At 69.7% G+C, this 55,066-nt stretch carries 55 protein-coding genes and 11 pseudogenes (1 of these 66 cut by a window edge); 31 read left to right on the top strand and 35 right to left on the bottom strand.

Annotated features, from left to right (window positions below):
• From OG453_RS41535 to OG453_RS41505, 7 genes are all read left to right on the top strand, one after another.
• Window positions 1-476, top strand: the 3' portion of a protein-coding gene (locus OG453_RS41535; RefSeq protein ID WP_266873970.1) for an ROK family transcriptional regulator. It extends 724 nt beyond the left edge of the window; only the last 476 of its 1,200 coding nucleotides appear in the window; its start codon lies off the left edge, out of view; its stop codon occupies window positions 474-476.
• Between the two features lie 548 nt (window positions 477-1,024).
• The gene (locus OG453_RS41530) at window positions 1,025-2,455 is read left to right on the top strand and encodes a tetratricopeptide repeat protein (protein ID WP_266873969.1); all 1,431 of its coding nucleotides are present in this window, start codon (window positions 1,025-1,027) and stop codon (window positions 2,453-2,455) included.
• A 349-nt stretch (window positions 2,456-2,804) separates the two neighbouring features.
• Window positions 2,805-3,152 (top strand): hypothetical protein, encoded by a 348-nt coding sequence (locus OG453_RS41525; protein WP_266873967.1) that lies wholly within the window; start codon window positions 2,805-2,807, stop codon window positions 3,150-3,152.
• Window positions 3,149-4,162, top strand: a complete 1,014-nt coding sequence (locus OG453_RS41520) for an acetamidase/formamidase family protein (protein ID WP_266873966.1) — start codon at window positions 3,149-3,151, stop codon at window positions 4,160-4,162. The genes OG453_RS41525 and OG453_RS41520 overlap by 4 nt, the downstream gene beginning before the upstream one ends.
• Window positions 4,163-4,210: 48 nt before the next feature.
• Window positions 4,211-4,810, top strand: coding sequence for an N-acetylmuramoyl-L-alanine amidase (locus OG453_RS41515; protein WP_266873965.1), 600 nt, complete (start codon window positions 4,211-4,213; stop codon window positions 4,808-4,810).
• Window positions 4,811-4,897: 87 nt separating this feature from the next.
• Window positions 4,898-6,154, top strand: a complete 1,257-nt coding sequence (locus OG453_RS41510; RefSeq protein ID WP_266873964.1) for a helix-turn-helix domain-containing protein — start codon at window positions 4,898-4,900, stop codon at window positions 6,152-6,154.
• A 119-nt stretch (window positions 6,155-6,273) separates the two neighbouring features.
• Window positions 6,274-7,797, top strand: a complete 1,524-nt coding sequence (locus OG453_RS41505; protein WP_266873963.1) for an aldehyde dehydrogenase family protein — start codon at window positions 6,274-6,276, stop codon at window positions 7,795-7,797.
• 161 nt (window positions 7,798-7,958) lie between these two features.
• Here the strand turns inward: OG453_RS41505 and OG453_RS41500 are convergent, their stop codons facing one another.
• From OG453_RS41500 to OG453_RS41485, 4 genes are all read right to left on the bottom strand, one after another.
• Complete coding sequence (locus OG453_RS41500; RefSeq protein WP_266873962.1) at window positions 7,959-9,347, bottom strand: integrase; 1,389 nt, start codon at window positions 9,345-9,347, stop codon at window positions 7,959-7,961.
• Complete coding sequence (locus tag OG453_RS41495; RefSeq protein ID WP_266873961.1) at window positions 9,344-9,541, bottom strand: AlpA family transcriptional regulator; 198 nt, start codon at window positions 9,539-9,541, stop codon at window positions 9,344-9,346. Before OG453_RS41495 ends, OG453_RS41500 begins: the two co-directional genes overlap by 4 nt.
• Window positions 9,542-10,479: 938 nt before the next feature.
• The gene (locus OG453_RS41490; protein ID WP_266873276.1) at window positions 10,480-11,031 is read right to left on the bottom strand and encodes a transposase; all 552 of its coding nucleotides are present in this window, start codon (window positions 11,029-11,031) and stop codon (window positions 10,480-10,482) included.
• Complete coding sequence (locus tag OG453_RS41485) at window positions 11,028-11,567, bottom strand: winged helix-turn-helix domain-containing protein (protein WP_266873047.1); 540 nt, start codon at window positions 11,565-11,567, stop codon at window positions 11,028-11,030. The genes OG453_RS41490 and OG453_RS41485 overlap by 4 nt, the downstream gene beginning before the upstream one ends.
• Before the next feature lie 286 nt (window positions 11,568-11,853).
• On the opposite strand from OG453_RS41485, the gene OG453_RS41480 reads away from it, so the two are divergent.
• Window positions 11,854-12,273, top strand: coding sequence for a hypothetical protein (locus tag OG453_RS41480; RefSeq protein WP_266873959.1), 420 nt, complete (start codon window positions 11,854-11,856; stop codon window positions 12,271-12,273).
• 90 nt (window positions 12,274-12,363) lie between these two features.
• A complete protein-coding gene (locus OG453_RS41475) occupies window positions 12,364-13,236 on the top strand; it encodes a hypothetical protein (RefSeq protein WP_266873958.1) in 873 nt (290 codons plus the stop codon).
• A gap of 5 nt (window positions 13,237-13,241) precedes the next feature.
• Here the strand turns inward: OG453_RS41475 and OG453_RS45285 are convergent, their stop codons facing one another.
• The gene (locus OG453_RS45285) at window positions 13,242-13,748 is read right to left on the bottom strand and encodes an SDR family oxidoreductase (RefSeq protein ID WP_323178744.1); all 507 of its coding nucleotides are present in this window, start codon (window positions 13,746-13,748) and stop codon (window positions 13,242-13,244) included.
• A 40-nt stretch (window positions 13,749-13,788) separates the two neighbouring features.
• Window positions 13,789-14,058 (bottom strand): annotated as a pseudogene (locus tag OG453_RS45280) (SDR family NAD(P)-dependent oxidoreductase); the annotation flags it as partial.
• A 405-nt stretch (window positions 14,059-14,463) separates the two neighbouring features.
• Here OG453_RS45280 and OG453_RS41465 point away from each other — a divergent pair.
• From OG453_RS41465 to OG453_RS41455, 3 genes are all read left to right on the top strand, one after another.
• Entirely contained in the window at window positions 14,464-14,952 is a 489-nt protein-coding gene (locus tag OG453_RS41465; protein WP_266873957.1) for an ATP-binding protein, read from the top strand.
• Between the two features lie 95 nt (window positions 14,953-15,047).
• Window positions 15,048-15,716, top strand: coding sequence for an HAD family hydrolase (locus OG453_RS41460; RefSeq protein ID WP_266873956.1), 669 nt, complete (start codon window positions 15,048-15,050; stop codon window positions 15,714-15,716).
• Window positions 15,713-16,366 carry a hypothetical protein gene (locus tag OG453_RS41455; protein WP_266873955.1) on the top strand — a complete coding sequence of 218 codons (654 nt, stop codon included), beginning with the start codon at window positions 15,713-15,715 and terminating at the stop codon, window positions 16,364-16,366. Before OG453_RS41460 ends, OG453_RS41455 begins: the two co-directional genes overlap by 4 nt.
• Window positions 16,367-16,443: 77 nt before the next feature.
• On the opposite strand, the pseudogene OG453_RS41450 reads toward OG453_RS41455, so the two are convergent.
• Window positions 16,444-16,557: pseudogene (locus tag OG453_RS41450) on the bottom strand (HAD-IB family hydrolase); the annotation flags it as partial.
• Between the two features lie 163 nt (window positions 16,558-16,720).
• On the opposite strand from OG453_RS41450, the gene OG453_RS41445 reads away from it, so the two are divergent.
• Window positions 16,721-16,924, top strand: a complete 204-nt coding sequence (locus tag OG453_RS41445; protein ID WP_266873954.1) for a hypothetical protein — start codon at window positions 16,721-16,723, stop codon at window positions 16,922-16,924.
• Between the two features lie 661 nt (window positions 16,925-17,585).
• Here the strand turns inward: OG453_RS41445 and OG453_RS41440 are convergent.
• A complete protein-coding gene (locus OG453_RS41440; protein WP_266873953.1) occupies window positions 17,586-18,488 on the bottom strand; it encodes a PaaX family transcriptional regulator C-terminal domain-containing protein in 903 nt (300 codons plus the stop codon).
• Window positions 18,485-19,141, bottom strand: coding sequence for an N-acetyltransferase (locus tag OG453_RS41435; RefSeq protein ID WP_266873951.1), 657 nt, complete (start codon window positions 19,139-19,141; stop codon window positions 18,485-18,487). Before OG453_RS41435 ends, OG453_RS41440 begins: the two co-directional genes overlap by 4 nt.
• Window positions 19,142-19,259: 118 nt before the next feature.
• Between OG453_RS41435 and OG453_RS41430 the strand changes: the two genes are divergently transcribed.
• A complete protein-coding gene (locus OG453_RS41430; RefSeq protein ID WP_266873950.1) occupies window positions 19,260-20,519 on the top strand; it encodes a DUF418 domain-containing protein in 1,260 nt (419 codons plus the stop codon).
• A 942-nt stretch (window positions 20,520-21,461) separates the two neighbouring features.
• On the opposite strand, the gene OG453_RS41425 is transcribed toward OG453_RS41430, so the two are convergent.
• Together OG453_RS41425 and OG453_RS41420 are read right to left on the bottom strand one after the other, a co-directional pair.
• Complete coding sequence (locus tag OG453_RS41425; RefSeq protein ID WP_266873949.1) at window positions 21,462-22,058, bottom strand: dihydrofolate reductase family protein; 597 nt, start codon at window positions 22,056-22,058, stop codon at window positions 21,462-21,464.
• A gap of 71 nt (window positions 22,059-22,129) precedes the next feature.
• Complete coding sequence (locus OG453_RS41420; protein WP_266873948.1) at window positions 22,130-22,843, bottom strand: DUF998 domain-containing protein; 714 nt, start codon at window positions 22,841-22,843, stop codon at window positions 22,130-22,132.
• Between the two features lie 171 nt (window positions 22,844-23,014).
• Between OG453_RS41420 and OG453_RS41415 the strand changes: the two genes are divergently transcribed.
• Window positions 23,015-23,344, top strand: a complete 330-nt coding sequence (locus OG453_RS41415; RefSeq protein ID WP_266873947.1) for a YciI family protein — start codon at window positions 23,015-23,017, stop codon at window positions 23,342-23,344.
• Window positions 23,341-25,461 carry an RNA polymerase sigma factor gene (locus tag OG453_RS41410; protein WP_266873946.1) on the top strand — a complete coding sequence of 707 codons (2,121 nt, stop codon included), beginning with the start codon at window positions 23,341-23,343 and terminating at the stop codon, window positions 25,459-25,461. Before OG453_RS41415 ends, OG453_RS41410 begins: the two co-directional genes overlap by 4 nt.
• 39 nt (window positions 25,462-25,500) lie before the next feature.
• Here OG453_RS41410 and OG453_RS41405 read toward each other — a convergent pair whose 3' ends face one another.
• Complete coding sequence (locus OG453_RS41405) at window positions 25,501-26,340, bottom strand: IS5 family transposase (protein ID WP_266873945.1); 840 nt, start codon at window positions 26,338-26,340, stop codon at window positions 25,501-25,503.
• A 480-nt stretch (window positions 26,341-26,820) separates the two neighbouring features.
• Between OG453_RS41405 and OG453_RS41400 the strand changes: the two genes are divergently transcribed.
• From OG453_RS41400 to OG453_RS41390, 3 genes are all read left to right on the top strand, one after another.
• Window positions 26,821-27,477 carry a M15 family metallopeptidase gene (locus tag OG453_RS41400; RefSeq protein WP_266873944.1) on the top strand — a complete coding sequence of 219 codons (657 nt, stop codon included), beginning with the start codon at window positions 26,821-26,823 and terminating at the stop codon, window positions 27,475-27,477.
• A 307-nt stretch (window positions 27,478-27,784) separates the two neighbouring features.
• Window positions 27,785-27,979, top strand: a complete 195-nt coding sequence (locus OG453_RS41395) for a hypothetical protein (RefSeq protein WP_266873942.1) — start codon at window positions 27,785-27,787, stop codon at window positions 27,977-27,979.
• A gap of 249 nt (window positions 27,980-28,228) precedes the next feature.
• Window positions 28,229-28,732, top strand: a complete 504-nt coding sequence (locus OG453_RS41390) for a hypothetical protein (RefSeq protein ID WP_266873941.1) — start codon at window positions 28,229-28,231, stop codon at window positions 28,730-28,732.
• A gap of 69 nt (window positions 28,733-28,801) precedes the next feature.
• Here the strand turns inward: OG453_RS41390 and OG453_RS41385 are convergent, their stop codons facing one another.
• The 11 genes and pseudogenes from OG453_RS41385 to OG453_RS41340 form a co-directional block, all read right to left on the bottom strand.
• Window positions 28,802-28,957, bottom strand: coding sequence for a hypothetical protein (locus OG453_RS41385; protein WP_266873940.1), 156 nt, complete (start codon window positions 28,955-28,957; stop codon window positions 28,802-28,804).
• A 9-nt stretch (window positions 28,958-28,966) separates the two neighbouring features.
• Complete coding sequence (locus tag OG453_RS41380) at window positions 28,967-29,626, bottom strand: collagen-like protein (protein WP_266873939.1); 660 nt, start codon at window positions 29,624-29,626, stop codon at window positions 28,967-28,969.
• On the bottom strand, window positions 29,623-29,889 hold the full coding sequence (locus OG453_RS41375; RefSeq protein WP_266873938.1) for a hypothetical protein: 267 nt from the start codon (window positions 29,887-29,889) through the stop codon (window positions 29,623-29,625). Before OG453_RS41375 ends, OG453_RS41380 begins: the two co-directional genes overlap by 4 nt.
• Before the next feature lie 9 nt (window positions 29,890-29,898).
• Complete coding sequence (locus OG453_RS41370) at window positions 29,899-30,105, bottom strand: hypothetical protein (protein ID WP_266873937.1); 207 nt, start codon at window positions 30,103-30,105, stop codon at window positions 29,899-29,901.
• A 9-nt stretch (window positions 30,106-30,114) separates the two neighbouring features.
• A complete protein-coding gene (locus OG453_RS45275; protein WP_323178750.1) occupies window positions 30,115-30,294 on the bottom strand; it encodes a LysM domain-containing protein in 180 nt (59 codons plus the stop codon).
• Window positions 30,277-30,864, bottom strand: a pseudogene (locus OG453_RS41365) (N-acetylmuramoyl-L-alanine amidase); the annotation flags it as partial. The gene OG453_RS45275 and the pseudogene OG453_RS41365, both read right to left, overlap by 18 nt.
• A 101-nt stretch (window positions 30,865-30,965) precedes the next feature.
• Window positions 30,966-31,190: a chaplin gene (locus OG453_RS41360; protein WP_266873935.1), complete on the bottom strand. Its 225-nt coding sequence runs from the start codon at window positions 31,188-31,190 to the stop codon at window positions 30,966-30,968.
• Between the two features lie 125 nt (window positions 31,191-31,315).
• Window positions 31,316-31,678, bottom strand: coding sequence for a hypothetical protein (locus OG453_RS41355; RefSeq protein ID WP_266873933.1), 363 nt, complete (start codon window positions 31,676-31,678; stop codon window positions 31,316-31,318).
• A gap of 330 nt (window positions 31,679-32,008) precedes the next feature.
• Window positions 32,009-32,183, bottom strand: a pseudogene (locus OG453_RS41350) (histidine kinase); the annotation flags it as partial.
• Between the two features lie 282 nt (window positions 32,184-32,465).
• Complete coding sequence (locus OG453_RS41345) at window positions 32,466-32,915, bottom strand: universal stress protein (protein WP_266873932.1); 450 nt, start codon at window positions 32,913-32,915, stop codon at window positions 32,466-32,468.
• 97 nt (window positions 32,916-33,012) lie between these two features.
• Window positions 33,013-33,472, bottom strand: a pseudogene (locus OG453_RS41340) (alcohol dehydrogenase catalytic domain-containing protein); the annotation flags it as partial.
• 125 nt (window positions 33,473-33,597) lie between these two features.
• Here OG453_RS41340 and OG453_RS41335 point away from each other — a divergent pair.
• Window positions 33,598-35,019 carry an MBL fold metallo-hydrolase RNA specificity domain-containing protein gene (locus OG453_RS41335; RefSeq protein ID WP_266873931.1) on the top strand — a complete coding sequence of 474 codons (1,422 nt, stop codon included), beginning with the start codon at window positions 33,598-33,600 and terminating at the stop codon, window positions 35,017-35,019.
• Between the two features lie 191 nt (window positions 35,020-35,210).
• Here the strand turns inward: OG453_RS41335 and OG453_RS45455 are convergent.
• Both OG453_RS45455 and OG453_RS41330 read right to left on the bottom strand, forming a co-directional pair.
• Window positions 35,211-35,417, bottom strand: a pseudogene (locus OG453_RS45455) (hypothetical protein); the annotation flags it as partial.
• Window positions 35,418-35,512: 95 nt separating this feature from the next.
• A complete protein-coding gene (locus OG453_RS41330) occupies window positions 35,513-36,394 on the bottom strand; it encodes a universal stress protein (protein ID WP_266873930.1) in 882 nt (293 codons plus the stop codon).
• Window positions 36,395-36,832: 438 nt separating this feature from the next.
• Between OG453_RS41330 and OG453_RS41325 the strand changes: the two genes are divergently transcribed.
• Window positions 36,833-37,450: a hypothetical protein gene (locus OG453_RS41325; protein WP_266873929.1), complete on the top strand. Its 618-nt coding sequence runs from the start codon at window positions 36,833-36,835 to the stop codon at window positions 37,448-37,450.
• A gap of 270 nt (window positions 37,451-37,720) precedes the next feature.
• On the opposite strand, the gene OG453_RS41320 is transcribed toward OG453_RS41325, so the two are convergent.
• Entirely contained in the window at window positions 37,721-37,882 is a 162-nt protein-coding gene (locus tag OG453_RS41320) for a hypothetical protein (RefSeq protein ID WP_266874373.1), read from the bottom strand.
• A gap of 172 nt (window positions 37,883-38,054) precedes the next feature.
• Window positions 38,055-38,141, bottom strand: a pseudogene (locus OG453_RS41315) (universal stress protein); the annotation flags it as partial.
• Between the two features lie 383 nt (window positions 38,142-38,524).
• On the opposite strand from OG453_RS41315, the gene OG453_RS41310 reads away from it, so the two are divergent.
• The 3 genes from OG453_RS41310 (at window position 38,525) to OG453_RS41300 (ending at window position 40,298) form a co-directional block, all read left to right on the top strand.
• Entirely contained in the window at window positions 38,525-38,818 is a 294-nt protein-coding gene (locus OG453_RS41310; protein ID WP_266874355.1) for a HypC/HybG/HupF family hydrogenase formation chaperone, read from the top strand.
• Window positions 38,819-39,019: 201 nt separating this feature from the next.
• Entirely contained in the window at window positions 39,020-39,529 is a 510-nt protein-coding gene (locus OG453_RS41305) for a flavodoxin domain-containing protein (protein ID WP_266873928.1), read from the top strand.
• Window positions 39,530-39,671: 142 nt separating this feature from the next.
• Complete coding sequence (locus OG453_RS41300; protein ID WP_266873927.1) at window positions 39,672-40,298, top strand: CBS domain-containing protein; 627 nt, start codon at window positions 39,672-39,674, stop codon at window positions 40,296-40,298.
• A 266-nt stretch (window positions 40,299-40,564) separates the two neighbouring features.
• On the opposite strand, the pseudogene OG453_RS41295 reads toward OG453_RS41300, so the two are convergent.
• Window positions 40,565-41,238, bottom strand: a pseudogene (locus OG453_RS41295) (universal stress protein).
• Between the two features lie 404 nt (window positions 41,239-41,642).
• Here OG453_RS41295 and OG453_RS41290 point away from each other — a divergent pair.
• Window positions 41,643-42,110 carry an OsmC family protein gene (locus tag OG453_RS41290; RefSeq protein ID WP_266873926.1) on the top strand — a complete coding sequence of 156 codons (468 nt, stop codon included), beginning with the start codon at window positions 41,643-41,645 and terminating at the stop codon, window positions 42,108-42,110.
• A 145-nt stretch (window positions 42,111-42,255) separates the two neighbouring features.
• A complete protein-coding gene (locus tag OG453_RS41285; protein ID WP_266873925.1) occupies window positions 42,256-42,513 on the top strand; it encodes a DUF1876 domain-containing protein in 258 nt (85 codons plus the stop codon).
• Window positions 42,514-42,642: 129 nt separating this feature from the next.
• Here OG453_RS41285 and OG453_RS41280 read toward each other — a convergent pair whose 3' ends face one another.
• Window positions 42,643-43,518, bottom strand: a complete 876-nt coding sequence (locus tag OG453_RS41280; protein WP_266873924.1) for a universal stress protein — start codon at window positions 43,516-43,518, stop codon at window positions 42,643-42,645.
• 287 nt (window positions 43,519-43,805) lie between these two features.
• Here OG453_RS41280 and OG453_RS41275 point away from each other — a divergent pair.
• From OG453_RS41275 to OG453_RS41260, 4 genes and pseudogenes are all read left to right on the top strand, one after another.
• Window positions 43,806-46,494, top strand: a pseudogene (locus OG453_RS41275) (GNAT family N-acetyltransferase).
• Window positions 46,495-46,766: 272 nt separating this feature from the next.
• Window positions 46,767-47,465, top strand: coding sequence for a universal stress protein (locus OG453_RS41270; RefSeq protein ID WP_266873923.1), 699 nt, complete (start codon window positions 46,767-46,769; stop codon window positions 47,463-47,465).
• A 4-nt stretch (window positions 47,466-47,469) separates the two neighbouring features.
• Window positions 47,470-47,979, top strand: coding sequence for a flavodoxin domain-containing protein (locus OG453_RS41265; RefSeq protein WP_266873922.1), 510 nt, complete (start codon window positions 47,470-47,472; stop codon window positions 47,977-47,979).
• 628 nt (window positions 47,980-48,607) lie between these two features.
• The gene (locus tag OG453_RS41260; RefSeq protein WP_266873921.1) at window positions 48,608-49,540 is read left to right on the top strand and encodes a potassium channel family protein; all 933 of its coding nucleotides are present in this window, start codon (window positions 48,608-48,610) and stop codon (window positions 49,538-49,540) included.
• A gap of 433 nt (window positions 49,541-49,973) precedes the next feature.
• Here the strand turns inward: OG453_RS41260 and OG453_RS41255 are convergent, their stop codons facing one another.
• From OG453_RS41255 to OG453_RS45270, 5 genes and pseudogenes are all read right to left on the bottom strand, one after another.
• Entirely contained in the window at window positions 49,974-50,489 is a 516-nt protein-coding gene (locus OG453_RS41255) for a hydrogenase maturation protease (RefSeq protein WP_266873920.1), read from the bottom strand.
• 347 nt (window positions 50,490-50,836) lie between these two features.
• On the bottom strand, window positions 50,837-51,259 hold the full coding sequence (locus OG453_RS41250) for an Hsp20/alpha crystallin family protein (protein WP_266873918.1): 423 nt from the start codon (window positions 51,257-51,259) through the stop codon (window positions 50,837-50,839).
• 98 nt (window positions 51,260-51,357) lie between these two features.
• Complete coding sequence (locus OG453_RS41245; RefSeq protein ID WP_266873917.1) at window positions 51,358-51,954, bottom strand: hypothetical protein; 597 nt, start codon at window positions 51,952-51,954, stop codon at window positions 51,358-51,360.
• Between the two features lie 78 nt (window positions 51,955-52,032).
• Window positions 52,033-52,755 carry a CBS domain-containing protein gene (locus tag OG453_RS41240; RefSeq protein ID WP_266873916.1) on the bottom strand — a complete coding sequence of 241 codons (723 nt, stop codon included), beginning with the start codon at window positions 52,753-52,755 and terminating at the stop codon, window positions 52,033-52,035.
• A gap of 232 nt (window positions 52,756-52,987) precedes the next feature.
• Window positions 52,988-53,164, bottom strand: a pseudogene (locus OG453_RS45270) (cyclic nucleotide-binding domain-containing protein); the annotation flags it as partial.
• A 494-nt stretch (window positions 53,165-53,658) separates the two neighbouring features.
• On the opposite strand from OG453_RS45270, the gene OG453_RS41230 reads away from it, so the two are divergent.
• Window positions 53,659-54,552, top strand: coding sequence for a universal stress protein (locus OG453_RS41230; protein ID WP_266873915.1), 894 nt, complete (start codon window positions 53,659-53,661; stop codon window positions 54,550-54,552).
• A gap of 157 nt (window positions 54,553-54,709) precedes the next feature.
• Here the strand turns inward: OG453_RS41230 and OG453_RS41225 are convergent.
• A pseudogene (locus tag OG453_RS41225) lies at window positions 54,710-55,066 on the bottom strand (type I glyceraldehyde-3-phosphate dehydrogenase); the annotation flags it as partial.

Genomic DNA, 55,066 nt, shown 5'->3' with positions numbered 1-55,066 from the left:
GGCTGCTGCGCGGGACGCGCGGCTTCGCGGGTGAGCTCGGACATGTTCCGGTGCGGCCCGATGGCCCGGCGTGTCCGTGCGGCGGTCGTGGCTGTCTTGAGCAGTACGCCGGTGAGGAAGCGGTACTACGGAGCGCGGGCCTTGCACCTGGAGCGGACCGGGTCGGGCTCCTGGCCGAGCGTGCCAGGCAGGGCGACCACGACGTGCGCCGCGCGCTGCACGACGCCGGGACCGCCCTGGGCATCGCCCTCACCGGTGCGGTGAACCTCCTTGACCCCCGGTCCGTGGTGCTCGGCGGGGCTCTCTCCCGGCTCGCGCCGTGGCTCCTGCCACCGCTGGAGGCCGAGCTGGAGCGCCGCACCGCGGGGACGGGCTGCGGCGTAGCGGTCTCCCGACTTGGCTCCGACGGACCGTTGCTGGGCGCCGCACACTCGGTCGTACGGGCGGTCCTCGACGATCCGGCGGGAGTGCCCTGACGGACCTTCAGCCGGTTCGGCGGGCCTGCCGGAAGAGCCGCGCTCTCCCTCGCCCATGGTCTGGGGCCGGCGCGGCCGAGTACGACCGGCCCTACGCGGAACGACAGGACCTCCAGGACCTGCTGACGGTCACCGCCGACCTCCCCATCGGCGAGGACGTACTGGAACTGGCCTGCGGGACGGGCCAGTGGACCACGATGCTCGCCGCGCGGGCGCGTTCGGTGACGGCAGCCGGTACCGCATCGTGAGTACCGCATCGTGAAGGTGTTCCACGGCCCCCGGACGCTCACGGACGACCTGACGGCCCTGGGCTTGGCGGCCCACATCCGAACCGTGGCAGGGAAGTTCATCGTCGGCATCGCGGAACCTCCGCCGCCCAACGGCTCAGCGTGAGGCGGCAGGCTCCTCTTGGCGCATTCCCCGCCCGTTGGCGCATTCCCTCCCCTTGGCCCCTTCCGTCAGCCTCCTTCAGGTGAACCGAGCGTCGTCGTGGCATCGCCCGGGCAGAATCGCGAGACTGCGAGGAGCCGACGGGAGCAGGAACAGCCATGGAAACGGACCGGCATGGGCACGCCATGAGTGGCATCGGCGACGAGGCCGCGCGGCATTACGAGCGGGCGCTTGACGCGCTGTTGTTCTTCCGCGGGGAGGTGGCCGATGAGGCGCAGGCGATGGCGGCGGCCGCTCCCCGGTCCGCCATGGCGCAGGTATTCGGCGCGTATCTGGGGTTGCTGGGCACCGAGGAGAGGGAGGCCGCCGCGGCGCGGCGGACCTTCAGCGCGTTCCTCGGCGCCGTCGACCTGGCAGAGCTCTCGCCGCGCGAGCGCATGCACGCGGCCGCTGCCGACGCCTGGCTCGACGGGGACATGTTCGGTGCCGGGGAGATCCTCGGCGAGCTCAGCCGCGAGCATCCCCGCGACGCCCTCGCGCTGGCCGTCGGTCACCAGATCGACTTCTTCTCGGGCGACGCCCAGCGACTGCGCGACCGCATCGGCGGCGCGCTGACCTCGTGGGACTCCGATGACCCGTACTTCGGCCCGCTCCTTGGGATGTACGCCTTCGGGCTCGAGGAGTCGGGGCACTACGGCCACGCCGAGGAGACCGGGCTACGCGCCGTGGAACGCCATCCGCGTGACGTGTGGGGCATTCACGCGGTCGTCCACACCTACGAGATGCGCGGACGGTTCGCCGATGGGATCCACTACATGGACGCGCGGACGGCGGACTGGACCGACGGAAACTTCCTGTCCGTGCACAACTCATGGCACTACGCCCTGTACGCGCTGGAGTCGGGGAGCATCGAACGGGTCCTCGCCGTCTACGACAACACCCTCCACAACGAGACCTCGGAGGGAATCGCCATGGAACTCCTGGACGCCTCAGCCCTGTTGTGGCGGCTGCTCCTCGTAGGTGCCGACGTCGGGCCGCGCTGGGCGAAGCTCGCCGAGGCCTGGGCCGGGCGGGAGGACGGCGCGTACTACGCCTTCAACGACGTACACGCCGTGATGGCGTACGCGGGGGCCGGCCGGATCGCCGATGCCGAGCGACTCGTGAAGGACCGCGAGCTGTGGCTCGCCCGCAGCGAGCCCGCGGCCTCCCCGGCGGTGTCCAACCATGCGATGACGCGCGAGATCGGGCTGCCGGTGTGCCAGGCCCTCATCGCGCACCGCCGGGAGCAGTACACCCGCGTCGTCGAGCTGCTCGCGCCGATCCGCAACCGCCTCAACTTCTTCGGCGGCAGCCACGCTCAGCGGGACGCCATCCAGCGCACGCTGGTGGAGGCCGCCGTCCGCTCCGGCCGGCACGACGATCTGGCGCGCACCCTGCTCAGTGAGCGGATCAGTCTGCGCCCCATCTGCCCGTACAACTGGCAGGCTCGGGCGCGGCTGGCCGACCGGCTCGGCGATCCGGACCAGGCCGTCGCCGCCCGCACCCGAGCCGAGCAACAGGCCGCCGCCGGGGCCGCAGTCTTGGGGTGAGTGGGCCCGCAGCCATGAGGTGACAGCGCCCACAGCCTTGCAGTGACAGGACCCGCAGCCTTGGGGCGAGCAGGCCACAAACCATCCTGAGCCGTGCGGCCGGCGCGTGGGCCATCCCCCTAACGGGTGACCGCGATATCCACAATCACGGTGCTGTACACAGATCCAGCTCGCGCCCTTCCGCCCCAACCAGCCAGCGCCGTAACGTAATTGAGGCGAGGCACCATTCGTCCTGGCGACGGGTCGTGTCGGCGTGGATCGGGGGATTCAAGTGTCGGGGGAAACCAATCCAGGGCTGCGTCGCGAAGCCATCGGGTTACGTGAAGTCCTGTTCCAGAGCATTACGGCGATGGCGCCTGCCGCCGCGGTCGCCGCTTGCATTCCGGCGGGCACCGCGTTCGCCGGGGGCAGCCTGCCGCTGTCGGTGCTCATCGCGCTGGTGGCGTGCCTGTTCATCGTCTCCTTCGTGCCCGCGCTGCTGACGGCGGCGGGCCTGCCCGTCTTCGACTTCGTGTCCGAGCTGACAGCGCCGGTCTCGTACGCGGGGCCCGTCGTCGGCGTCTGGATGCTCATAGGAGTCGTGGTCCTCGCCGTGCTCCTGCGACGGCATCCGGAGCGCATAGCCGAGACGGCACGGGTCCATCTCGACGACGACACCACACCCGAACCCTCACAGTGCGGAGCAGCCCTGCGATGAGCGAGCCTCGGATGATGACCGTGCGGCCCGAACCGGGCGAGTACGCCTGGACGTTCGGCGGTGCCCCTCCCGTGGCACGCATTGCTCCGGGCACGGTCCTCGACCTGTACACGGAGGACTGCTTCGCGGGGGAGGTCCGCTCCGAGAAGGACCTGGTCTCCGAGGTCTGCGAGTTTCCGTTCCTGAACCCGCAGACCGGCCCCTTCCATGTGGAGGGCGCGGAGCCCGGTGACACCATCGCCGTGCACTTCGTGTCCATCGAGCCGGCCCGTGACTGGGCGGCGTCCACGACAGTGCCGCTCTTCGGGGCGCTTACCTCCACCCACACGACGGCCTCGCTGCAGCCGCCGCTGCCGGAGACCGTGTGGATCTGGCAGCTCGACCGGGACCGTCGCACGGCACACTTCAGCGCGCGTGACGGCGACTTCGAGATCGCGCTGCCGATGGATCCGATGCACGGCACGGTCGGCGTCGCGCCCGCCAGCCTCGAGGTGCGCTCGGCGCTCGTGCCCGACGCGCACGGCGGCAACATGGACACTCCCGAGATGCGGGCCGGGGTCACCTGCTACCTCGGGGTGAATGTCGAGGGCGCGCTCCTGAGCCTGGGCGACGGGCATGCCCGCCAGGGCGAGGGAGAGACCTGTGGTGTCGCCGTCGAGTGCGCCATGAACACCGTCGTGATCGTCGAACTCCTGAAGGGGATCACAACACCCTGGCCGCGCCTGGAGTCCGACACCCACATCGTGTCGACCGGCTCGGCTCGACCGCTCGAGGACGCCTTCCGAATATCCCAACTCGACCTGGTGCAGTGGCTGGTGCGCGATTACGGCTTCAGCGAGCTCGACGCCTACCAGTTCGCGACGCAGACCGTCGAATCACCGCTCGCCAACGTCTGCGACACCAACTACACGTGCGTGGCCAAGATCCGCAAGGAGTGGCTGCCCGCACGCGAGACTCACCGGGGGCTGCATGCGCGGCTGCGAGAGACGGCCGCGTCACTGCCCCATTGACGACTCCAGAGAGTCCAGCTGTTCCCCCCACCGAGAGGTAGGTCAGCAATGGATCGAGCAAGACGCCTTCCCAGCCGGCGCCGGCTGTTGCAGGGCGCGGCCCTCGCCGCCGTCCCCGCCGCGCTCCTCCCCGCCACCCGAGCGACCGCCCGGCCCCGAGCGGTCGACTACCCCCTCGCCGAGTGGGTTCCGGCCAGTACCTCCAACTACACGGCGGCCAACCGGCCGAGCACCTACCCGGTGGACTTCGTGATCGTTCACGTCACCCAGGAGACCTACGCCGACACCCTGGCCATCTTCCAGAACTCGGCGAAGAAGGTGTCGGCCCACTATGTGGTGCGCTCCGAGGACGGCCACATCGCCCAGTGCGTGCGCGAGCGCAATGTCGCCTGGCACGCCGGCAACTGGAACTACAACACCCGCAGCATCGGCATCGAACACGAAGGGTGGGTCGACCAGCCCGAGTACTTCACCGACGCGATGTACGAGCAGTCCGCGCTGCTGACCTCGTACATCTGCGACACGTACGGCATTCCCAAGAACCGCGACCACATCATCGGGCACGTCGAGGTGCCCGGCAGCGACCACACCGATCCGGGACCGTACTGGGACTGGCCGCGCTATATGGACCTGGTGAACTCCGTCTGACGTACGTCGGCTCATGTTCCGGTGCTTGTCGGCGCGGGCTCGCGGGGCGACGATGGCTGCACCGCATCGCCGTCCCGGGAGGCCGACTTGACCGATCCATGGGTGGCTCTGGAGGCCGGTGCCGATCCCGCGGAGAGGGTGCGGGTGCTGCGCCGCGCCCATGAGAGGTTCACCGAGGCGGGGACCGTCGCGCGGCCGGTCCGTTCCGTGGTGGCCGACTCGTGGCGGCGTTCGGCTCGGGCGCGGGTCTGCCCCGAGGACACCGGTGCGGCGGTGGAACTGACCGACGGGGACCTCGGCTCCTATCGGGCGGAGCATCCGCTGGCCGGAGTGATGCCGCTGTTCCGCGAGCTGATGGGCACTTTCGCGATGGACGGTGAGCATCTGCTCGCCGTGTGCGACGCGCACGGCAGGCTGCTCTGGGTCGAGGGGCACTCGGCGACCCGGCAGAAGGCCGGGCGGATGAACTTCGTGCCAGGTGCGCGGTGGGCGGAGTCGGCCATGGGGACGAACGCGCCGGGTACGGCGGTGGCCGTGGACCGGCCGGTGCAGGTGTTCGCCGCCGAGCACTTCATCCGGCGCGTCCAGCCGTGGACGTGCGCGGCCGCTCCGGTGCACGATCCGCGGACCGGCAGGCTGCTCGGGGCGGTCGACATCACCGGGGGTGACGGTCTCGCGCATCCGCACAGCCTTGCCTTCGTCCAGGCGGTCGCGCGCGCCGCGGAGTCTCAACTGGCGCTGCTCGCACCGCCGGTGGAGATGATGGACGCCGTGGAGCTCACCGCGCTCGGCCGCGATGAAGCCCTGCTTCTGACCGGGGGCCGCAAGGTGCGGCTGAGCCGCAGGCACAGCGAGATCCTCGTCGTGCTCGCCCGCCATCCGGAGGGGCTCACCGGTGACGAGTTGCTGTGCGCGCTGTACGAGGACGAGTCGGTGACACCGGTGACGCTGCGCGCCGAACTGGCCCGGCTGCGCCATGTCATCGGTCCGGAGCTGCTGAGGTCGCGCCCGTACCGGCTCGCGGTGCCGGTCGAGTCCGACGTCGATACTGTCGAGCGTCGGCTCGGCGCCGGGGCGGTCACCGCGGCCGCCGCGTCGTACGCGGGGCCGCTGCTTCCCGGTTCGCAGGCGCCTGCCGTGGCCAGGCTTCGGCGCAGGCTCGCCGACCAGCTGCGCGCGGCGCTCATCGCGCGCCGCGACCCCGACCTCCTGTCCGACTGGGCGCACGCCCCGTGGGGCGAGGACGACCTGGCGGTGTGGCGCGTGCTGGCCCAGGTGCGGGCGACCCCGCCGGTGCTCGCCCGCGTCGACGATCTGAACGCGGAGCTGGCGGCCGGGACGTAACCGGCGGCGAAGTGCGCAATCGGCGGCGAGGTGTGCAACGTACATGCAACGTCCGCGCTCCTAGCCTCCGGGCGAGAGCTGCCCAACGGCGGGCAGCCTTCCCCGGGAGGCCAGCCAAGATGACCCGTTACGCAGCGCCCGGCACCGAGGGCGCACTCGTCTCCTACCAGGCCCGCTACGACCACTTCATCGGCGGTGAGTACGTACCACCCGCCCGCGGCCAGTACTTCGAGAACCCGAGCCCGGTCAACGGACAGCCTTTCACCGAGATCGCCCGCGGTACGGCCGAAGACGTGGAACGCGCGCTGGACGCGGCGCACGCAGCCGCCCCCGCCTGGGGCCGCACCTCCGCGACCGAACGCGCGTCCGTCCTGCGGAAGATCGCCGACCGCATGGAAGCCAACCTCGAGCAGCTCGCCGTGGCCGAGAGCTGGGAGAACGGCAAGCCGGTCCGCGAGACCCTGGCCGCCGACATCCCGCTCGCCATCGACCACTTCCGCTACTTCGCCGGCGTCATGCGCGCGCAGGAGGGGTCGCTGAGCGAGATCGACGAGGACACCGTCGCGTACCACTTCCACGAGCCGCTCGGCGTCGTCGCGCAGATCATCCCGTGGAACTTCCCCATCCTGATGGCGACTTGGAAGCTCGCCCCGGCGCTCGCCGCGGGCAACGCGGTCGTACTCAAGCCCGCCGAGCAGACCCCAGCCTCCATCCACTACTGGCTGAGCCTGGTCGCCGACCTGCTCCCGCCGGGCGTCGTCAACATCATCAACGGCTTCGGCGTCGAGGCGGGCAAGCCCCTGGCATCCAGCGCACGCGTCGCGAAGGTCGCCTTCACCGGTGAGACCACGACGGGCCGGCTGATCATGCAGTACGCCTCGGAGAACATCAAGCCGGTGACGCTGGAGCTCGGCGGCAAGTCCCCGAACATCTTCTTCGACGACGTGTGGGCGGCCAACGACGATTTCCGTGACAAGGCGCTCGAGGGCTTCACGATGTTCGCCCTCAACAACGGCGAGGTCTGCACCTGCCCGTCGCGCGCGCTCGTCCAGCGGGGCCACTACAGCGAGTTCATGGAAGCGGCGGTCGCCCGCACCGAACAGATCGTCGCGGGCCACCCGCTGGACACCGACACGATGATCGGCGCCCAGGCCTCCAACGACCAGCTGGAGAAGATCCTCTCCTACCTGGACATCGGCCAGCAGGAGGGCGCCAAGGTTCTGACGGGCGGTCAGCGCATCACGTACGACGGTGAGATGGCCGGCGGCTACTACGTCCAGCCGACGATCTTCGAGGGCGACAACCGCATGCGGATCTTCCAGGAGGAGATCTTCGGCCCGGTCGTCTCGGTGGCGTCGTTCAACGACTTCGACGACGCGATCAAGACCGCCAACGACACGCTGTACGGCCTGGGTGCGGGCGTATGGACGCGCGACATGAACACCGCCTACCGCGCGGGCCGCGCGATCCAAGCCGGCCGGGTCTGGACGAACTGCTATCACGCGTATCCCGCGCATGCGGCGTTCGGCGGCTACAAGCAGTCGGGGATCGGGCGTGAGACGCACAAGATGATGCTGGAGCACTACCAGCAGACGAAGAACCTTCTGGTGTCGTACTCGCCGAAGAAGCTCGGCTTCTTCTAGAGGCACGAGAAAAGGCGCCTGACCTGGGCTTTTGCCCGTCAGGCGCCTTCCACTCGGCCCGCTCAGCGCAGGGCCCGGTTTGCGTTGTAACTCCCAGTTTCTCCCACCGCTATCCCCCTTCTGACCAGCTGTTCCGGACCAGTGGCGGACCAAACCCCGGCTCACCCCGCAGGTGCCCCGCCCTGGCTGACGCGGTCCCACTCCTGCATTGACTGCTCAATGAGGCGGTTGGCCTGCTCCCGGACGCCGTCCAGGAACTTGGCGTAGTGGCGGAAGAGGACCTCGATGCTCTGGCCCGCGCGGCGAGCACATTCGGCCGGGTCCACACCGGAGTACAGCCAGAACGAGATCCCGGCGTGCCGGAGATCGTAGGGCCGCTTGGCCAGCCCGGAGGCGAGTTCCGTGCGCGTCAGGACGTACTTCCGTGCCCGCGCCCAGGTTGTGCCGTACGCGGCTGCGTCCACGTAGTTGCCGGCCTGGTTCCGGAACAGCCGCCCGTCCGGCGCCACGCCGAACCGTTCGATGTGCGCGCGGAGGATGCGCACGAACTGCGGCGGGATCGGCACAGGTCGGGTCGCGGTAGCCGCACGGCGCTTGAGCGAGTGCACCTCGTGCACCGCGCCGTCGTCCGTCCAGTCCTTTCCTGCGGTGACGACGCCCCCCGAAAGGTTGAGCATCCCCCACCCGGTCTTGGGGAGGTGACACTGATCGAGCCGGAGGTGGATGACCTCCGCGGGCCGCATGGCCGCGTAGTACATGCAGCCGAAGAACGCCTCAAGGTGAGGACCGCGTCCGCACTGCTGGGCAACCGCCGCGAGGAGCCGGGCGACCTGGGCCGGATTGGGAACGGCAGCCGGGTCCGCCTCCTCGTTGACGGCCGGAGCGTTCCACCTGAGTCCGTTGAGGGGGTTATCCCCGAAGTAACCTTTCTCCACTGCAGTGTTGAGCACTTCGTTGAACGCGGCCCTCTTGCGCCGCGCCGTCTTGGCTGCAGCCGCCTTGCCGTCCAGCTTGCGACACAGGGCGTCCAGCGCCCGTCGCAGCACGTCGGCTTCCGCGAGTGCACCGACGGGCAGGGAGTTGCGCTTTATCCAGTCCAGGGCCTTCCGCCACTCCTCGTTCGGCTCTTGGGCCCATGCGTTCTTGTTGAAGGCCCACGAGTACAAGGCGCGCCGCAGGACCCGCGGCTCCGGATAGGTCGCGCCAGAGTGCACCAGGGCAGGTGTGATCGTGGCGAATGCGTCGGCCAGAGTGCGGCGGGTGTTTCCCGGCGTGCGGTCCCACCGTTGGTCAAGGTATTCGTGGGCAAGGTCGTACCACGTCGTCCGCTGCTTGATGGCTCGTAGCTCGGACGCCGGCAAACCTGTGTGTACATCAAACGGCTCGCCTTCGCGCGCTGCCGTCATCAGTTTTGAGCGCCTGCTGTCGGCGAGCCCGAAGGTCATGAATGACTCGGACTTTTCGCGCCCATCGACCGTCCACCGGACCATAAAAGGCTTGCGCCGGTCAGGGCGCTCGCGTATGCCCCAAAAGCGGACGTTGTAGCTCATCGCCAAGTGTCAGAATCTCTCTCGCATGCTTCCCACCAGGCGTCCAGGTCTGCGCGACGGCACCGGAGTTCGCCATTGGGCAACCTGATCATGTGGGGTCCTTGCCCGCGAGCGCGCATTCGGTAGAACGCTGACGGACTCATACGGATCTCCGCCAGAACCTCGGCGAGCTTCAGCGCGGGAGGGCGAGCCATGCAATATCACCTTCGTGTCGATAAAGGCTTCATGCCGGAAATCCAGGCCCACATACGCAGCACAGCTCCCCGGCTCTGCACGGCCACACCTCATGGAGCGGACGGGAAGAGGCAGCGAGGCATCGAGGATCGACGCAGCGTGGTTTTCCTCACGGCACTCGGGCAAGCGGTCCGGAGGGAGAACTTGCGTAGCGGGCAGCCATAGCCGTGGCATGAAAGCGCGGTCATTGACGTGCCAGCAGGTGACAACATCCGCGCTATTACCTCCTCGCGAATGCGTGCGGCGCTGCCAACTGCGTCCGCCACGGCTCCACCGCCAAGCACAGCTGGGTGCGAACAACATCAATGCTCTGGAGAATCCCCGGTTTCGCTAACCGGGGATCGTCTGCTATGTATCGCCCAGCACGAAGGAAGCGCCCCTGGTGTTCGTGTCGTCTGCTTCAGGAAGCCAGTCGATAGGAGCGGAGAGCAGGGGTCGCTCCATCCGTGACCAGCATCAGAAGCCCGTCTTCGGTGAGTCGGCCGAGGCTAAGGGCCACCACGCGCTCGGAGGAGCCAAGGACTTGGGCGACGTGTCGAGTTGCGGCTCCAGGGTGCACCGCGATGTACGCGAGGACCGCTCGATCACGACGGTAGCCCCGTTGCACCAGGTCCTCGCCGAACAGTCCAGCCGCGCAGACGCATAGACACAGCGTCGTGGAAAGGGCACCGTATTCTTCCGTCTCCTGTGCGGTCCATGCATTCAGAGCGCCGAGCGCCAAGAGGATGGGGGCAGTGAAGCGGGCGGATCGGAGAGCGGGATTCGACAGATTTGCCTCCTTGAGACGGGCCTCGGCAGTGAGACCGATTACTGAGCTTGAACTCGTGGTGTCGTAGCTGCTGACAGGTCTTGATCCTCGCGGTACGCCGTTGATATGAGGTACGCGCAGGGCGGTGGACTACTGAGCCTGAACTCGTGGTGTCGTCGGGTTGAGGGATAGGCCGGTTCCGGCGAGACATCCGTCGATCAGATCGTTGCGGTACTGGATCGTGCGCAGACCGCGCCGGACGGTCTGGACCAGGTGGTCGGGGCTGGTGAAAGCGATGTTGCTGAGCCAGCCGCGCCGTAGCAGGGACCAGATGCCCTCGACCGGGTTGAGATCTGGTGCATAGGAGGGCAGTTGGTGGACGGTCAACCAGTCCCGCTCGGCGATCCAGGCGCGCATGCGGGAGTCCAGATGCACGTTCAAGTTGTCCCAGATGAGCACGATCGGGCCGCCGAGTTGCTGGTGGGCAACCTGCAACAGATCCCGGTAATTGGTCCCGGCGAAGGACTTACGTCCGTCGCGCCGGCCGTCATCGCGGCGGGGCCGGTAGATCAGCCGGGAGCTTTCGCCCTGTTTGTAGCAGGTCAGGGCGGCGATCGAGACCCGTCGGCGGGAGCGGCCGCGGACCCGGATGACGGGTGTCTGCCCGCGCCTCGCCCAAGTGCGGGCGATCGGCGGCGTCATCGAGAAGCCGGACTCGTCCTCGAAGACGATCCAGGCGTCGAGCGCCGCCGCGGTGCTTCCACCAGCGGCCAAGTCTCCTTCACCCAGCCGGTGATCGCCTCATCGTCGCGCTCGAGGGCCCGCCTGGCCGGGATCTGACAGGAGAAGCCGTGGCGGATCAGCAGCTTGCGCACGCCCTGGATGGTGTAGCTCTTGTGGAAGCGACGACCGATGACCGTCTTCACGCGGGTCAGCGTCCACCGCTGATCCGGCCAGCCATGCGCGACCGGGCCCTTGACCAACTCTGCTTCCAGCTGCGCAAATTGGGCCTCACTCAGACGTGGTGGCGAGGCCGACCCAGACGAGCGCAAGGCCCGTGGGCCGCCCTTCGTCCACGACTTCCGCCACCGTTGCACCGACCGGACGCTGACCCGCAGATCCTTCGCGATCACCGAGCTCGGCTCACCAAGGGCGAACCGCTCGGCCGCCACCTGCCGAATGCCCTCGCGGAACTCACGCCGCTCGTCCGCCAGACCGCCGCCCTGCGCGTACCTCATGACAACGGCATACCGCCAGGATCAAGACCAGTCAGCAGCTACGACACCACGAGTTCAGGCTCAGTAGGCATGAGTCCCCTTCTGGTCGCCGCCGAACTCTCCGGCGGCTCAGTCCGGAGATGGCAAGGGGCATGAGCTCGCCACCTCTGGCGCGTCCCCAGTCTCGGCAGATGAGGTCCGCGATAGCAGGGGGCATTGCGGTTGTCCGGTTGTACGGGGGTTGTACTCGCGTGGCAGGCTGTCCAAAGGCTGGGACAGAGAGTGATCGCATGGGCATCATCGACGTATGAGCGGTGAGACAGCGTCGAGCGAACCCAACAAGACGCTCTTGGTCGTGTTGAAGGAAGCGGGCTGTTCGCACGCCGCGCTGGCTCGTCGGGTCGTCGAACTGGGCCGCCGCCAAGGTGTGGTGATGCGCTACGACAAGGCGTCGGTCAATCGGTGGCTCCAGGGAATGCAACCCAGGGGACGGGCGACGGAGTTCATCGCCGCCGCGCTTTCCGAGATGCTGAACCGGCCCGTGGCGCCAGCGGACTTAGGCTTCACAGCTGACCCACTGAAACCGGTGATTACGCGCGCCCTGTCTTACTGTGGAGACGTGGGTGAAACGCTGCACACGCTCGCCGAACTCGGATCCACCGCCATCTCCCGACGCAGCCTCCTCGGCGCCGTGCCCTTTGTGGCATCTGCGTTGCTGGAGCCATAGAGGCAGTGGCTGCTCTGGCTGCTGGAAGAGGAACAGCAGCCGACCCTGGCCGTCGTCGAGGGTGGCGGCCAGGTCGAGCAAGTCCAAGCCATGATCAAGATGTTCGACCAGATGGACAACACCTACGGTGGTGGAGGAGTGCACTCCAGTATCGTGAACTACCTGACCATCGAAGTCGTTCCGATGCTCCAGCAGCGCGGCATCCCTCATCACCAGCGGAAGCAGCTCTTCACCGCCGGCGCCAGGTTGGCTGCGATGGCGGGTTGGTGTTCGTACGACTCGGCGGAGTACGGCCTGGCCCTGTGCAATATGAACATGGCCCTCAGCCTGTGCAGGGAAGGTGGGGACCGGGTGCTCGGCGGGCAGATCCTCGCCGGCCTGTCGCACCTCTTCATTAACCTTGGCTATCCGCGCGATGGTGTCGCACTGGCTCGAACCGGTATTGCCACCGCCAAGTCGGCGGGCAGCCCGATGGGCCTGATGCGCCTCCATGCCATGGCCGCACGCGGGTACGCGGCCCTCGGCGACGGGCGGGCCGCCACGGCTTCGCTGCACGGGGCGACCCAGTCTCTGGACGTCAGCCGGGGTGCCCTGCAGGAGTCGGAGTGGGTTCGGTACCTAGACCCCCACTACCTGGAGGCCGAAGCAGCCCTATGTCACAGGGACTTGGGCGAGTCCGCGAAAGCCGAACGGCTGGCTGAAGCATCGGTCTCCGCGAACGCCGAGCGCCGCCGTCGGCAGGCAATCAGCCGGTCGGTCCTGGCCACCGCTCACCTTCAGCAGGGCCGCCTCGACGAGGCGATCAACACGGCCACCCACGCCTTGAATGGATTGGGCGGCGTCCACTCGGAGCGCTCCGTCCAGGCCCTCCGAGAATTCAGAACGCGGCTCGAGCCGCGCCGAAATGAGCCGTTGGTCCGCGAATTCGAGCGGAAAGCGAAACCCATCCTCGGCGCCGCCTGACGAGATCAGTAACCGTCCGGGGTCGGTGCGTTCTGCGCCCGGTCGACAGGGATGTTAGCTCCTGAGATGCCCCGCGCCCCGTCCGACAGCAGGAACGCCACAACCTCAGCGACCTCGACCGGGGACACCAGCGAGCGAGCCGGGAACTCGTCCAGGAAACGCTCGTACGCCGCAGGATCCTCCGTACGCATGCGATCCCATCTCTTCCCTGGGATGAGCATCGAGCCAGGCGAGACGGCGTTGACCCGGATGTTGTCCGGGCCCAGCTCACGGGCCAGGGACGAGACGAGGTGGATCTGCGCCGCCTTCGCCGCTCCGTACTGTGCCTGGGGGCCTGGCTTCCATCCGGAGATCGACGCGATCACGACGACAGCACCGCCGCCTGCGGCCCGAAGGTGAGGAAGGGCCGCCGCGGCGAGGCGTGCGGAGTGCCCGGCGTTCAGTTCCCAAGTGGTCGTCCAGTCCTGCGCAGTCGACTCCCCCAGCGAACGACCAGCCGCTCCCCCCGGCACACGCCACCACGCCGTGCAGGCCCCCGCGCTCTGCCACGGCGGCGTCGACGAAGTCCTTCAGCGCCTCCGCGTCCGTGACGTCCAACGGACAGGTGAACAAGGCCGGCAGGCCATCCTTCTGCACCGAGGCATTGAGCGCATCGAGGCGGTCCGCGTTCCGCCCGCATGTGGAGACGAGCGCGCCGTGGGCCAAGAGCAGGCGCACGACCTGTTCACCCAAGCCACGAGAGCCGCCCGTCACCGCGACATGCCGTCCCTGCAGGGGACCGGGCACAGTTCGACCCCCTACAACCACATCCGCCTCCGCCATAACGTCCTCCGTTCCCATACAACCTATGCGCACGAGTGTGGCGGAATGCATCCCCAATGCCGACTTCATGGTTCCTGAAGTGCGCGGTTCGCTTTACCCCGTACCTCATACGTGGCATAGCGGGAGCCGCTCCGGCCGCCGTGATCAGCACCAGCAGCCGTACCGGACGCGCACTCGGCTTCATACGGCGACGAGGTGCCCCTGGCGAGTAGTGAGCCTCACTTGCCGTTGGCCCCCACCACGGAAGGAACGCGCGCACCATGGCCAGCTCTACAGCACCCGCATCGCCAGCCTCCACGGCTTCAACGCCCGTCAGCCAGGGGGACGGGGGCATTCGGACGCTGCCGGAAGCGGTTGCCCGTCGACTCCTTGACGGACCCCGCCGGACGCTGTGAGGAGCCGGCGATGGTCACCGATCAAGCCCTGGCCAGCGTCATCGGCGCAGCCGAGCGCCGGAAGAGTCTGACGATGACGGCAAGCGACCGGGCACCACGCGAGGCCCGCGCCTTCACTCGCGAGGCACTCACGGACTGGGGTCTGGAAGACCTCCTGGACCGAACCGTATTGATCGTCAGCGAGCTCACCACCAATGCCGAGCGGCATGGCTGTTCTCCCGCAGCGCCAGGGGGCTCCGAGGACAAATCGGCCGACGATCGTAAGGAACACATCACGCTGACGCTCGCCGTTCACACCGGCGGGGTGGGGATCGAGGTGGAGGACAGCTCCCCACTGCCGCCGACTCCACGGGACGCCTCGGTCGACTCGATCGATGGGCGCGGCTTGCAGCTCGTGTCAGCCGAAGCCGACGCGTGGGTGGCCTGCCCCAAGGCGGACGGCAGCGGGAAGCGGGTGGTGGCGCTCGTAAGGCGTCCGGATCCCTGCCCCGCGTCGTAGCGCTTGCCCCTTGCCCCGCCCTGTCGGACCTGGAGGTGTTCGCCATGCCTATTCGGCGCTCGCCCGCCGCCTCACCTATGGCCCCGAGGGAGAAGATGGACGTCGACGTTGAACAGCACCAAGTGCTGCTCCTCGACCTGGATGGCGTGCTCGTAGACACGCGTCCGGTCATGGAGACGGCGTGGCGCGCGGTGCAGAAGACACACGGCATCGACATGCCGTTCGCGGAATACGAGCGGCACTTGGGCCGGCCCTTCGACGACATCATGGAGCGGCTCGAACTCGTCGAAGCTGACCGAATTCACGCGACCTACTCGGATGCGTCGCAGGCTGCCGCGCAGCTGGCGAGTCAATTCGACGGCATCGCCGAAGTCCTCCACGCCTTCGTGGCCGCCGACTGGCAGCTCGGAGTCGTGACGTCGAAGCCGGTTGACCGCGCCGCACCGCTATTGGCGCAGCTCGGGTGTCCATTCGCCACGGTCCGCGTCCCCGGTGGGCAAGGGCGCGGGAAGCCCGCGCCGGACCCCCTGCTCCTCGCCCTCATCGATCTCGGTGCCGACCCGGCCCACGGTACGTACGTGGGCGATATGGCAGTGGACCAAGAGGCAGCGCACCGCGCAGGTGTCTCCTACGTCCACGCAGGTTGGGGCTACGGGCGCCCTGGGACGCCCACGCCTGAGATTGCTCGAACTCCGAAAGATCTCCTCCGGCTCCTCGACGCGAACCGCCGCCCCACAACCTTCGTCAAGGAGAGCCCGCGGTGAAGGCCCAGCAGCGAAGCTCCCTCGGTATAGCCCTCACTGAGTCCGGCGGCGAGCCCTTATGGGAGCTGGTCGGCGCAGGCGCCCTCGCCCGACTGCACTCGGACAAGATCACAACGGCCGAACCGGAGGCGTTGCCGCTCGACCGGCACGAGGTGAACGCACGCGTCGAGCACGTGATGGCACAGCTCGAAGCGTATTGCTCCCACCACATGTCGACTCCCGGAGGCGCGGAGTGGCTGTACGTGCAGCACGTTCCTGTCCGGCGCCTGGTGACCCGGCTGGTGCGCAAGTTGATGGCGCTCAGTACGTGGACGCCCTTCGCACAATCGCCTGGCCATCTGTCCCTCGCGCCGTACGAAGGGCTGATCGGGATCCGCGACAGCAGCTCGCGGGAGTACCGGTCCTACACCGTCACGTGGTCCGGGGTCGCCTATGCGCTGGGCGCCCGAGCGCCGTACAACCCCGTGCGTCGGCAGCCGGTTCTGGCAGCGCCAGTGGAAGGGCTGCAGGTGAGCCTTGCCGGAGCGGAGGAGAAACTCACCCAACTCGACCGGCGCCCTGCCAGCCGCAACGTCGTCGACCTCGGAATCCCCACGAGTACGAGCCCTGGTTCCGTCCCCAAGCAACCCCGTTCAGAGGAATCAGACTGACGTCCGTTTCCGTGTCGGAGCGGCGAGGTCTACGAGCACACACGCCCGTTGCCTGCACAGCGCCACCGCCACCGTCAGCGGTAGAACGACTTACTGAAGGCCAGCGTGGTCGATTTCGCAATGACCGTCTTGTCCAAGTCGAAGAAGGTGGGTGTCCGCGGCAAGGAGTGGCTTTCCACGTGCCCGAGCATAGGCACCCACCATTCGGCGTAAGGCGAGGCGCGTGGGTTTGCCTGAGAAGGCCCTCGGGTCCACCATGGCTCTTCGAAAGCTCAACTGCCCATATGACAAAGCCCCTTGAGTCGCAGCTGGCTGGACACCGAGCGACACAAGGGGCTGGTGGAAGGACACAACATGTCGATCCAAATCCACGATCCCATACGACCCGGCGCGCCGCCACGGCGTGGCCGCTCGGCAGCCGTCATGGTCGTGATCATCCTGCTGATGATCATCCTCATGAGTGCTGATCAAATCGCGGCAGCCGCGGCCCTCGTCACTGCCGGGGCCACCATCGTGACGAGGCTCAACAAGGTGGGCCTATGCATTTGTCAGCCCTAAATCTGCGCCAGCACCGCAGCTGAGCATCGCCTCTGCTGACGCACGCAGGGCCTGGCCGTCACTGCGGCCAGGCCCTCTCGCGTTAAGAGGTCGTTTTAAACTGGTTTGCTCCGCCTCGCGTATCTCTTAGCCCGTCCCAGGTCTCACGCGTGTCGGATTCCGGCACGCCTCCGCTAGACGGAGAAGGCATCGACGCACGTCTTGGGATGAGACAAGGCGCGAATGCCGTGGACCTGCTGCGCGGCCCCACGTCCTGCCGCGTGACACACGAGGCGTTACAACGGCAGCCTCAGCAAGGGCTACGTCATCACGATCTCGGACAAGCGGCGCCAGACCGGCACCCCGCGCAACGACTTGTTCATTCACGGCGAGATGACTCAGCATCAGGCGTGCACGTCGGCCACGGTGTGCTGCAGAGGGTGCGCTTCGCCGAGTAGGGAGCCAACCTGCGCACCCCGCTCGTCGCTGACCGGCCCGTGGACGTGCAGGTCAGCCGACACCCCGTACGCACGTCGTCGAGGTTGCCTCGTGGGTGCCATGTGGGAGTCACGTGGGAGCCGGCCTCACATGGCCATGGACGATGGCCACCAAAGGTCCAAGGTCCACGCTCCCGACCGTTGCGAGCACAGCGTGGTGACGGGCTCGGGCTCTTCGGCGCGTATCACTGCCTGTCGGGCGCGGTGATGGCGTCGCTGTAGAGGCTGAACAGGCGCGGAAGTGACGTGGGGGTGTGCTGAGCCGCAGGGAGGGCACGCAGAGTGGTCCAGCATTCCTGGGTGAGTCGGCGGGCACGACTGCCGGGCCAGGGCCGGGGCAGCAGTTCCGGAGGCAGTAGCGGGTCGGGGGTCATAGCTCGGCTGAACTCCGCGGCGAGTTCCACGGCCAGGGTGAGCCGCTCGACTCCGGACAGGTCTGTTCCGCGGGCCAGTCGGTCGGCGCAGGTCGCGGCGAAAGCGGCGAGGCGTTCGTGCCGAGCGGCGATCTCACCCAACGGCCAGATGCGGGCGGCGAGTTGCTGAGGGTCGGTGACGCCCCCGATGCGCAGGTCGGTACTGGTGAGGAACGTGACGGAGTCGAGTACGTCGAGATGGCGGGCCTGAGCCTCGACCAGATCGGCGATGGGGTTGGCGGCCACGTACAGGCCGCCCTGGACGGGCGCCGCGCCCAGGTGCAGCAGGGTTTCCCGCAGGGCGTCGCGGTCGGTGCGGCGTGCTTCCGGGATGGCGAAGGCGAACAGGTGCCACGTGCTGTCCCAGGGTGCGAGCCCGCGGTCCTGCCGGTAGGCATAGCGGACATGCTCGGTATCGGGGGCGACGGTGCCGGTCGCGGCATCGGGCACTGCCCGCAGTACGGCCTTGCGCCCCCGCCCTTCCTGGTTGAACCGACCCTCGGTGACAAGGCGTTTGACGCACAGCCGGACCTGCTGGTCGGTCATGCCGAGGAGTCCGGCGACGGCGTAGAGCTCACCGGCGTCGACAGTCCCGTCCTCACGGACCAGGGCGTGCACGAGCAACCGCGTGGGAATCTCGGGACGCTGTGCGTGGTCCGGCTGCGCGTGATTCATCGGGGGCTTCCTCCGGCCAGGTCGTCGGGGGTGACGGCACGGTGCATGGTGGTGACGGCACCGAATCCCATCAACGTCCTCAGAAACGGGGTCTGCTGGGTGCGCACGGCGCTGAAGCCGTGGCGTTCGTAGAGGGCCTTGGCGCGCGGGTTGACGTCGATGACGTCAAGCCGGATCCGGGAGCAGGCGTTCTCGGCGGCCACGGAGGCGATCTCGCGCAACAGCAGGGCTCCGATGCCGGTGCCGCGGTGTGCCGCGGCCACGCAGATGCCGTCCATCACGAGTTCACCCTCGGCGGGTTTCCGGGTGAGCAGGACGAGCAGGGCAAGCCGGGGCAGTCCTCGCAGCGGGCCGTTTCCGGACAGTACGTCACGTGCCGAGCCGCCGTTCAGAGCGCGGCCCGCGAGGTCGTAGCCGGCGACGCCGACGACGCGGCCCACACCGTCGAGCGCGGTGATGCCGCGGTCGTGGTGCAGATGGGAGGCGAGGAACGCCCGGCCCTTCTTGGGAGGGCCGAGCGCGCTGCCGAGCTTGCGGCCGAACGCCTCCCAGTACAAGGCGGCCACCTGCTGTTCGGCTCCTTCGGGGATCCCTCGATGCAGACGGGGGGCGCCGCTGTCGCCCCGGTCCGCCGCCTCCTGTGGTGCGTCCACGGTCCTCCCTCTCCCAGCGCGAGCCGTCGTGCGCCTTCACCGTTCACCTCTACCGACAATCATAGTACGCTCGTATTCGAAACGACCGTTTTAGTTTCGATAGGTTCTGAGGAGTGACGTGATCGTTCGACCGCGTAACGAGAGCCCCCCGCACCCCCCGACAAGGCAGCAGCGGCAGAGCGGCGGCGCCCGGCTGGCACAGGTGGACGCGCTGCGCGGCTTCGCGCTGCTCGGCATCCTGATGGTCAACATCACCTACATCGCCTCCGCCTATCACGGCACCGGCCTGGAGGACCCGGGCCTCGGCGGCCCGGTGAGTGAGGCCGTCCGATGGCTGGTGGCGGTGCTCTTCGAGGCGAAGTTCTTCCTGCTGTTCTCGTTCCTGTTCGGCTACAGCTTCACGCTGCAGATCGACTCGGCCGAGCGGCGCGGCGCCCGGTTCACACCACGCTTCCTGAGGCGCCTGACCGGGCTGTTCGTGATCGGCGTCGTGCACGCCGTCGTCCTCTTTCCCGGCGACATCCTCACCCTGTACGCCGTCCTGGGGCTGATCCTGCTCGCGCTGCGCCGCATCCGACCCCGTACCGCAGTACGGATCGCGGTGGCACTCCTCGCGGTGACCGCCGTCGCATACGCGCTCCTCGCACTCGCCGCCGGCCACGCAGGCGGGGACGGCACGATCTCTCCGTCCACGGCAGCTGCCGCAGCCCAGGCGACCGAGGCCCTGCGCGGTGGACCGGCATCGGTCATCGGCGCCCACCTCGAGGAACTCCCGGACGTGGCCTTCCTGTTGGTCTTCTTCCAGGCGCCGTCCGCGCTCGCCGCCTTCCTGCTGGGCCTGGCAGCCGGACGCCGGCGAGCCCTCGCGGACACCGACCGGCACCAGCGGCTCCTGCGGCGACTCCAGTGGGTCGGCTTCACGGTCGGGCTGCCGGGCGCCATCGTGTACGCGGACGCGAGCCTGAACCACCCCGAGTCCGCCTACCAGCTCTTCGCCATGGGCCTCGACGTGATCACCGCTCCCCTGCTGGCCGCCGCCTACGCGGCGACCGTGCTCCGCCTCACCCACGGCCGCCGCGGCCAGATCGTGGTCACCGCGCTCGCGCCGGCGGGCCGCATGTCGTTGACCAACTACCTCGGTCAGTCCCTGGTCTGCGCCCTGCTGTTCACCGGCTTCGGGGCCGCCCTGGTCGGCCGCGTCCCACCCATCGGAGTCGCGGCGATCGCCTTGACCTTGTTCGCGGTACAGACAGCGGCCAGCCGATGGTGGCTGCGACACCACGCCTACGGCCCGCTGGAGTGGCTGCTGCGCGCCTGGACCACGCTGTCGATACCACCGTGGCACCCGCAGCCCGGAAAACGATCAACCCAGCCATAGTTCTCGTACGTTCATTTCCTTGTCCCGTTCAAGAGCAAAGGTGCATCCGCATGTCCAGTGCGGACATCAGGACCGTCGTGGCCCACACCGGATGAACGCCGCGCCGGGGCGGAGCAAGTCAGAACGCGGCGGCGGGGGGATCGGACCGGACCCTTCAGCGACGGCTCATCAGCGTCCGGCAGGCTCATGTGGAAGCCCTGGCCGATGGCTCACTCCCCACCTCCACCCGCCACGCTGGGCTCACGCCGGAGCCCGAATTGGCCGACGCTCCTGCGCCGTCCATCTGCCCAGTCCGGCTCCGGGGGCCGCTGCCGCCGGAGCCAGCCGCCGTCGGCGAGAGCGAGCGGGGCGCGGCGGGCAGCGATGAACTGCGCGTCTCCCCCGCCCTGCTAGCGGCCTCACAGTCGCCCGCCGCTGTTCAAAGCCTCTCCCGGCCAGGTGCGGGCCGCCTCCGTGGCCACCGCGGGCCCACCCGCTTGCTCTGCGTCCGGCTCTCGGAGGGGTTTTATGCTCCTGCACCACGCCCAACCAGCACGCCAGGTGAAGTCTGCGCACACGCCGCCGGGCGGGTGCTTCCAGTGCTCCGGGCTCGCGCTCTGTCTGCGCCGGGCGGGAGCGCGCGAGGGTGGTCGGTGACCGGGGCCGGTGCCCCTTGTGACCGGTCGCATCCTGGGTGGCCGGGCCGGGCCCCGGTGAGGGCGGTGGTCGCCATGGCCGAGGTGAAGGACCGGGTGAGCGGTCCTTGGTGACGGTGTCGCATGGGCACGCAGGTTGCGAGATCGACCGGCAGGCGATTACAGCCCGTCCACGATTCCCATGGCCTGCGGTGTCTCACGGCCGCTTCGATGAAGAGAGTCGATGCCCACCAGGCCGCTCGGGCGGACCACAGTGCGGCCGGGTGTGTTCCCGGCCGCACTGTGAGAACCCCGTCCCGGGCGCGGGCTACCCCGCGGCCACCGGTCGGTAGGTGCACACGTGCACGCCCGTGCTGCTGACCACAGTCGAGATCAGCTCAAGCGTGCGCAGCGCGCCGTCGGCCGGGTAGATCGTCTTTCCGCCGCCGAGCAGCACCGGCATGATCATGAGCCGTAGTTCGTCGACCAGCCCTTCGGTCAGGAGGGTGCGGGCGAGCGAAAGGCTGCCCATCACCACCAGGTCCCGACCCTCGTTGTCACGCAGCTTCCGGATGTGGTCGAGTGCCTGGTCGCCGGGTATGCGGGTGGTGTTGTTCCACGTCAGGTCGGCTTCGCCCAAGGTACTGGAGACGACGTACTTGGCTACCGAGTTCATGTGGTCGGCGAAGGGGTCACCGGCTCGCTCGGGCCACGCCGCGGCCATGGTCTGCCACGTGCGGCGTCCGAAGAGCAGCCCGTCGGTGTCGGCGGCCCACTCGGCGAGGGCACCGCCCATCACCTGCGGGTCGAAGAGCGGGTGCGTCCAGCCGCCGTGGGCGAACCCTCCGTCGGTGTCCTCGTCAGGGCCGCCAGGGGCCTGCATGACGCCGTCCAGGCTGACGAATTCACCCATCACAATGCGCATCGAACTGTCTCGCTTCCTCGTGGGTTGCTGATCATTTGGTTGTTGGTCATGGAGACTTTTGGCGGTGGCCCTCAGGCAGTACGCCGGTAGTGCACGGCCACGTACGCGAGCAGCGTGAACATGACGGTCGTGCCGATGGCCATGGTCAGCGCGCCCGCCTTGCCGCCGCTCATCGACCACGCGTCGCCGGCCAGCATCACCGTGGCAGCGACGCGGGCGACCACCGCGAGCCGCCGGTTCCCAAGCCGGGAGAAGTGCCGGCCGAGCAGGTAGCCCGCGGCGATCAGCGAGGCGAAGGTGATCGACCCGGCGGCCATGTGTCCGTACGCGTGCCAGCTCATCGACTGTGGGATGCCCGCCGGCGTGCCCACCGGGAAGGCGTCCGCCGGGTCCATCGTCAGCAGCCCGGCGGCGACCATGCCGACCCCGACCACCCGGACCAGCCGCGGCACCGCGACACCACCGGCCGTCCCCTGCATGACCCGGCGCAGTCCGGCCGCGCCCACCGTGGCCAGGATCCCGGCGATCACGAAGTTGGTGATCTGCAGCCAGCCGAGCGATCCCGTGGCCAGCTGGCTGAGCGCGTGCCGGGTCGGCTCGAACCCCTCGCGGGTGAGTGCCTGGGCGACCGACACGGTCACCCACAGTGGACCGGCGACGGCAGCGCAGGCGAGCAGCCGACGGGTGCCGACCGAGCCGCGCCGGGCAGCGGGGCGAGCCTGGTCGGCGGCGGCTGCCGCTGTGGTGGTGCCTGTGGCGTGCGGGAGGCGGGTGCTGGTGGTCACGACGGGCTCCTTCGAGGGGCGGGCGGGTCTCGGACTTCTTCCGTGGGGCTCGCACCAACGTCGATCCGCTGATACAACAAGGAATCAACGAATTCCCTGTCACATCATCGGGTGCGACGTGTCAGTGCGCCCCGGCGATCCGGCCGGGCGGGATGAAACCGGAGAGACACAATGCGCTACCTGATGACGACCAAGGCCTCGGAGACGGCGAAGGTCCCCGACGAGGAGCTCTACGCCGAGATGGGCGCTTTCATCGAGGAGCTGAGCGCCGCAGGTGCGCTACTGGCCACCGGCGGGCTCGAACCGGGCGGTGTCCGGCTGGTCTCCGAGGGCGGCGACATCACCGTCACGGACGGCCCGTTCGCCGAGTCCAAGGAGGCCGTCGTCGGCTTCGCCCTCATCGAGGTCCGCTCCAAGGAGGAGGCGGTGGAACTGGGCCGCCGGTTCCGAAAGATCGTCGGTGACGGCGAGAGCGTGATCCAGCAGGTCTTCGCTCCGTGACGGACGTCCACCGCACGGTCGACGCGATCTGGAAGATGGAGTCGGCCCGTATTGTCGCCGCGCTCACCCGCATGGTGCGCGACGTCGGCGTGGCCGAGGAGTTGGCGCAGGACGCGCTGGTCGCGGCGCTGGAACGGTGGCCCGAGTCTGGAATCCCGGACAATCCAGGCGCCTGGCTCACCACCGTCGCCAAGCGCCGCGCCATCGACCACATCCGCCGCGACCGACGCTTGGCCGAGCACGGCGAGACGCTCGCGCACGAACTGGCCGAGCGGCAGCGGCTCGACGGTGATGGCGACGGCGGCGTCGACCACAATCTTGAGTCCGCCGAGTCCACCGATCCCGTCTCCGAGCAGGACGACGTGCTACGGCTGATGTTCGTCTCCTGCCACTCGGTCCTGTCGACCGAGGCACGCGTCGCCCTGACCCTGCGGCTGCTCGGCGGACTCACCGCGTCCGAGATCGCCCGTGCGTTCCTCACCGCCGAGCCGCTGATCGCCCGCCGCATCGCCACGGCGAAGCGCACACTCACCGAGAAGCGGGTGCCGTTCGAACTCCCGGACGGTGCCGAGCTGACCGAACGCCTCGCCTCCGTCCTGGAGGTCGTCTATCTGATCTTCAACGAGGGCTACTCGGCGACCTCGGGCGACGACCTGATGCGGCCCGGCCTGTGCCTGGAGGCGCTGCGGCTGGGACGCCTGCTCGCCCGGTCGGTACCCGACGAGGCGGAAGTACACGGCCTGGTGGCGCTCATGGAGGTCCATGCCTCCCGCACGACGGCCCGCACCGGCCCTGCCGGCGAACCGGTTCCGTTGCACATGCAGAACCGGGGACGCTGGGACCCCTTGCTCATCCGTCGCGGCTTCGAGGCGATGCTGCGGGCTCGCGCGGCCGGTACGCCCGGCCAGCCAGGTCCCTACGTACTGCAGGCCGCGATCGCCATCTGCCACGCCCAGGCGCGCACCGCCGAGGAGACCGACTGGGTACGGATCTCCGGACTGTACGCCGCCCTCGCCCGCCTCCTGCCCACCGCCGTGGTGCGGCTCAACCAGGCGGTCGCGGTAGGCATGGCGGACAGCCCCGCAGCTGGCCTCGCCCTCGTCGACACGCTCACCCCTGACCCCGCGCTCCGCGACTACCACCTGCTCCCCGGCGTGCGCGGTGACCTGCTGCTGCGCCTGGGGCGCGGCGAAGAGGCCCGCCGCGAGTTCGAGCGCGCGGCGCTGCTGACCCGCAACGCCGCCGAACGCGCGTACCTGACGCGTCGTGCCGAGGCGATCCCGGTCGGGGACGCGTCCACGCCGACGTTCGGAGAGGCCATCGACGCGTTCCTGGCCCAGGACCGGCTCGCACCGGCGACGGCCCGCTCCTACGGACAGACCTTGTGGCGGCTGCGGCTGACTCTGGGAGTGGGGATGCCGCTCACCTCACTAACGGCCGATCAGATCGCCGGTGCCTTCCGCCTCTTGTGGGGCGGCGTGGCGGCGTCCACCTGGAACCGACACCGCGCCGCCGTACGGGCGTTCGCGGCGTGGGTGCACACCCCGGACCTCGACGCGACCATCCCCCAGCGGATGCCCCGGCGCCGCCGCGCACCGGCGCCTGTACCCGCCCCGGTCCTGCCAGGAACTGCGTGGCCGGGAGGGGTGGAAGCCCCGTTGCGGGAGCGCACCTTGTGGACGCTGCTGCACGAGTCCGGCTCCACCGTCACGGCCCTGCTGGCCCTCAACGTCCAGGACCTGGACCTGCCGGAGCGACGAGCCTGCCGCGCGGACCGGCGGTCGGACCGGCGTGGCGCGTGGATCACCTGGCGATCGAAAACGGCCGCGCTCCTGTCCGAACTCCTGGACGGCCGGACCCAGGGCCCGGTGTTCCTCACCGACCGACGCCCGGGGCCTGCGCGGGCGGGCCTTCTGAGCGTGGCCGACGCCTGCCCCCAGACCGGCCGAGGGCGACTGTCCTACGAGCGCGCCGAGTTCCTGTGCAAGACGGCAACCGGCCACACGCTGCGCCAACTGCGGGACTGGGACGGGGAAGGGGATCAGGACAGGGAAGGGGATCAGGACGGGGAAGGGGATCAGGACGGGGACAGAGACGGGGACGGCACCGAACCCTGAGGGAGCGTTTCGCCCTGTGGGGTGTGTTTGATCCCATGGTTAAGTGCCGCGCCAGTTCAGGGTGCTTTCGCCGGTGAGGCGGCGGGTCATGAGGTCGATCATGGCGAGGTGGATCATGGCTTCGGACCGGTGCGGGTGGGTTTCGTAGTCGCGGGCGAGTCTGCGGTGGTGCATGAGCCAGCCGATGCTGCGCTCGATGGTCCAGCGTCTGGGGATGATGGTGAACCCGCGGGCGCCCGGCGGGCGTTGGACGGGCTGGACGTCGATGCCGAGGCGGGCGCCGTGCTCGATGGCGGTGGTGCGGTAGCCGGCGTCCACCCACGCCTTCGTGATGCGGGGGTGAGCCGCGGCGATGCGCGAGAGCAGGTGCACGCCGGCCGCCGTGTCGGAGACGCTGGCGGCGGTGACCAGCACGGTCAGCAGCAGGCCGAGCGTGTCGCAGCCCAGGTGGCGCTTGCGGCCGATGATCCGCTTGCCCGCGTCGGTGCCCTGGTCCGTCAGGGGCACGTTGGCGGAGGTCTTGATGGTCTGGGAGTCCAGGACGCAGGCCGACGGTTCGCCGTCGCGTCCTTCGGCCTCGCGGACCAGGTGCCGCAGCAGGCCGGTGAGCTGGGCGAAGACGCCGTCTTCCTGCCAGCAGGCGAAGTAGTGGTAGGTCGTGGGCCAGGGCGGGAAGTCGTGCGGCAGGTAGCGCCAGGGGACTCCGGTGCGGTCCACGTACAGGATTGCGTTCATCAGAGGGCGCAGGTCGTGTTCGGGCGGGCGTCCGATGTCCAGGCCGCGGCCGCGGCGCTCGGCCCGCCAGGCCGAGAGCACCGGCTCGATCAGTGCCCAGCGCTCGTCGGACAGGTCGCTCGGATAGCCGCTGTCGGCGGTCATGTTTCAGATGTACTGCGCGGCGGTCGGCTCGGCCAGCGGGCAAAGACCGGCGAGCGGCCCCGGGTTGGGATCAGACAGGAGGCATCGGGATCAAACAGTCCTCTGGCTCCCCACGGCGGACTGGTAGCTCTCCACTCACTTCAGCACCAGCTGGACAGCTTCCACAAACCATCACTTAGTGCTATCAGACAGGGCGAAACGCTCAGTAAGTAGTTCAGAGAAGTGACCAGGCCGAAGCTGATCGCGCCGGACCAGACGGGACGGGGCATGCGGCACCTCCGTGACAGCCCCGAGAAGACCAGTGTAGGTTCTCAAAAACCGCGCCATATTCTCAGAGCTGACTGCATATCGGGAGCACTTATGGCGCTGTGCTGAGACGCGCGGTAGGGCCATGAAGCTGACCCGATTCGGGAAACGCGTCGCCACGGCAGTCCGGAAGATCCCGGCTGAAGGGGCGCAAGGCCACGAGATGATCGCTTCATGACTGAGATCGTTCTGATGTCCGACCCGAAGGTCGCAGCCGTGCCTGTCCAGGAGTGCGGTGAACGGCTCGTGGATGTTCGACGAGGCAGCCCCCTGCTGGTCGACGAGCGGAAGTGGCAGGACTCCGCTGGTGCCTTCGCCCACCTGCGGGAAGGAGTGCTCGATCGACTCCTCAAAGCACAGGCACAGCTGCCTCAAGGAATACGGCTGCTGTTTGTCGAGGGATACCGCCCGCCGTCCCTTCAACGTCGCTACTTCGACGAATACGCAGCCCAACTGCGTGCCGAACACCCGGAATGGGCTGCTGAGCAGGTCCGCTCGGCAGCCAGCCGCTACGTGTCTCCGCCCGAGATCGCACCGCACAGCGCCGGGGCGGCTGTTGACCTGGCGCTCTCTAATGACGACGGGCGCGAGCTTGACATGGGCACTCGTATGAACGCGACTCCGGAGGAGAGCGCGGGCGCTTGTTACACGCAGGCCGACAACATTAGCGACGAGGCTCGCTCCCATCGGGACATCCTGGGCACTGCGCTCACGGCTGCCGGCCTGGTCAACTACCCAACAGAGTGGTGGCACTGGTCATACGGAGACCGCTACTGGGCCCTGCAAGCAGGAGCGGCAGTCGCCCACTACGGGCCCAGGGAACTCGACTGACCGAAGACCTCATAAAGGCCCTGAACTATAAGTAGTCGCCCTGGGTGCAGGCCGGACACCTCGGCCTGCACCCGAGGAAATGACACGTTCCCTGAGACGAACTCGCCATGACATGACGTGAGACACCTTCAAGAACCGCAGGTCAGAGCGATGCTCTATGACCCGGGGCGCGAGATCCTACAACCAGGCTACGAGCGCTCTCCCACGCAGGCACCTTGGGGCTGCCCGTCTGTACCGAACTCGGCATCGGCGGGAGCACGACCAGACGGCGGCGCTACCGTTAGAAGCCTCGAGGAAGAGGCACGCCATGGGCGACATCCCCAAGAGCCGCGACGCAAAGCATCCGTTCCTGCGGCAGATCCTCACGCCGTTCTACCGGACGCGGATGCGCCGGATCCAGCGCAATCACGCGACCATCAGCGAGAACCGGGCGAAGATCAAGAGGGCGCGTAGCGATCGGGCCTACGTCAAGCAGCTCAAGAAGGACGGCACCCTCAAGTAGACCCCGCCCTCGCTTGGGGCCGGGGCGCAGTCGCGTCCACACGCCGCCTCTCCCCCGCTCGTCGCTTCTGCCCTACGGTGTCCCTCTAGCTCAACCCTGGGGGGACATATGCGCGTTCGCGCTACAGCAGTCACGGCGGCTCTGCTCCTGGCCGCTCTCACTGCATGCGGCAGCAGCGACGGTGAAGGCAAGGCCGACGGGAAGACATCTGGGGACAAGAAGGCCTCAGCGTCGAAGAAAGTCGACTGCATGGACGAGGACATCAGTCAGGCCGACTGGATGGAGCACTGCTCCGAAGAGGGCGCCGGCACCGGCGGGGACGGAACCGAAGGCCAGACGACGGATCTGAAGTTCGGCGAGTCCTACACGTGGCCGGACGGATTGAAGGTGGCCGTCGCCGAGGCGAAGGTGTTCACGGACTACGACGCCGAGTTGATGGAGTCAGCCGAGCCCGGGAGCACTGACTTCCGCGTGAAGCTGAAGGTGGAGAACACTGGCAAGACGGCAGTTGCCCTCGATGACCTGTCCGTCATCATCGACGGCGCCACGAAGGGCGGCCAGGCCGCGTCGACGTCGTTCGAGAACGGCGCCGAGCCGCTCGAGGGGCGCCTGGCTCCTGGGGTGTCCGCGACGAAGACCGACGACAGCGTGCTGGAGACGAAGTACGGGAAGAAGATCGTCGTCACGGTGCAGCGCAACAGCGATGACCTCGACACGGACTTCCCGGAGTTCACCGGGTCCATCATTGGGTGACTTGAAGGGCTTGAGCGCACAAGAATGCCCCGCCGCCTGCCGTGAGGCAGACAGCGGGGGTGCCAGCAGCTACTCCGTCGGCCCCTCGGGAGGGAGGTCCGGCTCCACGAAGAGGCCCTCGTAGGAGCGCTGCGGCTGGGGTTCGACGAGGCCGAGCTCGACGAGGCTGGGCATGTCGCCAGCGGAGTCGTCGACGCGGCGGGCCATCGGTCTGGGTTCAGGCATCAACTCTCCTCAGTACTGGCGGCGCTGCGGATCCAGCGCGGCGGCCTTCGGTCCGTTGCCCGGTTCGTCGGGGGCTGGGGCTCCGTCGCGGCGGCAGACGAGGGCGTCCGGGTCGTCGGCCGGGGGCTGGAGCGAGTAGCCGTCCGGGCAAGCCTGCCCGTCGCGGCCATCGGTGCCGTCCTTCCCTGCGGGCCCTTCGGGCCCGGCTGGTCCGGGTTCGCCCTGAGGGCCTGGCGGTCCGGCCGCTCCGTCGGCACCTGAGGATCCGGGCGGGCCGGTCTCCCCCACGCCGTCCGTGCCGTCACTCCCGTTCTGCCCGTCATCTCCTGCCGGGCCGGACGGCACCTGCGAGCCCGGCTCACCAGGTTCGCCTGCGGGGCCGCGTGGTCCGGGAATCGGGACGGGTACACGGGCGCGGTCATCAAGGTCCTCGACGGCCTTGCTCGGGTCAGGGGCCTTGGGGGTTTCGCCCGCGGCCCGGACTTGGGCGCGCAGGACGCGGACGTCCCCGGCGAGAGTGGAGACGGCGCTGCCCCGCTTGTCGGCCTCGTCGGCGAGCTGGCCGTACCAGGACCAACCGATGACTACTGCGCCCGACAGGGCCACCAGCCAGCAGAAGACGGCGAGCCAGCGCCAGTGCCCGGCGAGGGCACGCTCTGCACGGGTCACGGCTCTCCTCCCAGGTTGATGACTTGTACGCGGAGGCGGGCGATCTCCACCTGATCGGCGATGCGCTGCTCGAGGAGCGCGGTGACCCGCATCTCTCGCTCGGCGAGCTCCTTGCGGAGCCCGTCGCGTTCCTCCTGGATTTGGTCGATCTCCGAGTTCATGCGGGTGGTCGCGTTCTCGCCCCGCTTGCCGAGGTACGCCACCACCGAGCCGGACAGCACCCCGACTAGCGCGAGGACTGCGCCGAGGGTGGTGGCATCCAAGGTGGCTCCCTAGAGGTCGTGCCGAACGGCAGGCCGCACGGCAGGGGACCGCCGATTGGGGACTGCCCACGTGAAGCCGAGCGCGGCGAGGACGGCCAGGCCGGCGGCCCAGCCTTCGGCCGCGGTGATGGTGTCGTCGGCGAGCGCGGTGGACAGGGTGCCGGCGCCTGCGACGACCGCGGCGACGACGGCCTTCCAGTACTTCGAGATCTTCACGGCGCTACCTCACTTCTTGGGGAGCTTGAGGGTCTGGCCGACGGCGATGTCGTCCGGGTTCGGGAGGTGGTTGAGCTTGGCGATCTCGCCCCAGCGGGAGCTGTCGCCGAGCTTGCTCGAGGCGATCGATGAGAGGGTGTCGCCCTTGCGGACCGTGTACGTGGTGACAGGCTTGAGGCGGTCGGCGATCTGGCTGCGCATCCAGTCCATGCCGAAGCCGCGGGGGTCGACCTTGCCGGGCTGCCACTCCAGGTGGCCGATGACCGAGCGGGACGTCCAGCCGTGGTGGCGGCAGATCGCGGCGCTCACGCGCTCGATGGCTTCCAGCTGGGCAGCCGGCCACGGGTCTTTGCCGTCGCCGAGGTTGATGGCCTCGAAGCCGTAGAAGCGGGCGTTGCCGTCGGTGTTCGCCTCGTTGTCGGCGGGGAGCGCACGCTCGTCGATGACCGCCTTGAGGACGTCGTCGTCGCCGAGGCCGGCATGGTTGGCGCGGCCGTAGCCGACCAGGTGCACGGTGCCGTCCTTGGCGATGACGCCGTGACACAGCGGGCCGGGCAAGGCGCTGTGTCCGTCGCGGCACAGGGCCACGGACCGGGCGGTGCCGGACGTGACGGTGTGGTGGATCATCACGCCGTGCACGGGGCCCCTGGCGCCCTTGTGGTTGCGGTTGTGGTGCTGCCAGTCGTTGACCTCGACGACGCGCACGCCCTCGTCGCGGAGCGCGTCGAGGAACGCGGACGCGGACAGTGGTGGAGCCATGGGATCTCCAGACATGAGAATGCCCCGTACCTGATCAGGTACGGGGCTTGGGGGTGGGAACTCAGCGGATGGGCGGCAAGGGCCCAGAGTTCTACGGGTCGTCAGCAGGCGTTGCCGAGGCCGACAAGGCTGGCGGCGTTCTTGCACAAAGCGACGGGCATCTGCTCCGGCACCTGGATGAGGGGGGCGCTGACGGTGCCGGGAGAGTTGAGAGGGCTGCCCGAGGCGCCAGCGCCTGGTTCGCCGTCGGCGGCGGCCGTGCTGGCCCCACCGATGACGGTGGCGGTGACGAGGGCGGCTGTGGCAAGGATCGTGCGCACACGCATGGGGTACCTCCTGGTGAGGGGACTGACCTTTCGAGTGCCAGGTCTCACCCTTCCCCCGCGCCGTTAAAGCGATCATGGACCGTATGCGGTATCTGAGCCGCTCGTTCGTGGGATCCGGGCAGCGTCTAGGAAGCGGCCTCGTAGCGGCCCGAGGCGTAGAGGATGTCGCTCGCGGCCCACGTGAAGGGCGCCACCGAGTCGAGGACCGGTGCAGCCGTTCCCTGGCTGGCGACGAACGTCTTCACGCATCCACCGTTGCCCGTGTTGTAGACGGCGGTGGCTCCGTAGTGGAGCCCGCTGCTGGCGTCGTATGCGTCGCCCTGGGCGATGCGCAGGTGCAGCTCGTGCTGGTTCCACTGTGGTGCGCCTGGTCCGCTGAGGGCGACGGTGATGCGGTCCAGGTCTATGACCACGTCGCGGGCCGTGGCGTGCGCCTCGATCCAGCTGCTCTTGCCTGCGGCCGGCGGGCCGGTGACGACGTACAGCACAGGCTGTCACCACTCCCGATCACTGGTCTGCCCGTCCCCTGTCTATGTGGTCCATGACCATCAGGATGGCGAGATGCCGCTGCTCCCAGAGATCGTCTTCCAAGCTGCGGCGGTCCTGAGCATGCGTGATGTCGTAGTCCCTGGCCGCCGGAAGCACGTTCCTGGGTGCCCGATGCCCCTGCCCACCGCCGCCCACCGACACGGAACAGCAGGCCGCCCAGGCTCTCGCCGGCATATCGACAGCAGAGGCAGCCATCGCCGCTGACGCACCGGGGAAACCGTCGGTGTCTTACACACTCTCCTGTGGCGTGTCGGAGGCGGGCGTTCTCGGGCGATGCCGACGGCGAGGGTGGACAGGACCGCCTCGTCCTCGGCGTCGAAGTGGGCACCGCCGTGCTTCTCGGTGAGGTAGAGGTTGCCGAAGATCTCCTCGCCGGCCTGCCGAGGAAGGAGTGCATCGGCGGGTGGGGGCCGGGAAGCCGTACGAGGCCGGGTGCTCGGACAGGCGCAGGTCGAGCAGCTCGTCGAGCAACTCCACGGTAGCCCCGGCCGGAGGGAAATTCCCGTTCAGCGAGGGGTGTCTGCCTCGGACGGAACTCCTGCGCGAACGTTCGGGCGCGGCAACGTCGCGCGCGGGCCATGACGTCCGTCGGGGCGGCCTGTCAGCGGAGGACTTCAGTACGGCAGGTGAAGCGCTTCTCCGGCGGACGCGCCGGGGCGGCGTCGTAACAGGCGCCGCGCAGTCCCACCGATGTCGCCCCACCCGGTGTGCCCCTACTGGCAGAGTTCACGCCACAGGCACGTCCGGCCGGACGATGGTCACCGGACACGGGGCGTGCAGCGCCACCTGCTGGCTCACCGAGCCGAGCAGGGCACGGCGGAAGCCGCCGCGACCGTGGCTGCCCACGACCAGCATGTCGGCTCCCTCGGACTCATCCACCAGGACCCCGGCCGGGTGGCCGTGCACCAGGCGTTCATGCACCAGGGAGGCGCCTTCCTCGCCGAGTACGGTTCGGACCTCCTCGACCAGACGCCGCTCGGCGTCTTCCTCATCGAACGTGGCGTCCACTGCCGGAGCCGACCACGACGCCTCACCGGGAATCTCCCACGCCGTGACCGCCACTACCCTCCCGGATACGAGTCCGGCATACCGGACTGCCCAGCGCAGTGCGGCTTGGGACGAGGGCGATCCGTCGACGCCCACTACGATTCGCGGAGCCTCATGCTGCGTGTCCATGCCCGTCACCCTTTCGACGCTCTACATCCAGCGTGTGCGAGACCGGTACACGCCGCCACGCGAGCTGTTCCCACGGGATGCTCTTCGTCGACCGGACCGTGGTGATGGTGACGTCCTTGATCCACAGGTCCTCAAGGTGCAGGACAGCGGGCTTGCCGTGCACGCCGATGTTGGCCACACGTCCGCCGGGCCGGACCCGTACGGGTGCACATCTCGAAGGCCTCAGGCACGCCGACTGCCTCGATGACCCCACGTTGGGAGGTGGACGGAGAGGGGCGCGAACGGCACGCGTACATACTCGGCCTGCGTACCGTCGATGGTGTGGCCCAGGACCCAACCGCCGCCCCCGCGACACCGGCCGTAGTGCGCCTCGCGGCAGAAGCGGCAGCTGCCCCAGGCGGAGATACAGGAGATCAGGACGCGGTCGCCAGGACGCCGGTGCGCACGTCACCGCCGGTCTCGACGACGGTGCCGACGGCCTCGTGGCCCAGAATCCGGCCGGGTGTCAATTCGAGGACGTCGCCCTTGATGATGTGCAGGTCGGTGCCGCAGATGGTGCCTTGGTCCCTCCGCCCCGCTTGGGCCTGTCGGTCTCGACCGGGGACCGGTCGGGACTCACCCGGCAGATCACACTCGTGCGACGGTGGAAGGTGGCATGCGTGCCTGAAGGAGAGCTGCCGCCATGTCCGAGTCAGCCCCGTTCCCCGCTCCCGCCCGTCCGGCCCTGCTGAGCTTCCTCGGCGGCGTGCGGACGGTCACCGGCAGCAAGTTCCTCGTCGAGAGCGACCACGCCCGGATCCTCGTCGACTGCGGGCTCTTCCAGGGAGTCGCGGACCTGCGCCGCCGCAACTGGCACAAGCTGCCGTGCGACGCCACCGACATCCACGCTGTCGTCGTCACCCACGCCCACCTGGACCACTGCGGCTACCTGCCACGCCTGGTCCGGCACGGCTTCCGCGGCCCCATCCTCGCCAGCGCCGACACAGCCCGCCTCGCCGAGATCGTGCTCCGTGACAGCGCTCGACTCCAGATGGAGGCCGCCGAGCACGCCAACCAGCACGGCTGGTCCAAGCACCGGCCCGCCAAGCCGCTCTACGACAAGGACGACGTCGACCACACAGTGAAGTTCTTCGATCCGGTCCCCGTCGGCAGCGAGGTCGAGATCATGGCCGGCACCCGGCTCACCCTGCACCACGCGGGCCACATCCTCGGCTCCGCCTGGGCGCACCTCACCCTGGAGGACGGCCACACCCTCGCTGTCAGCGGCGACCTGGGACGCCCCGGCCACCCGCGCCTTCTGCCCCCCGAGCCCTTCACCGGCGCCGACGTCCTGCTCATGGAATCCACGTACGGCAACCGCCGACATGACCACGAGAGCGCGCAGCGGGAATTCGCCGCCGTGATCACCCGCGCGCTGTCCCGTGGCGGCACCGTGGTCATCCCGGCCTTCGCGATAGACCGCACCGAGGTCGTCCTGCACGAACTCGCCGCTCTGCGCAGCGACGGCACCCTGCCCCGCCATGTGCCCGTATACGTCGACAGCCCCATGGCGCTGGCCGCACTCGACGTCTACCACGACGCCATACGCGCCCACTCCCCCGAACTACGGCCCGAGATCCTCGACCGGGGCGAGGCCGCGATCAGCCCGGAGCCTTTCCTGGCCGCCCGCACGGTCCAGGAGTCGATCGACATCAACAACACCACCGGGCCGACGATCATCGTCTCCTCCGCCGGCATGGCCACCGGCGGCCGCGTCCTGCACCACCTGCACCGGATCCTGCCCGACCCCCGCAACGCCGTCGTGATCGTCGGCTTCGCCGCTGCGGGGACCCGCGCGCGCGATCTGGTGGACGGCGCCCGCACGCTGAAGATGTTCGGCGAGTACCTCCCCGTACGCGCTGAGATCGCCGACGTCCCGCACTTCTCCGCGCACGCCGACGCCGACCAGATCATCGACTGGCTGCGCGCCGCCCCCGCCCCGCACACCACCTACCTCGTCCACGGCGAGGAGCCCGCCGCAGAGACCCTGCGGGACCGGATCCATCACCAGTTGGGGTGGACGGCCGTCGTACCCAAGTCCGGGGAGGCCGTCCTGGTCCGCTGACCTGGGCCGGACGGTCCCGCGGTATTCACCGCGCGACCCACCGAGGTCCGCCAGGACATCAAGGGCACCGAGTTCTGTCTCGGCTGAGGGGCCGCGAACGCGGCACCTTCGGGAGTCGACTGGTGCCGTGCGCCATCACGAGGGTCGCCGGCCCGCCTGAGGCGGCCTCGCCTGCGGGGGCGCGCCCCCGCAGGCAGGTCGAGCGAGGCCGGCACGGTGAGCTTGGCCTGCTCCCACGCCTCACCGGCCAGCGGCTTCGCCCGGGGATCGCCCCACTTACAGGAGTACTTCGCAAACGCCTCTCGCCGGCGCAGCATCCGGTGGAGCTGCTCCAGAATGCAGAACGTGTACGCCTTCCAGTCCGCCGTGCCCGGTTCCAGGTGCGGCGCCGCCAGGACCTTGACCAGGAGTTCGAGGAACGGCCGTCCAGTGCCGAACCCCGGCGCCGCTCCGACCGGCCGTCCAGGGTCGAGTCGCCGCGTCTGGGGCGACGTCAGCCGGCGCGGTGCGGAACGACGATGAGCGGGCACGGGGCGTGGTGCAGGAGGCCCTGGCTGACCGAGCCGAGCAACAGTCCGGGAAATCCGCCCAGGCCGCGGCTGCCCGCCACCAGGGCCAGTGCGTACTTCGCCGCCTCGGCGAGCACCTGCACGGGATGTCCTCGGATGGCCTCGTGCCGGAGTTCCACCTGCGGATACTTGTCCGGCCATCCTGCGGTGGACTCCGACAACGCCCGCCATGCCTCTCTCTCCGTCTCGTCTGCGGGGACTTGGCCGTGGATCGGAGGCTGCCACGCGGACACCGCGATCAGACGGGCCTCGCGGAACGCGGCCTCCTCGAAGGCGAAACGCACCGCCTCCGTCGACACGGCCGAGCCGTCGACGCCCACCACGAGGTGCGGCGGCACGTGGGTGACATGCTCGGGCTCCCGGACCACTACGACCGGGCAGGGCGCGTCCGCGACCAGCGGCAGGCCCACCGTCTCGCGGCTGAGCAGGTCCCGTACCACGCCCCGGTGCTGTGAACCGATCACCACCATGGAACTGCCCGGTACCCGCGCCCGCAGAACGGCCACGGGTGAGCCGCCTGCGAGTTCGGCTGCCACCCTGAGCCCCGGATGCCGCTGAACGGCGAAGTCCCGCGCCTCTTCAAGCACCGGGGCGTAAGCCGCACGGATCTCTGGGCCCCACGACGTCCACAACGAGGCCAACTCCGCAGAGCTGCCTGCCAGATCAGGCGCGTCGGCGGCGATCACCAAGTGCAGCGGCAGGCGTCGGCGCGCCGCCTCGTCCGCCGCCCACGCCAGGGCGAGCCTGGCGGACGGCGTAGCATCCAGCCCTACCACGACCGCACCGCGCTCAACTGACGTTTCCATGTCTGTTGCTCCTCCTCGCGCCCGGGGCGGCCCGGAGCTGGGAGGGAAAGCAGCGGGCCGAATGGCCTCGTCGGGAGCCGGGCACCTCCCGCTCCGGCACGTCCGCTTCCCATTCTCCCGGAAACGACGTCGCCCGCCCGGAAACGCGCACCGTCAGGGCTGGTGCTGGGCATCGTGGCGCGTACCGCAGCGCTCAGCGTCAAGACCGTCGGTCCCATGCCGCCGACGCGCCGGATGCCGTCCGAGGCAACCGGTCCCCCCGCACGCGAGCAGGTTGGTGTCTCCCTTCCAGGATCGGCGGTTCTGTCGAGGTCCGACGGGAGCTGACCCGGGCATGCCGGATCCGGTCGGCCCTGCACCAAGGGCCATTCGGCCCTGCGGTACGACGCCGGAGGCTGGACCACTATGGAGGCAGGGCCACCATTCCCGGAGGTACCCATGGATACAGATGCTTCGACCGGTACAGGTGCACCACTGCTGCTGGACGGCGCACTGCCGGAATTCCGGTTCGCCCGCCTGGAGAGCACGGCGATCGCGGCGCCGCCGGGCACGGTGTTCGACGCCGCGCGCGATCTGGACCTTCTCAGCGTCCATTCACCACTGTTCGACGCGGTGATGTGGATGCGCGCGATGCCGGACAGACTCCGGGACCGTACGCCGCCGCCCCTCCCGTCGATGCGCGTCGCCGATCTCTTCGACCTCGCGTCGAAGGGCGAGCAGCCCTGGATGGCGCTCGGCGAGACCCCCGGCCGCGAGCTGGTGTTCGGCGCTGTCGGCAAGGTGTGGAAGCCGTCGATCGAGTGGCGGTGGACAGAGCCGGTGGACTTCACGCCGTTCGACGAGCCGGGATGGGCCAAGATGGCCGCCGCCTTCGTCGTTCACCCTTACGGCTCACGGCGGACGCTGTTGACCTACGAGGCCCGCACCGTCTGCACCGACCCCGAGTCCACCGCACGGTTCCTGCGCTACTGGACGCTCGTCTCGGGCAGCGTCGGCATCGTGCTGCGCGCCACGCTGAAAGCGGTCAGGGATGCCGCCGAGCGTGAGTGTGGCTGACGCTGAGGCCGCCGAGCGGGCGGACATCCAGCAGGCGCTGACCGCACGTCACTCCGACAGGCCACTGGCTGCGCGCTGTCCCCATCACCGACGCTGAGGTACCGAGGTGCTGAGCCCCGGCTGACGGTTCCGCGCACCGCAGCGCCACCGCATTCCGTGCCTGAAGAGGCCCTCACGCACGGAGATCCCGCTTTGGAGGAGAGCAAGCACGACAGCCTACCGGCCGCATCAGGCGACAAGCCCTGATCCCGAGGCCGGCCACACCTCCTCCTAGTGCCGGTCCGCGCGGGCACGGACGAGGACGAAGCGCCGTCCCCCGCGCACGAGGGCGGCGTGGTGGTCGGGCTGGGCCTCCACGGTCCCTGTGACGGCCTTCTCAAGTTCGCCTTCGATGCCGCCGCTGCCCGCGCAGTGCCCCTGCCGGCCGTCCACGGTCGCAGCCTGCCGGTGCAGGCGTCCATGCCCTGGTGCGTGGACCCCGACGTCGCCGAAGAGATCGCGCAAGACGTGCGGGAGAAGCTGAACGAAACCCTGCGCCCGTGGCGCGACAAGTCCCCCGGCGTTCAGGTGATCGATGTGGTCCGGCTCGAAAGCCCCGCCCGGGCCGCCGCAGCGCCTCGCGGGCCGCCCACTCCGCGGCGGCCAGGCTTTCCGGGGGTCCGTCGACTCCGACGACGACAGGCGAAAGCATGCTGCACACCTCCAGCGCCCGGTGTGCTTCTCCCTGCCAGCGTCACGCCCCGGCGCCCTGGTACGCAGGGGCCGCAAGGCCCTTGCGCGGGACCGTCCGGCCCATGCGCACGGGCCGGTCCCGTAAGGCCGCGGCCTCCGTACGCCGATGCCGATACCGGAGGGCTCGCTGTAGGCCTGCGGGCGCGGACGACACGGGCCGCGGCAGACACGGTGCGTGCTGTGCCGCTCGCACACCGCTTCGTCCGGGGCGGGCTGTCTGTAGGTGTACGACTCAGCGCCCCACGCCGAGCAGCAGGTGGTGCAGTCGAGCGGTGAGCCGGTACCGGGCCTGGCAGCCTCCCTCCGCCTCACTCTCGCGCCCGTCACCGCGGACCTCGCCGCATTCGCCGTCGAGAAAGGGACTCCCGCACACGGTCTGCCTGGGCCTCAGCTGCTTCACCGGTCCTGGAGGTCCACGACAACGCCCGGCTGCGCATGGCCACCGTCGTTTTCGGCGGCGTACGGCGCGAAGGCTGCCTGGGCTGCACGTCCGGGACCGACATGGGTTCGTACGTCATCGTGCACGTCGGCTTCGCGATCACCGAGGTTGACGAGGCCGAGACGCGACGCATGCTGGAGGTGCTGCGGGCGATGGCGGGTTCCGTCGCGACGGAGCTCGGCGACCCACTGCCGTAAGGGGGGGCCGGACCCCCGGGGACCGTCCGACCCTATCCGGTACCCGTCCGGCCCATCGGATCACGGCCCGCCAAGCCGGACGCTGAAAGTGTGAACCGGCCGACGGAAGGGCGCGTGACGACCGCCATCCCCGCCTCGGGTGACCGGATGCCCGATGTGGTCACGGACGGGCTGCGCAGGTTGTGCGGAGGTGCACCGATCATGACGGAGACAGTGCTGGTCGCCTACGGGTCGACCAACGGCTCGACCGCGGAAATCGCGGAGCACATCGGCGAAGTCCTGACCAAGGAGGGGCTGACGGTGGACGTTCGGTCCGCGGCGACCGTCGTCGGCCTGGGGCCGTACGACGCGGTCGTGCTCGGCGGCGGACTGTACGCGGGCCGCTGGCATCGCGACGCCCGCCGCTTCGCCCGGCGCCATGGCAAGGCCCTGGCGCAGCGTCCGGTGTGGCTCTTCAGCAGCGGTCCGCTGGACCCCTCCGCGTCCGAGCGGGACATCCCGCCGACGCCCGGTGTCCGGCGCATCGCCGACCGGACCGACGCACGCGGTCACATCACCTTCGGCGGACGCCTGGAAGGCGACGTCAAGGGGCGCATGGCCCGGATGATCGTCAACTCCGGCAAGGGTGGCGACTTCCGCGACTTCGCGCAGATCGCCGCGTGGGCAGCGGAGGTGGCGCAGGACCTGTCGGTCCGTCCGCCAAGCCCCTGACACCGACGAGTTCGGCGGACCGAGGCGGGTGGCAGAGACCATGGCCACCTGCCGAAGGAAGGCGGCAGAGCGATGACGACAACAGCAACCACTCTGTGCATGCCCCACGGCCTGACGGTCGTCCGTACCTTGGGAGGCTGCGATGCCTGACTCTCCGCACACCGTGAGCGACGTGATGACCCACACGGTCATCGCCGTCGGACGTGACGCCCCCTTCAAGGAGATCGTGGAACTGTTCGACCAGTGGAAGGTGAGCGCACTGCCGGTCCTGGAGGGCGAGGGCCGGGTGATCGGAGTGGTCTCCGAGGCCGATCTGCTGGCCAAGGAAGAGCAGCGGGACACCGATGGCTCTGTGGGCGAACCGGTCGAGCGGGCCAAGGCAGATGCGGTGACAGCGGGCGAGCTGATGAGCGCTCCGGTAGTCACCGTGCACGCGGACGCCCCACTCGCCGAGGCGGCCCGCATCATGGCACGCCGCCGGGTCAAGCGACTGCCGGTCACCGACACCGTGGGCATCCTCCAGGGCGTGGTCAGCCGCAGCGACCTGCTCAAGGTGTTCCTGCGCCCGGACGAGGAGCTCGCCGCCGAGATCCGGCGCACGGTCGTCGACCAGGTGCCGACCGCCTCGGAGGTGACCGTCGTCGTGGCCGATGGAGTGGTGACGCTGGGCGGCACCCTCCACAACACGATCCTGGTGCCGGTGCTGGCGCGTGCCGCACGGGCGGTCGAGGGGGTCGTCGACATCCGTCTCGACCTGAATCGTCGGTGACCTGCCCCTGACGGTTGGCGCTCCCCCAGGCCTCTTCGCCGCCGCCGAGCTCGATGCGCCCTCGCGTGGCGGGCAGCGCCCGGTTGTCGTGACTGCCGCGCAGCATGACCGGGCCGTCCGCGCGGACGGCGACCGCGCGGGTCGCTGAGCCGAGCAACACCTCGACGAACCCGCTGCAGCCGCGCGACCCCGGCAACAGCGCTGCGGTCGTCGATGGGCTCGTTGACGGATACCGGCGGATCGCTTCTTCTCCGTGCCGGGGTGCGTCACCTGTGTGCGACGACGGCGACTGGGGCGGTCGCGTGGTGCAGGACCGCGTGTGTGATCGGGCCGATGTGCGCGCCGAGCGGGCTGCGGCGGATCCGGCGGCCCACCACGACCAGGGAGGCTTCACGCGAGGCATCCACAAGGCGGTTGGCGGGGTTGCTGTCGGCGTCGAAGCCGAGCACGACCGGGCGGAACGGGCCCACCACGGACGAGACGGCGACCGGGTCCACAGCGTGTTCGTCGGCAGCCTGCTCCCCGGCCCGTACAAGGACCACGGGGTCTAGGCGCGCGCGACGACGGCCAGCCCGACGGATCCGACCAGGAACCCGCCGATCCCGCTCAGTCCGCGCGAGCCGAGGACCAGCAGTTCGGCGTCCTTCGCCGTGTCCACCAGAACGTCGGCGGGCCGGCCGTTCAGCTGCACCGCGGTCACCGTGACCCCGGGGTGGCGCGGTTCGAGCCTCTCGGCGATCTCGCGCGGAACCCGCTCGCTCCAGTGCTGCTGTGCCTCGGTGCCGAGGAGCGGAGCCTGTGCCACGGGCTCCGGTACGGGCTCCCAGACGTGGACAACCTTCAGCGGCAGGCCGCGCAGCCGCGCCTCGCGGGCCGCCCACTCGGCGGCGGCCCGGCTCTCGGGCGAACCGTCGAGGCCGACGACGACGTTGCAGGACATGGTGTCCACCTCCTGAATCGGGGATCTACTTCCAGGGTCGTGACGGAAGTGACCACGGTGCAGGGGCCGCAAGGTCCCCGACCGGGCCCGACCGGCCCCATGTTGTCCCGCTACGGCATCGCGTTCGCCCCACGTCGAACAAGACCTACGCGACGACCTGGGCGCCCACGGCCTCCCCAGGTCCGCCGGCACGGACCAGATCTTCCCGACCCTGCCGACCGCGGTGGCCACCTACCGCCAGTGGGCCGAGTCCCGACCTGGATGGGTTCCGCTGTGCGGGAGCCACACAGCACGTAGAAATGCCGGGCCGAACGGTCCCGCAGGCGCCCCCGTCGGCCCCTGGCCCCGCTGCAACAGTGCGCGTTCCACTGGAAGTCAACAGCGTCGGATTGGGAGGCTCGGCCATGACACGAACAGCAACGGAGTCCACCGCGCCATGCCCGCCGGAGGACACCGTGCACGTCCTCGACGTGACCCACGTCGACGGGGACGTGTACGCCGTCGAGGTACGCGGCCACCGGCTGCTGGTCGACCAGCCCGAGGAGGCGGGCGGCACCGACACCGCCCCCACTCCTGTCGAGCTCTTCGCCGCGTCCCTGGCCACCTGCGTCGCCTTTTACGCGGGCCGCTACCTCCACCGCCACGGCCTTGACCGTGCCGGACTGCGGGTGCGTACGGAGTTCACCATGGCCGCCGACCGGCCGGCCCGCGTCACGTCGGTCCGCGTCATCCTCAGCGCGCCACCCGGCCTCCCCGAAAAGCGCCGTGCAGCCCTGCTCGCCATGGCCTCGCACTGCACCGTCCACAACACGCTGCACAGGCCACCCGAGATCGGCATCGAGCTGGAGCCTCAGGAACACCTGCGTTCCTGACGGTGGGCACGGCTGAGGGGCCCGGCGTGCACCTCGGTGGGGCCAGTTCAGCTCTGGACCGGCGATCGGGACGGGCGCAGGCTGAAGGAGGAGAGGGGCGAGGACGCGGCCCCGCCCGCACCGCCTCCGCACAGGAGTGATCACGATGGAAGCCAAGCAGTGGACCGTACAGATCTACATCACCGAGGAAGGCGACGAGACCCTCGCACGTGCCGTTCTGAACACGCGTGATACTTCGGCAGTCACCGGCAGGGGCGCGGCGAAGCGCAACCCGGTCGACCGTCCCATCCCCGAGATCGGCGACGAACTCGCCGCCAGTCGCGCCCTGGAGGACCTCGCCATCCGGCTGCACGACGTCGCCTCGGACGACATCGTCCAACTGGCCGGCCCCGTCGAGCGCTGACAGGTCCGGACTGACAACTCATCCCAGAAGGCGTGCCCACGGTAGGCCTCACCGTGCGGGCCGCGCGCCGGTACGCCGACGTCGAGGGTCAACTCCTCGGTAAATACGTCCGGCAGACGCGGTGGGCGGTCAGCCCCGTTGGGGCACGATCGCCACCGGGCACTCCGCGTGGTGCAGCAGGGTGTGTCCCACCCGGCCCAGCTGCAGGCCGTAGTGGGGGTGCCTGCGCTGGGCCCCGATGATCAGCAGGTCCGCAGCGGCGGAACGGTGCAGGAGTACCTTGCGGGCCGGTCCTTCGACCGTGGCACGGCGCACCTGGACACCCGGGTGGTCCGCGACGGCGTCCCGGAGCAGGGTGTCGAGCAGGGCGGACGCCCGCTCCTCGTGCTGATGCGCCGGTTCCCCGGCCAGAAGGGGGTGGTCGACGGTCTCGTGCGAGGGGCAGCGCCAGGCGCGTACGACGTCGAGGACGCACTTGCGTGCCTCTGCCTCGCGGAACGCGAACCGCACCGCCTCACCGCTCGTGGCCGTCTCGCCCGCGCCGAGCAGGATGCGTTCGTGCGTACCGGCAAGGCCGGCCTTGTCGCCCCGGACCACGATCACCGGGCAGTGCGCGCGCGCCGCCACCGCCAGGCCGACCGAGCCGAGCAGCAGGCCCTTCAGCTCACCGCGACCGCGTGAACCCGTCACCAGGGCGGAGGCATTGTTGCCCGCGGCCAGGAGGGCAGACTCCGCGTCCATGGGGACGATCTCGGTGGAGACGTTCACATCCGGGCTGCGCCGCCGGGCACGCTCCGCTGCGGCTCCGACGACATTCTCCGCCATGGCCTGCTCCGACGGGCGCTGCAGGCTGCCGGACGGCACCACACCTTCGATGCGTTCCCACACGGAGGCGAACACAAGCCGCAGCGGCACGCCGTGCCGGGCGGCCTCGTCCACCGCCCAGTCGACCGCCACCAGGCTCGATTCCGATCCGTCGACGCCCACAACCAAGGGCAGTTCCATGATCCCCACCGCCTTCCGTCGGGCTGCCGCACATCGTGCGGCAGAGGGATCCACGTTCAGCGTCGCACCCCGGGCAGGGCGGCAGGAAGGGCGGTTCGGCCCTGGCGGGGGACATTCGGCCCTGCCCGTCCGCACCGGGAAGCCGAGGCAGCTCAGCCATCGTGGGCCGCCCGGGGCTGACGGACGGCGGGTGAGGGCCGTTCGGCCCTGGAACCTGCCCGCTCAGCCCTTGGGCCGCCGGGTGCCCGCGGCGGCCGCTGGACTCGAAGCCCGGAGGGAGCTGCGTGATGACCGACATCCGACAAGCGTCGGTGCACGCCCTGTTGACGGATGGCACCACCGTTCGGATACGGGGGGGCGGGTCCCGACGACCGTGCCGAGGTACTGCGGCTGTACGAGGAGATGTCGCCGGAGAACCTGCGGCTGCGCTTCTTCGTTGCCAGCCGGGTCTCCGCCCGGCATGCCGCCGACCGCGCGGTCGGCACCCATCGCGCCGGCCACCGCACGCTGGTCGCCGAGCAGGACGGCCGTCTCGTGGGCCTGGCCGAGTACGAAGCCCCAGCCGGCACGACCACGGCAGAGATCTCGCTGGCCACCGCCGACGACCGGCACCACCTGGGCGTCGCCACTCTCCTCCTCGAACACCTCGCGGACGCCGCCCGCACCGCGGGCATCACCGCCTTCACCGCCGACGCCCTCGCCGAGAACCACGAGGTTCTGAAGGTCTTCCACGATCTCGGGCTCCGCATCACGCGCAGCTTCGACGGTCCCGAGGTGCACTGCACAGTCGAACTCACCGAGGACGAGGACTACTTGCGCGCCGTGGACGCCCGCGGCCGCCTCGCCGACGTCGCCAGCCTGCGGCCGCTGCTGCGGCCCAGCTGTGTCGCGGTGATCGGGGCGGGCCGCAGGCCGGGCTCCGTCGGTCGCGCGATCCTGCGGAACGTCTCCACGGGGTCCTTTACCGGGCGTGTGTTCGCCGTACACCCGATCGCATCGTCGATCTGCGGGGTGCCTGCCTATCCGTCCGTCACCGCGCTGCCGCAGGTGCCCGAGCTCGCGGTCGTCGCCGTCCCCGCGTCCCTGGTTCCACAGGTGGCCGAGGAATGCGGCACGGCGGGCGTGAGTGCCTTGCTCGTCATCTCCGCCCGGCTCGACGCCGACCAGACGGACGCCCTCAAGAGCGCGTGCCATCACTACGGGATGCGACTGGTCGGGCCCAACTGCCTGGGCTTGGCCAACACCGAGGACGGCATCCGCCTGGACGCGACCTTCGCCGCGCACCACCCGGGCGCCGGCACGGCCGGAGTCGCCGTGCAGTCCGGTGGGGTCGGCATCGCCCTGCTCGACGGTCTTGCCCGGCTAGGTATCGGCGTGTCCAGTTTCGTCTCGCTCGGCGACAAGTACGACGTGAGCGGCAACGACATGCTCCAGTGGTGGGAGGCCGACCGGCGGACCGGCCTGGCGCTGCTGCACCTTGAGTCCTTCGGCAACCCGCGCGCCTTCTCCCGCACCGCCCGGCGGGTGGCCCGCACCATGCCGGTGCTGACGGTGGACGCCGGGCGGTCCGAGGCCGGTCGGCGCGCCGCCGCCTCGCACACCGCGGCGGCCGCCACGCCGACCATGACCCGGCAGGCCCTCTTCACCCAGGCCGGCGTCACGGCCACCCGCACCATCGGTGAACTCCTCGACACCGCCGCCCTGTTGCACTGCCAGCCCCTGCCGACGGGAGCCAAGATCGCGGTCGTCAGCAACGCGGGCGGAGCGGGCGTACTCGCCGCCGACGCCTGTGTGGAGGCCGGGCTCAGTGTGCCGCCGCTGCCCGACGCACTGGTGGCCGATTTGCTCGCGCTGCTGCCCGACGGCGCTGCTGCGGCCAACCCCGTGGACGTGACCGCGGCGGTCGGCGAGGAAGAGCTGCGCGCCTGCGTCGACTGCCTGGCGCAGCACGGTGCGGTCGATGCCGTCCTGGTGGCCCTCGTCCCCACCGCGGTCGCCACTGCGACCGGCGACGACCTGGTCAGGGCCCTCACCCACGGCCCAGGCCCGCTGCCGCGGCCCGTCGTTGCGGTCCTGCCCGCCCAGGCAGCTCGGATCGAGCTGCTCCCGGCCCGCAACGACGGCGGCATCCCCGCCTACTCCGACGCCCAGGACGCCGCCCGCGCCTTGAGCCACGCGGCCCACCGCGCCCGCTGGCTCAGCCAACTTCCGGGTTCCGTACCGGTGTTGCAGAACGTGGAGACCGAACGGGCGAAGGAGCTCGTCGCCTCGTTCCTGGACGAGAACCCGGACGGCGGCTGGCTCGACCCGCACACGACCGCCGCTCTCCTCGGCTGCTACCGGATCCCACAGATCCCCTGGGCCTGGGCCGAGAACGAGAACGAAGCGGTCGCTGTCGCCGAGCGGCTGGCGGGCCCTGACGGACGCGTCGTGATGAAGGCCCACTGGCCAGGGCTGCTGCACAAGAGCCAGCAGCACGCCGTCCACCTCGACCTGCAGAACGCCGCCCAGGTCAGGGCCGCACATCGGGATCTGGTCACCCGCTTCGGCGACCATCTGGTCGGCGTGGTCATCCAGCCCCTGGCCGAGCGCGGCACCGAGCTGTTCGCCGGACTCGTGCAGGACGATGTCTTCGGCCCGCTCGTGCTCTTCGGGCTCGGCGGCACGGCGACCGAGCTCCTGGCCGACCACGCGGGGCGCCTGGCCCCGCTCACCGACCGCGATGTGCACGATCTGATCACGTCCCCGCGGTGCGCCCCGCTGCTCTTCGGCTACCGCGGCGGTCCCACGGCCGACCTCGAAGGCCTGGAGCAGCTGCTGCACCGGCTGTCCCGGATGGCCTGCGACCTGCCGCAGCTGGCGGAGGCGGACCTGAATCCGGTGCTGGCCGGGCCCCATGGCATCGCCGCGCTCGACGTCCGCGTACGGCTCATTCCACGCCTCGCCCACGACCCGTATCTGCGCCGCCTGCGCTGACCGGGTCCCGACCGCTCAGGAGGTCGGCCACGAAACCGACGAAGATCGGCGCCCCACGCCCGGCGGCGCCGACACGGTGGAGTGCCGGGCTGCCCGCGTCCGGGCAGTTGGGGACGCAACCGCCGTCGGCCTGGCGCTCAGGGTCTGTGGTTCAACGCTCCGCCGTCACATTCACAAGGGACCGTTGGGCACCCTCACGGACCCCCTCGGCCCACGCCCCGGCCGCCCGGTCGGAGCCATCGTGGGACAAGAGACCGTCCAGGGAGGTTGCCATGACTGAACTCGCCGCCGGCAACAGCATCGTGGTGGGCGTCGACGGGTCCGAGGCGTCCATGGCCGCGCTGCGCTGGGCGACCCGGCAGGCCCACGCACTGGACGCGGACGTGGTCGCCGTACACGCCTGGGAGCCTGCCGGACCCCGACTCGCGCCCTACGCCCCCACCTCGGCGTTTCCGACCGCCGCCGAGCAGCGCGACCGGGCCGCGCAACTGCTCGCCTCGACGCTGCGTGAGGTCTTCGGGCCACGGATCGATCACGTTGTACGCGCGATCCTGGTGGAGGGACCGCCCGCACGGGTGCTGGTGCAACAGGCGCGGGGTGCCCTGCTCCTCGCCCTCGGGCGCACGGCCCACGGACAGTACGGTCAGCCCGCGATCGGCGCGGTCGGCCGCGCTTGCCTGCGGAACGCGGCGATTCCTGTGGTGGCGGTGCCGGCCACGGACCGGTCCGCCACGCCCCTTGGGGTCGTCACTGCACCCCTCGGCGCCCGAGGCGGCGCCACGCAGCGTGCGGAGGGTGCGGAGGGTGGCAGCGGAGAGTGGGCCGTACGGCCCTCGGACAGGCCCGCGCGGCCTCTGTCCCCGTATCGCGCCGAGGCCGATGCTGTGCCCCAGAGAGTTCGGGCGCGCCGTGATCATTCGGCATCCACCACCCGCGAGGACGCCCGAAGGAGTCGAGGAACATCGAGGTGACGTCATGGACGTCCTGGTGGGATATGCGACCGCGCACGGCTCGACGCGCGGGATCGCCGAGCGACTGGCCGCCAAGCTGGGCGAGGCAGGACTGAAGGCCGAGGCGAGGGCCGTGGAGTCGGTGGACGACGCCGACGCGTACAGCGCGTTCGTCCTCGGCAGCGCCGTCCACGGGCAGACCTGGCTGGGTCCGGCGAAGGCCTTCGTACGCGACAACCTCGACGTACTGGGCCCCCGCCCCCTGTGGATTTTCAGCGTAGGAATACCAGGCGCACTGCGCGGCCCGTGGAAACGCATGGCGGACAAAGAGATCCCGGTGATCGTCGAGAGTCTGCCCGGTGACCTCGCATACCGGGAGCACCGGCTGTTCTCCGGCGTCGTCGCACGAGCCCAGCTGCCCGTCACCGGACGCATCCTGTTCCACCTGGCGGGCGGCCGCTTCGGCGACTACCGAGACTGGGACGCCATAGACGCCTGGGCCTCCAGCCTCGCCGCCGAGCTGGCTCGCCCATGACAACTGACGGTCAGGTCCAGCACGTCGCGGGCCTTGATCCGCCGGTCCATGATGCGGGTGCCGGGCCATTCCGCCGACGACCGCCTGCCGGGGCATCAGAGTGAGCGGGAGATCCCGAAACCGCCGCCGACGCGGGCATACAGACCGCTGTGACCGCGACGGTCCCTGTCTGTCCGTGGCCAGTTGGATGTCCCCACCCCATGGCCGCCTGATGGGGAGTCAGCTGGCCGCGGAGAATTTCACCTTCAGTGACGAAGGTCAGCTCTCACGGTGGCGCGACTCAGCCCGAGGAAGTTTGAGTTCTCGCCACCCTCGCCGGTGCAACTGCACCGGCGCCTGCAGGCACCCACCCTTGTAGTCCACGGCTCGACCGCCGAATAGGCGGGCGTTGGCCGAACCATCGCTGAGTGTTGAACGGCATGCGGATTCCACTTCGTGCCGTACCCATCAGCACGCAGCAGGGGATCGCACAGCTGTACACAGGAGGTCGCACGGTCGGTACCGGACCGCCACGTGGGCGGCCGCAGGATGCGCCGCGCTCACCCATCGGGATGCGCGGCCGGTCCCACAGGGCTGAGACAACCTCAGCACGTGGGAGGCTGCCGCCCCTGGCGGGAAGGGCCAGGACATGACGTGGTTCGTGACGTTCCTCGGTGCCGCCCTCGTGATGGCCATTCTCCGGGACATGTTTCACACGATCTGGCACCCGACCCGCCACGGCGGCCTGAGCGGGCTGGTGATGACGGGGATGTGGCGCTTGTCCTCGCGCCTGAGCACCCGGCGGCGCGCGGCCGGGCTCGCCGGCCCCTTGGGCATGGTCTGCGTCGTCTCGGTGTGGGCGCTGACCGTGGCCGTGGGGTGGGCTCTGGTCTACTGGCCGCACATGCCGGAGAGCTTCTCCTACTCCGCCGCCCTCGTCCCGGCCGAGCACGCGGGACCGGTGGACGCGCTGTACGTTTCCCTTGTCACGCTCGCCACCCTCGGCCTCGGGGACATCGCGCCGGCCGCGGGCTGGCTGCGCTTCGTCGGCCCGCTGGAGGCGCTCGTCGGCTTCGCCCTCCTGTCGGCGACCGTGGCATGGATCCTCGGCATCTACCCCGCTCTGGCCCGCCGCCGCACGCTCGCGCTGCGCCTGTCCCACGTGCGCGGCGGGGTGACCTCCCGGCAACTCGACTCGGACGGGGGCGCCACCTTGCTGGACAGCCTGGCCTCGGCCATCTCGGTCATCACGGTCGACTTCCTCCAGTACGCCGAGTCGTACTACTTCTACGACGGCGATGAGAACACCTCGCTGCCCCGGCAGATCGGTCACGCCGTCGGCCTCGCAGAGCTGGCAGTGAGCGCCCGCCATCCCGACGTCCGGCTTTCCGCCATCGTGCTGCGCAGGGCACTGGACGACCTGGCCGCCGTCCTGGACGAGCGTTTCCTGCGCACACGGGCGGCCACGGCCGACGTCTTCGCGTCGTACGCCTCCGATCACGGCGATCACAGGGGGTCCAGGCCCACCCTCCGGAGGGGGCCGGACGCACCCTCCTCAGGTGGCGAAGAGCGGCGTCCCTGACGGGGCCAACCACCCGCACTCGATCAATGGGCCATGTGAGGGACCGCCTCCGACGGGCCGCATATCCTCAGCCGGGCACCATGTCGGTGACGTTCCGTGTCCGGTGTGCTGGCGGTGGGGAACTTAACTGGCCGCCGGTGGGGGCCACCAGTGGCGAGTTGCTGGCCGTACGCGAGGAAACGATCTTGGCCGCTGTCACCTGTCCTCTGCCGTAGCCGTACCGACCGAGCAAGCGAGCATCGGGACCAGGCCAGGCGCACGGGTCAGCGTGGTAGCGGGTGCGGCGTTTGGGGCCGTTCGGCCCTGGCGCGATCGTGGTTGGCGTGCTGTGCTGGAGGTGGCGGGAAGGACCCGGCAAGACGCGGGGAAGCGGCCGGTGGCCGCGCACCGCGCAATCAGGGTCCGCGAGAAGCGGACAGAGCCCTTCCCGTCCCTATGATGCAGTGCTCGCGACCGCACCCGCGGCCGCCGTGACCTGGTGCCGGACGATCTCCTCCTCCACGCGCTCCGCCAGCGGTTCGACCATGGCCGCGACCGGCTCGGACAGTCCCTGACCGAGCGAGATGTCCGCGCTGTCGACGGCATACGCCACCAGATGCCCGGGCAGGCGCCCCAGTTCCCGTGCGAGCTCGACCGCCTCCCCCAGACCGTGGGGACTCATGACGCCCGGCCGCCACAGCTCGGCAGCGCCCAGCTCGAGCCGGTAGATGCGGCCGGGGCGACTCGGACGGGCGTGTGCGGACTCCAGGACGACGGCGAGTCCGGCGTCCTCCCACAGTCGGATCAGCCGTCCCGGATCAAGATCGCACTCCGAGAGCGCCGTGCCCGGGGGCAGCGGCCTGACGGCGGCGCGCTCCCGCAACCGGGAGAGCACCGCCCAACCCACGCCGTCGTCGTGCCGGGAGCGGTCGCCGACGGCGATGACCGCGATGCGTGTAGAGACAGTCATGGTTCCTCTCCCTCCACTGAGTGTGTCTTCAGACTGCGCGGAGGCGGTCACCGTGTCATGGGCCCTAAGGGCCCGAAGAGGGACTGTTCGGCCCCGCAACACCGAGCACAGGCACCGAGGGCAGCGCAAGAAACTGTCGAGCGGTGACCCTAAAGCCGACGGTCACCTGCCGGTCGTCGAAGGCCGCTGACACCGCGCACGCTGATCGGTGCCCGGCGCGGGCGGACATGCCGTCGGGGGAGCAACTACCAGGCATCTGCTGGCTGTTGCGCCCCCGGCGCCGATGTGCGCGGCCGGGCGAGCGGCCCGGCCGCGCATCTGTGGTGCGGCTCAGCGCGAATTCGCGCTCAGACGAGCCGCACCGGGATGGTCCTGGTGCCCGTCTTCGTCTCCGGGACCGGGACCGTGATGGTGAGGACACCGTCCTTGTACTCCGCCGTCGCCTCGTCGCCCTTGGCCCCGGCCGGCAGCCGGACGGCCCGGGTGAAGGTGCCGTAGCGGAATTCGGTGTGGTGCTTCTCCGTGGTCTCCTCCGTGCGCTCGGCGCGCAGGGTCAGGACACCTTCCGTGACGGTGATCTCGACGTCCTTGGCGGGGTCGATGCCCGGGAGCTCGGCCCGCAGCACGTACGCCTCACTTGTCAGGCGCTCCTCGACACGGATGCCGTGCGTCCCCGGAGCCGTGTGCGTCCCGGGGAATCCGGCCTCCATCCAGCCGAAGAGGTCGGGCAGCGTGGGCCAGCCGGGCAGTCGCTCGATCATGCCGCTCATGTCTCCCTCCTTCTCTGCTTGTTCACCTCCAGCGTCGTCCGCCGGGGCCTGGACGCGCGTGAGCCGACCGGTCCAGCGACGGAGCCGGTCGGACCCTGTCAGCCGAGCATCCGCTTCCTCCACTGCGGACCGACCCGCTCCCATTCGGCCGCCCACTCCGCCATGCGACGCTGGTCCAGCCATCGGCGACCCAGCCGTCCGCACACCAGCACCGTGCCCACGGCGCTCAGCGCGGCGAAGCCGCCGGTCACCGCCGACTGCGACCGCGCCTCCGCCTCGGTGGGAGGCGTGGAGACCAGCGCACCCGTCCGGTCGGTCCACACCGTGACCCGGCTGCCCGCCGCGGTGGGCGGTTCCACCCTCGCCCGGCCCGTGTGCGTCGCATCGCCGGTGGTCCAGCGCACCTTCGCCCACACCGTGTCCCCGCTTGCGCCGGAGTCCGCCGGGGGTGAGTCCTCAGTGGCCTCCTCGATCAGCGTGGCGGAGACGGGATGCAGCGCGGCACGTCGTGAGGCCAGCGTGTCTTCCATCGCCACGGCCGCCACCTGGCCCGCGAGCAGACCTCCGAGCAGAGCAAGAATCCAGGTCGCGAGTACGATCCAGGCTTCCACCGTGTCGCTGCGGCGCCGCAGGGGATTGCTCCGCCACCGCCAGAGGCGGACCTTCGTCAGCTTCGTACGACGTGTCTTCGCCATCGGTCGACACTCCTTCGCCACCGTCACGGGCCGTTCGGCAGCCGGCACGGGCCCGGTCGTGGTGCCCGTGCCGGTGCGTCACGCGGTGTCGCCGGCTCCCGAGACCTGGGGCGTTCCTCCGCCACCCGGAAGATCCGGGTCGAGGTCCGGGCGGCGGTGCGGGCCCATGAGCGCGCAGTTGACGTCCACCACGCCTTCGACGGCTCGCACCAGACGAGCGGCAACGGGCACGAGCATGGTGTCCCGGATGCGGCCGGTGAGCGTGACGACGCCGTCGCGCACGTCCACCCGGATCGCTTCGATGGGCGCGGGGAAGAGGTAGGCGACGATCTGACGGCGGACCTCCTCCGCGATGTCCTCGTCGTCGCGCAGGAACACCTTGAGCAGGTCGGCGCGGCTGACGATGCCGTGCAGGACGCCCTCGTCGTCAACGACGGGCAGCCGCTTGATCTTGGCGCGTGCCATCGTTCGCGCAGCCTGCGCGAGGGTGTCGTTCGCGTGGACGGTGACGGCCGGGGCAGTCATCAGTTCATCCGCGGTCAGCGCACCGGCCTTGGCCAGATCGGACAGGCGCCGCAACTGGGTGTGCCGGTCCGGGTCGCTGTCGCGGAACTCCTCCTTGGGCAGCAGGTCGGCCTCGGAGACGATGCCGACGACCCGGTTCCCTTCCTCCAGTACGGGCAGGGCGCTGACCTTCCACTGCTGCATGGTCTTCACAATGTCCTTGAACGTCGCCCCACGGCCGAGGGTGACGACGGTGCCGGTCATGACATCGCTCACGATGTGCGGAGTGCCGTGCATGGTGTCCTCCGGTTGTGCTCTGCTGCGAAGACGGACGGGCGAGGATCTTCACCCGCGGGTTCCGCTGCCGTAGGGGGCGTACAGGTCGAGCAGGGGGGGTGCGGGCGGCGTCGAGTCGGTGGGCGAGCACCCGGCCGACCCAGAGAGCGACGGCGCTGCCCATGCCGGGATCGTCCCGGCACATCTGCCGTACGCTCTCGGCGTCGAACTCCCAGGCACCCACCGGACTCACCGCCTGCGCACCCAGTTGCCACGCGTGGGGCGGAAACAGCCAGGACCAGCCGACGAGGTCGCCGAAGCTCAGCGTCGCGATCACCGCCGAGCGGCGACCGGGCACCCGCATGTCGAGGGCGACCGTGCCGGAGCGGACGACCCAGAAATGATCGGCGCGGCCGCCCTCGTTGAACAGGCGGATGCCCCCCGGGGAGGCTCACGTGGCGTGCGATACCCATCAGCCGCCCCCGGTACTTGGCGGGAAGCGTCCCGGTCGTGTGGGGCGTTGTCACGATGGTCATGGCTGCGTCTCCTCGTGCGCCGGCCGGCACGGCCGTTGCCGCTGGTGTACGACGCTGCTTTCAGCGTCGGTCAAGGACTGGCGGAAGACATGGGCCGAGTGGCCCTGACCCGGGTCCCTATGGGCTCTCATGAGGAATGGCAGGCCCGGTGAGCCGTCCCCCGCCCGCGGGGCCGCGCTGGGGGTCTTTCAGGACCCCGTGGTGGAGCGGCCGCCCTGACCCGCCACCCCACCCCCGCGCCGGTCCTCTCCTGAGCAGCGGAAATGGGCCGTTCGGCCCCGGAGGATGGCCCCGTAGCCCCTGCTCCCTCCGGCCCCTCCACGACGATCCTGTTACTACAGGGTCCGCTGGAGAGCGTGTGGGCCCGGATCCGGGGAGGTGTTGAGCCATGCTGCGCCCCGTAGTCGTGGGACTTGATGGTTCGCGTGAGAGCCTCGCCGCCGCCGACTGGGCGGCGCGGGAGGCGCTGAGGCGCGGTCTGCCGCTGCGCCTGGTGCACGCCTGGGAGGGCGGTTGGGCGCCCGCCGAGTCAGCGCTGCCCGAGCTGGATGCTCCGCGCCATTGGGCGCGGCGCATCCTGCGCGGTGCCATTGGGCGCCTCAACGAACGGTATCCACAGCTGAATCTGAGTGCCGAGCAGATCTCCCGGCCCGCGGCCGACGCCCTGGTCGAGGCGGGCGACGAGTCCGAGCTGCTGGTCCTGGGCAGCCGGGCGTTCAGCGGCTTCGGCGGGTTCATGGCCGGTTCGGTGGCGCTGGCGGCTGTGGCCCATATGACGCGGCCCGTCGTGCTCGTACGGGCCGGCGAGAGCCTCGAGGACGAGCACATGCCGGACACAGAGGGCCGGAAGTCGGCGCACACCCCGTACCGCGACATCGTGGTCGGCATCGACCCGGTGGGACCGTGCGAGGCGTTGCTCGCGTTCGCCTTCGAAGCCGCGACGCTGCGTGCCGCTCCGCTGCGGGTGGTGTACGCGTGGCGGTTGCCGTACGTACCGAACGCTCTGGAGGCCAAGGCACGCAAGGAGCTGCGTGTGGCCGCGGAGCGGAGGCTGGCCACCGCGATCGCGCCGTGGCGGGAGAAGTACCCCGCGGTGGAGGTCCGTGAGCTGGTCGAGGAGGGTCGTCCGGCACAGCAGCTCCTGGATGCCACGGGGGACGCCGGTCTGCTCGCCGTCGGCCGCAGGACGCGCCCTGCCAGGATCGGCGCGCACACCGGTCCAGTCGCGCACGCGGTGATGCACAACGTCCGTTGCCCGGTCGCGATCGTGCCGCACGAGTGAATCCCGGTCGGGTGAGTCCGCAAGCCGGCCGTCCGGCCCGATCACGCCCAGAGCGGCGTACTCGGCGTCCACCTCCACGATGCCCCGCGAAGGCAACGGTGCGGGGGCATGCCGAGGTGCCGCAGCCGAAGTTCTCCGTCGTCCGCCAACGCTGCGGGAGACGGGTGGCGACGTATTCGGCGAGGTCGAGGAGGCGGATCGTGTAGCCCCAAGACGCACGTAGCGGGATCGCCCACGATGTCCCCGGAGACGATCAGGACGTCCGACACCCGCAGAACACCCTTCATCGGCCCGTCGGCGGCTTCCCGGAACGCGGCGTTGATCTCGTCCGTGGTCACCGACCGGTCCAGGACCACGCTGAGGTCGGTCAGCGAACCGTCCTCGATGGGGACGCGTACAGCGATGCCGTCCATGATGCCCGCCAGTTCCGGCAGGACGAGACCCACCGTTGGTGCCAGCCGTGGATGGTGGTCATCAGCCCCTTGCCGAGGCCGAAGTGCTCGTGAGGACCTTC

The organism is Streptomyces sp. NBC_01381, assembly GCF_026340305.1.
In the GTDB taxonomy this organism is placed as follows: domain Bacteria; phylum Actinomycetota; class Actinomycetes; order Streptomycetales; family Streptomycetaceae; genus Streptomyces.
This window is presented reverse-complemented; position numbering and strand designations above follow the sequence as displayed.

What these genes read in the sequence shown, in the direction of transcription:
- OG453_RS41290 (WP_266873926.1), top strand. Translation starts at nt 41,643, where the DNA reads ATGACACGAACAGCAACGGAGTCCACCGCGCCATGCCCGCCGGAGGAC.
- OG453_RS41415 (WP_266873947.1), top strand. Translation starts at nt 23,015, where the DNA reads ATGCGCTACCTGATGACGACCAAGGCCTCGGAGACGGCGAAGGTCCCC.
- OG453_RS41480 (WP_266873959.1), top strand. Translation starts at nt 11,854, where the DNA reads ATGAGCGGTGAGACAGCGTCGAGCGAACCCAACAAGACGCTCTTGGTC.
- OG453_RS41405 (WP_266873945.1), bottom strand. Translation starts at nt 26,340, where the DNA reads ATGACCGCCGACAGCGGCTATCCGAGCGACCTGTCCGACGAGCGCTGG.
- OG453_RS41330 (WP_266873930.1), bottom strand. Translation starts at nt 36,394, where the DNA reads ATGGAAACGTCAGTTGAGCGCGGTGCGGTCGTGGTAGGGCTGGATGCT.
- OG453_RS41495 (WP_266873961.1), bottom strand. Translation starts at nt 9,541, where the DNA reads ATGGCTCGCCCTCCCGCGCTGAAGCTCGCCGAGGTTCTGGCGGAGATC.
- OG453_RS41515 (WP_266873965.1), top strand. Translation starts at nt 4,211, where the DNA reads ATGGATCGAGCAAGACGCCTTCCCAGCCGGCGCCGGCTGTTGCAGGGC.
- OG453_RS41465 (WP_266873957.1), top strand. Translation starts at nt 14,464, where the DNA reads ATGGTCACCGATCAAGCCCTGGCCAGCGTCATCGGCGCAGCCGAGCGC.
- OG453_RS41250 (WP_266873918.1), bottom strand. Translation starts at nt 51,259, where the DNA reads ATGAGCGGCATGATCGAGCGACTGCCCGGCTGGCCCACGCTGCCCGAC.
- OG453_RS41500 (WP_266873962.1), bottom strand. Translation starts at nt 9,347, where the DNA reads ATGAGCTACAACGTCCGCTTTTGGGGCATACGCGAGCGCCCTGACCGG.
- OG453_RS41240 (WP_266873916.1), bottom strand. Translation starts at nt 52,755, where the DNA reads ATGCACGGCACTCCGCACATCGTGAGCGATGTCATGACCGGCACCGTC.
- OG453_RS41445 (WP_266873954.1), top strand. Translation starts at nt 16,721, where the DNA reads ATGTCGATCCAAATCCACGATCCCATACGACCCGGCGCGCCGCCACGG.
- OG453_RS41255 (WP_266873920.1), bottom strand. Translation starts at nt 50,489, where the DNA reads ATGACTGTCTCTACACGCATCGCGGTCATCGCCGTCGGCGACCGCTCC.
- OG453_RS41260 (WP_266873921.1), top strand. Translation starts at nt 48,608, where the DNA reads ATGACGTGGTTCGTGACGTTCCTCGGTGCCGCCCTCGTGATGGCCATT.
- OG453_RS41325 (WP_266873929.1), top strand. Translation starts at nt 36,833, where the DNA reads ATGGATACAGATGCTTCGACCGGTACAGGTGCACCACTGCTGCTGGAC.
- OG453_RS41300 (WP_266873927.1), top strand. Translation starts at nt 39,672, where the DNA reads ATGCCTGACTCTCCGCACACCGTGAGCGACGTGATGACCCACACGGTC.
- OG453_RS41230 (WP_266873915.1), top strand. Translation starts at nt 53,659, where the DNA reads ATGCTGCGCCCCGTAGTCGTGGGACTTGATGGTTCGCGTGAGAGCCTC.
- OG453_RS41520 (WP_266873966.1), top strand. Translation starts at nt 3,149, where the DNA reads ATGAGCGAGCCTCGGATGATGACCGTGCGGCCCGAACCGGGCGAGTAC.
- OG453_RS41440 (WP_266873953.1), bottom strand. Translation starts at nt 18,488, where the DNA reads ATGAATCACGCGCAGCCGGACCACGCACAGCGTCCCGAGATTCCCACG.
- OG453_RS41530 (WP_266873969.1), top strand. Translation starts at nt 1,025, where the DNA reads ATGGAAACGGACCGGCATGGGCACGCCATGAGTGGCATCGGCGACGAG.
- OG453_RS41385 (WP_266873940.1), bottom strand. Translation starts at nt 28,957, where the DNA reads ATGCCTGAACCCAGACCGATGGCCCGCCGCGTCGACGACTCCGCTGGC.
- OG453_RS41400 (WP_266873944.1), top strand. Translation starts at nt 26,821, where the DNA reads ATGACTGAGATCGTTCTGATGTCCGACCCGAAGGTCGCAGCCGTGCCT.
- OG453_RS41485 (WP_266873047.1), bottom strand. Translation starts at nt 11,567, where the DNA reads ATGAGGTACGCGCAGGGCGGCGGTCTGGCGGACGAGCGGCGTGAGTTC.
- OG453_RS41490 (WP_266873276.1), bottom strand. Translation starts at nt 11,031, where the DNA reads ATGACGCCGCCGATCGCCCGCACTTGGGCGAGGCGCGGGCAGACACCC.
- OG453_RS41280 (WP_266873924.1), bottom strand. Translation starts at nt 43,518, where the DNA reads ATGGAACTGCCCTTGGTTGTGGGCGTCGACGGATCGGAATCGAGCCTG.
- OG453_RS41475 (WP_266873958.1), top strand. Translation starts at nt 12,364, where the DNA reads ATGATCAAGATGTTCGACCAGATGGACAACACCTACGGTGGTGGAGGA.
- OG453_RS41270 (WP_266873923.1), top strand. Translation starts at nt 46,767, where the DNA reads ATGACTGAACTCGCCGCCGGCAACAGCATCGTGGTGGGCGTCGACGGG.
- OG453_RS41425 (WP_266873949.1), bottom strand. Translation starts at nt 22,058, where the DNA reads ATGCGCATTGTGATGGGTGAATTCGTCAGCCTGGACGGCGTCATGCAG.
- OG453_RS41395 (WP_266873942.1), top strand. Translation starts at nt 27,785, where the DNA reads ATGGGCGACATCCCCAAGAGCCGCGACGCAAAGCATCCGTTCCTGCGG.
- OG453_RS41305 (WP_266873928.1), top strand. Translation starts at nt 39,020, where the DNA reads ATGACGGAGACAGTGCTGGTCGCCTACGGGTCGACCAACGGCTCGACC.
- OG453_RS41525 (WP_266873967.1), top strand. Translation starts at nt 2,805, where the DNA reads ATGGCGCCTGCCGCCGCGGTCGCCGCTTGCATTCCGGCGGGCACCGCG.
- OG453_RS41335 (WP_266873931.1), top strand. Translation starts at nt 33,598, where the DNA reads ATGTCCGAGTCAGCCCCGTTCCCCGCTCCCGCCCGTCCGGCCCTGCTG.
- OG453_RS41245 (WP_266873917.1), bottom strand. Translation starts at nt 51,954, where the DNA reads ATGGCGAAGACACGTCGTACGAAGCTGACGAAGGTCCGCCTCTGGCGG.
- OG453_RS41460 (WP_266873956.1), top strand. Translation starts at nt 15,048, where the DNA reads ATGGACGTCGACGTTGAACAGCACCAAGTGCTGCTCCTCGACCTGGAT.
- OG453_RS41345 (WP_266873932.1), bottom strand. Translation starts at nt 32,915, where the DNA reads ATGGACACGCAGCATGAGGCTCCGCGAATCGTAGTGGGCGTCGACGGA.
- OG453_RS41505 (WP_266873963.1), top strand. Translation starts at nt 6,274, where the DNA reads ATGACCCGTTACGCAGCGCCCGGCACCGAGGGCGCACTCGTCTCCTAC.
- OG453_RS41390 (WP_266873941.1), top strand. Translation starts at nt 28,229, where the DNA reads ATGGACGAGGACATCAGTCAGGCCGACTGGATGGAGCACTGCTCCGAA.
- OG453_RS41265 (WP_266873922.1), top strand. Translation starts at nt 47,470, where the DNA reads ATGGACGTCCTGGTGGGATATGCGACCGCGCACGGCTCGACGCGCGGG.
- OG453_RS41360 (WP_266873935.1), bottom strand. Translation starts at nt 31,190, where the DNA reads ATGCGTGTGCGCACGATCCTTGCCACAGCCGCCCTCGTCACCGCCACC.
- OG453_RS41285 (WP_266873925.1), top strand. Translation starts at nt 42,256, where the DNA reads ATGGAAGCCAAGCAGTGGACCGTACAGATCTACATCACCGAGGAAGGC.